This window comes from Labedaea rhizosphaerae, from assembly GCF_004362825.1.
Lineage (GTDB): Bacteria > Actinomycetota > Actinomycetes > Mycobacteriales > Pseudonocardiaceae > Labedaea > Labedaea rhizosphaerae.
Window position 1 is genome coordinate 82,544 of the sequence record NZ_SNXZ01000010.1, and the last position, 57,671, is coordinate 140,214.

A 57,671-nucleotide genomic window follows, 5' to 3' on the forward strand; every position below is an offset into this window, starting at 1 on the left:
ACCTTGGTCACCGCAGGCCGTCCTTGAACCCTTGACGCCACGACCGGTAACGCGGTTGCCAATCCAGCTCACGCTTGGCTTTGGCGTTCGAGAAGCCGCGGCCCTCGGTCATCATGATCACCGCGACCTCACCGGCCACCAGCCGCGCGAGCCATCTCGGAATCCGCCGCGGCGGTTTCGCTCCTGCACACTCCGCGAGGTACGGCAGCCATTCGCTGGCAGGCGCCGGCTCGTCGTCGACGATGTTGAACACGCCGCTCGCCTTCTGCTCCACCGCGAGCACGGTCGCGGCGGCCGCGTCGTCGAGGTGCACCCACGAGCCGTACCCGGTCGCGCGGCCGACCAAGGGGAACTGGCGCTTGCGGATCAGCTCGACCTGGTCGTCGCTGGCGCCCGGACCGTAGAACGCGCCGTAGCGCAACACCGCGCCACCAGCGGCCAGGACGACGTCCTCGACGTGACGAAGGGCGGCCATCGACGTGTGGGCGGCGGTTCCTTCCTGCAGGTCCAGCGGGTCGTCCTCGGTCTTGACCCAGCCGCCCTCGCGCAAACCGTTCCAGTTCGCGTAGCCCTGAGCCACGAAGTGCCGGACCCCATGAGCCTCGGCCGCGGCAAGCAGGTGATCTGTGCCCTCGGTCCGCAACCGGACGGTCGGCACCGCCCACCGGTCGAAGTGCTTGAAATCGGGCTTTCCCGCGTGCCGCAACGAAATCCCGGTCATCTGGTGAACGATCACATCCGGCCGGGCATCCCGGACCGCGGCACCGACCGAAGCCGCATCCAGCCCATCCATGACCACGGCCTCGGCACCCAACCCGGTCAACACACCCGACTTCGCGGCGCTGGTGGTAGTCGCCGTCACCTGGTGACCTCTACCGACCAACTGCGGAACAAGCCGCCGCCCCAGCACACCCGTGCCCCCGGCCACGAACACCCGCATGATCAACGCCCCCTCTCGATCCCGACTGCTTCCGCAATCGAGACAACACAGCCCACCCCACCTGTGACACGCGGCTGAGGACACTCTCAGCGTCGGCAGACGTCGGGGGCAAGATCGCAGGGTTTGTCCCGCGATGGGTGTTTCAGGCGTTGTTGATGAGCAGGTTTCAGGGCTCGGCAAGCGGTCGTCGAAGGTGATGGCGAAGGTGTTGAGTACGGGCTTCCGGCCTGCGCGACCGGGTACGTGTCCCTCGTCTTCCCGATAGCTCAGCGGCCGCCGGCCGCGGCTGTCCGGGGTTCGTCGAGTCCGTCAGAAGCCGGGGAACACGCGGCGCAAGTCGTCGAGCGTGACGCCGCCGTCGACGGTGATGCCCTTGTCGAACGGTGGCTTGAGACGACCACTGAGCAGCCGGACGAACGCTTCCAGTGGCCCGTTGAACGTCGCGGACGGTGACTCGAGGTGGTCCACGACGGTGACCGCGTCGTCGATCACCAGACCAGCACCCCGCGCCGCCCCCGGGATCGCGACGGAGAGCGGGGCCGCGAGCTCGGCCGGCTTTGCGACCCAGTTCAGCATGAAGCCCAGAGGACCGGCCAAGAGGTCGACGAGAACCGCTGCCGAGTCGGTGTCCACCCCGGCTTCGGGGTCGAGAGCCACGCGCACGTCCCACGAGTGGTTGGCCACCTCGTTGAGCCGCATGCCCAGAGCGGTCAGCAGCGAGACCGGCTCTGGAAGGAAGCCGAAGTCGACCGTCAGCGACGAGAGCTGCCCCGGTGTGAGCGCCTCGACCGTGTCGAGCCAGCGGCTGTTGTGCTCCACGAAACCGTCGGCCTGCGCGCGCGGCGCGGACGCGTCCCAGCGGGCCCAAATCGTCTGGTTGTCCGCCGCGGTGACCGTCTCTCCGGCGGCCTGGGCGATCGGTGCCCGGCCGATCTCCGCGCCGCTGCCGAGGTGCGAAAGGACCTGGGCGACCGTCCACTCCTCGGCACCGCTGGTCAAGGCCAGTTGGTCGTCGGTGATGGTGCCGACGAGGCCGGTGAGCACGTCGTGCTCAGCACGCAGGGCCGTGATCGTTCGGTCCACGAGTTGGTTCATGTCATCGACAACCCCCGAACCCATGCGAGTGTTCCGCCGACCACGCCACGTGGTGGGCAGACTCGTTACCCTCGTGTTCACACGCGGAGGAGGACTGGCGTGACGCCACCGATGCACCTGGCTGTGCCCGTCGACGACCTCGCCGCCGCCCGGCGGTTCTACGGCGACGTGCTCGGGCTCGCGCGCGGCCGCGAGAGCGACCACTGGATCGACTGGAACCTGTACGGCCACCAGTTCGTCACGCACCAGGCGACCGGTCCGCGCTCCGAGGCGCTCAGCGAGGTCGACGGCCACCGCGTGCCGGTGCCCCACTTCGGCGTGCTGCTCGATCCCGGCCAGTTCCACGACCTGGCCGACCGCTTGCGCGCGGCGGGCGTCGAGTTTCTGATCGAGCCCTACCTGCGATTTCCTGGTCAGCCCGGCGAGCAGTGGACCATGTTCTTCCGTGATCCGGCGGGCAACGCGTTGGAGTTCAAGGCCTTCCGCGACCCGGCCCAGGTCTTCGCGACCGACCGGACGAGCGCGGACGAGGACCGGGTCGTCCGTGCGAGCCGCGAGATCGCGGCCGACGCCGCGGTGATCTTCGAGCTGGTCGCCGACCCGGCGCGCCAACCGGCATGGGATGGCAACGACAACCTCGCCACGGCCGCGCCGGGACAGCGTGTGCGCGGGGTCGGCGACGTGTTCACCACGGTCCTGACCAGGGGCAGCGTCCGGGAGAACCACGTCGTCGAGTTCGCCGAAGGGCGACGCCTCGCGTGGCGGCCCGCCGAGCCGGGTAGCGAGCCGCCAGGCCACCTCTGGCGCTGGGAGCTCGAGCCGGTCGGCAGCGGGCGCACGATGGTCACCCACACCTACGACTGGAGCCGGTTGACCGACCAACGTCGGTTCGAGCGCGCGAGGTCCACCACGACCGACCGGCTCATGGCATCGCTGGACCGTCTCGCCGCGTACGTCGAGGGCGACCGCCCGACTTGATGACGCTGATTTACCTCTCCCCGGGTTGGAGAATTCGGGGCGCTTGCAATCTTCGCCGGGAGGCCGGCGATGCAACCTTTCCGGGACTGTGTAGGGAAACCAGTCTTCCGTCGGGTTGACCGCCAGGACGAGCCGGGTCACGATCGAGGGGAATCCTGCAACCGCTTGCGGCGACTTGCGTAAGCCCGGAGTCAAGGAGTCTTCGTGGCCACTCGGCGGGCGTTCGTCGGTCTGACCGCTGCTCTGCTCACCGCGACCGTGTTGACCGCGCTGGCGGTGAACTCCGCGAGCGCGGCACCGCCGGGCGGCAAGGATGTCACCGCGACGCTGTTCGAGTGGCGGTTCGACTCGGTGGCCACCGCGTGCGGCACCGTGCTCGGCCCGAAGGGGTACGGCTACGTCGAGGTGTCACCGCCGCAGGAACACATCCAGGGCGGCCAGTGGTGGACCTCCTACCAACCGGTCAGCTACCGGATCGGGGGCAGGCTGGGTGATCGGTCGAGCTTCCAGAACATGGTCAGCGCCTGCCACGCGGCCGGGGTGAAGGTGATCGCGGACGCGGTGATCAACCACATGGCCAATGGCTCGGGCACCGGCACCGCCGGCAGTTCGTTCGCCAAGTACAACTACCCGGGCTTGTACCAGGACCAGGACTTCCACGGCTGCCGCCAGCCGATCACCGATTACGGCAACCGTGACAACGTGCAGAACTGCGAGCTGGTCGGCCTGCCCGACCTCGACACCGGTAGCGATTACGTGCGCGGCGCCATCGCGGGTTACCTCAACGACCTGCTGTCGCTTGGCGTCGACGGCTTCCGGATCGACGCGGCCAAGCATATGGCGGCGTCGGATCTGGCTGCCATCAAGGGAAAGCTCACCAACCCGAGCGTGTTCTGGGTGCAGGAGACCATCTACGGCGCGGGCGAGGCGGTGCAGCCCACCGAGTACCTCGGCACCGGCGACGTGGACGAATTCCGTTACGCGACATCGCTGAAGTCCACTTTCGATGGCGGCAGGCTCGCCGACCTCAGCCAGTTCGGTGAGGCGTGGGGATTCGTGTCCGGCAGCAAGGCAAGGTCCTTTGTGGACAACTGGGACACCGAGCGCAACGGCTCGACGATCGACTACGACGAGGGTTCGACCTACACGCTGGCCAACGTGTTCATGCTGGCCTGGCCGTACGGTTCGCCGAACGTTTTCTCCGGGTACACCTACGGCAGCTCGGACGACGGTCCGCCCAACGGTGGCACCGTGAACGCCTGTTACACCGACGGATGGACCTGTCAGCACGCGTGGCCGCAGATCGCCAACATGGTCGGGTTCCACAACGCGGTCGCGGGCACCGGCGTGACGAACTGGTGGACCGACGGCACCAACGCGATCGCGTTCGGCCGCGGCGACAAGGGTTTCGTGGTGATCAACCGGGAGGGCTCGGCGATCAGCCAGACCTTCCAGACGTCCCTGCCGGCCGGCACCTACTGCGACGTCCAGCACGGCGACCCGGACGCCGGCTGCGCGGGCGGCACCAGCTACACCGTGGACGGCAACGGCCGGTTCACCGCGACGGTCGGCGCGGGCGACGCCGTCGCGTTGCATGTCTAGGTTGACTTGTCGCCGGAACCTGATCGGTGAGCCGTCCGCGGCGGGTGAGCCGCTTTGTGCGGTTACCAGGGAAGGTCGTGGCGGAGTCGGGTGAGCCAGCGGTGGATGGTGTCGCCGTAGCTGCCGGGGTCGTAGGTGTGCTGGGCTTGGTCGACGACGGGCATGACCGCGGCACGGACCTGGTCGGCGTACTGCGGCACCACGTAGATGTGCAGGTAGTAGCCGTTGCGCATCTGGACCCGGGCGATGTGCACGTAGCCACGCGCGGCTTCGCGGATGTTGGTGTGGTACGCGGTGGCCACCGGGCCGGGGCCGTAGCTGCGGACGACGATCACCGTCGGGTGGGCGCTTGCGACGACCGTCGTGGGATCGGCGCCGTGGGCGATCGGCTCGTCGTTGAGGCCGATGAAGTCGACCGTGCGCCAACCGCTGTAGTAGGACATGGCGCCCGCGTCGTGCAGGGCGATGACCTTGGCGTCGGCGGGGATGTCGGCCTTGGCGAGGCCTTGGCCGATGGCGACGTGGGCACGCGCGAGGTCCGGCCCGTAGTTGGCGATGACGGGCAGGTCCGGTGCCTGCAGGCCGGCGACGGCGACCCAGCCGGTGGCGAGCAGCCCGGCGACGGTGCCGGCGGTGATGCTGAGCCAGGCCTTCCCGCCGCTGCGGACGATGACGCCGGCGGCGATCCCGGTGCTCAGGCACAGCACCGGGAAGGTGTGGAAGGCGAAGCGGTGGAGGTAGTCCATGGTCGGGCCGGACACCACGTAGGTCAGGCTCGTGGTGACGACCGTGGCACACAGGACCAAGGCCGCTTTGCGCGTGTTCCGCCACAGCAACAGTGCCGCGGTGAGCACGAGGAGCGGGGCGTAGAGCCACACGGTCGTGTCGAGCCACGCGGTGCCCGCCGTGATGTTGCCGAACTTGACGTAATAGGTATTGGGGAATGGATAGCCGTAGTAGCTCCACCGCCAGGCGAAGTAGCCCGCGCCCACGACGGCGGCGATCGCGGTGAACAACCACGCGCGGCGGTCGCGGCGTGCGGTCCACAGCCAGACGAGAAAGGCGGGAAGGGCGGCGAGCACGCCGTCCGGGCGCAACATGCCGGCAAGCACCAGCAATAGGGGTGCTTCCCAGATTCGGACTCGGCGACCTTCGATCGCGTTCAGCCCGACGATGACCGCGCGCAGGACCAATGCGGCGAAGGCGACGGTTTCCAGGCCGCTGGTGATGTGGAAATAGGTGGGCAGGTAGAGCACGAACGCGCTACCGGCGACCACTGCGGCGACAAGCCCGTGGTTGGTGCGGCAGTAGCGCACCAACATGACGAGGATGGCCGCTCCCGCGGCGAAAGAGGTCACCTTCGCGACAGCGGGCAGGTTCAACCCGAGCCAGGCGAACGGGGTGTGCCAGAGCATCCAGAGGAAGTTCGTGAACCCCTCGACCGGATTCTCCCCGGGGTTCCACACCGGTCCGTGCCCGGCGGCGAAGTTGGCCGAGTACCGGAAAGTGATGTATGCGTCGTCGATGGTGAAGAACCACGCCGACCACACACCGACCAGGAACACCACGCCCAGGCCCGCCGCAACGGGCCACCAACCGCGACGTGGGCCGGCTGATCGCTCGGCCGTGGAATCCGCCGAATCCGTGAACTCCTCGGCCGTCGGCGTCGGAACAGTCGAGGTCACTGCCACAAACCCCCTGAAAACCTGATGTTCCCCGACACGACGGCCCAACGTACCAACCCGCATCCGTCGCCGTGACAGCAGCCGACCTGCTCTTGGTTGCCCGCCGGACCGGTCGAAGGCTCCGGGTCGGCGAGCAACCAACGAGGTCAGCTGCTCGGCGGCGTTAGCGGCACATCGACGAAGGGCGTGGCTGTACGTAGAGCAGGGGACTGGTAGCGGCGGAGTTTCGGGGTGTCGAGGTCGTTGCGGTAGCCGACGACCCAGGTGTTCTCGTCGGGCACGGCCAGAGCGACGGGGCTGGTCGAGGTTTGGTCGGTGTAGTTGGTGATCTCTCGCCAGTCGGTGTACACGGCGGAACCAGGAGCAGCTTGGCCAGCGTAGTAGACGTAGTCGTCGTCAGCGCGGGCCACGACTTGCAGGGTGCCGGCGGGGGACATGATGGCCGACGGACTGCCTGTTGCGATCACGCCGGGGAGTGAGGTCCAGGTACCGGCGAAACCGGTGGTGGTTTCGCGTTGGGTTTGGATGGCGCCGCCGTTGTTGGCGAAGACCTGAAGGGTGTTGTCGGGCATGACGACAGCGCTGATGGTTCCGTCGAAGCCGGTGCTGCCGAGGCTGACCCACGCGGACAGCGTGGTGGTGTAGGTCGCCGCGTGATACGTGCCATCTTGGCCGAGACCGAGAATTCGAATCCCGTTCGCCGTGACGGCAACGGTGATCGGTCCGGGCTTGAGCGGTGTTGGGCCTACGCGGGTCCACGCATCGAGGGATGCGTTCGAGATCGCCTGGCTGCGGGCCCAGAGGTCGCCCGCGGCGTCGAGGGCGAACATGGCGATCGTGTTGTCGGAGCGGTGCACGATGCTGGCGGACGACGGGACGAATCCGCCATAGGTCGTAGTTCCCGCCCAGGGCCCTCGGCTGACGGTTTGGACGTTGGTGCGGACTTCGGCATCGGTCCCGGTAGCGGCTAGCTGGATGCGTCCGTCCTGGTAGTCGCCGGTGCCTGTGATGCCGATGACGCCGGTGAAGCCCGGCACCACGGCGAAGCCGATCGGAGTGCTGCCGGTGACGTCAGTGGCCTCGGCGTAGACCGCGCGACTTTCACTGTCGACATAGGAGTAGTGGATGTCGCCGTTCGTCGAGTACTGCAAAGTCACTGGCGGGTTGTCGACGGCCGGGACTGTCGGCCTGACTGGATTGACAACGCCATTCACCTGGCAGGTGTCCGGGGCCGCCGTGGTGGCACTGTCTATCCAGCCTGCGCCGATCTGCGCACCGTGGGAAGCAGTCCACCCCTGGGCGTTTTCATCCCACCGCCACCAGTACATCGTGCCGTCGGGCTTGATGGTGTAGAGGACGTCCGCGCCGGCGGAGAGGATTCGATCGAATGCCTGCCAGCCGAGCCCAACCGGCTGCGCTGTTGTCAACCACCGTTGTGATGCGGCGTCATATCGGTATCTGTAGAGATTTCCGGCGGCGTTGCGCGCGAAGAGCACGCCGCGCCCAGCGGCAATGATCAGGTTGTACTGATTCCAGCCAGATGCGATGACGCGGTGCGTCCAGGTGTGGGTGGCGGCGTCGAAGGAGCGCCAGTGCAGCGCACCATCGGGCTCGATGGTGTAGATGAAGCCGTCCGTGTCGACTGTGATGCGATTGCGGTAGTCGGCTGTGAGGTAGCGGTCCCACCCGCCCGTGTCGATGACCTCGTGCTGAGTGCCGTTGGGGAACGTGTCCCATCCGGCTCCGTTCCACCGATATCGACGAAGCTCGCCGCCAGTCCATGGGGCGAATATGACTCCGTCTGGCGCTGCAACTGGTTTGCCAGGCTGCCACGCGAAGCCGATCGTCGGTGGGTTGGCTGACCAGTTCGCAGCGCCCGTATCGGGATCGAGGTGTTGGTAACGCAGCATGTTGCCGTTGGACAAGACTCGATAGACAGGCGCACTGGACGCGCATTGGAGCGTCACGGAGGCTGCGGCCTGGTTCGCTGTGACCGCTAGCGTCGTCGCAGTCAACGACAGGCCTACCGCTGCGATTGTTGACCGCGTTATCCACGCGCGACGGTTCTGATGCATGCCGGGTCCCTCCAGTCGACACCAAGTTTGCGCTTGGGTGAACACAAACCGAATTCGACGACACCCCGAATTGCGTAGAATCCATGTCTGAAGGAAACGCGTGGCGCCTAACGCAAGCGCTTGCTCAGTCAGTTCATCTTCACCACCAGAATGCTGATAGCGCTGGATAGTGTGGTTTGGCCTGGTCACAGCCGTCAACCATCTTAGGTAGTGACCTACATCATAGAGGTGTTGTGTAACATTCCCTGACTGGGCCGTTCGGATGGTTGGTGTTGCCCAGATGGCAAATCTTCCGGTATTCCTGTTCTCTGCGGATCCTCGCGGGGATGGTTCGCGACGTTTGTTGCGGCGCTGCGAGCCTCTCTTCCTGGGCATGAGCGCCTGTTCAGGAGGGGGCTGGGGTCGTGAACCTGTCGCTGTTCAATGCGCGTTTTTCTGGGTCGACGCACCGCCGCCGGTGCCGGCATCGGTCGCTGATCGCGTTGGCATTGGCGCTGGCGTTGGTGGCTGGAATGCTCGGTCCCGGCACCCCGAGCGACCTGAGTGAGGTCGCGGCTCCAGGACATGGGCCTGGCCAGCGTTGGGGCAACGCGGCCGGGGTGGACCACGACGAGCACGCCGGTCGCGGCAACACGGCGAAGCCGAAGTCGCTGCAGTCGAAATACCGACCGATCGCGGCTCAGCCTGATCCTGCGGTCCGCGACGATGTGCAGGTGCTGGCCCCGCCGGACCCGGCAGCCCGTGGGTTCGACGCGGCCACCAGCCGTGAAGCGCCTGAGTTGCGGGGCGTGAACCAGCGGACGTTCGACAACACGGATGGCACGCAGACCACGGAGTTCAGCCGCGACCCGATCAACTTCCAGCGCCCGGACGGAACCTGGCAGCCGATCGACACGCACCTCGTCACAACCGCGAAAGACAACTCGCCTGCGGAGGGCTGGCACAACGCCGCGGACTCGATGCACGTCTGGACTGCACCCACCGCTGGTGGTGGCCCGCTGACACGGCTGGACCTCGACGCGCAGCACCAGCTCGCGTTCGGATTGGATGGCGCCGCTCGTGTCGCCGGTCAGGCCAAGAACGACACCGTGGCCTACACCGCTGTCCGGCCGAGCACCGATATCAAGCTGCAGGTGACGAGCACCGGGGTCAAGGAATCGATCGTTCTGCAGTCGGCCGACGCGCCGCACAGCTTCGTGTTCCCGCTCCAGCTCAAGGGTTTGACCGCTTCCATGAAGGACGGCGAGGTCATCTTCTCGGATCCGTCGGGCAAACAGATGGCGCGGATCCCCAGCGGGTACATGGCCGACTCGTCCTACGACCCGCACAAGGGTGAGGCCGCCACGTCGTACAAGGTGTCGTACCGCCTGGTGAAGGAGAACGGCGGCGTCGCAGTCCGGTTGGATCTCGATGATGCGTGGCTCAATGATCCAGCACGGTCCTATCCCGTCGTGGTCGATCCGCCGGTCGATGTCCGCGCGGCGGGCTCGAGCATGTATGTCCAGCGCAACAGTGACGGCACGAACTTCAGTCGTACGGACGACCTGAAGGTCGGGCATTCCGCCGACAGCGGCGGCAGCTACACCGCCGCGAGTTACCTGGCGTTCCCAGGAGTGGAAACCGCGCTGCGCAACCACAAGATCTTCGGTGCGCGGCTGTCGTTGACGAACTACCTCTCGTGGTCGTGCAACGCCCGGCCCGTGTCGGTGTACCCGGTTACCCAAGCGTGGACCGCCGGCAACGACCAGCACTACCCAGGCCCGTCGTACGGGTCGGCGCTCAGCACCGCGAACTTCGCCCACGGATACATCCCGCAGGGGCAGACCACCTCACCGTGTCCGACCGCGACCGAGGCGATCAGTCTCGGCGCCGCTGGGCGGGACCTCGTGCAGCGGTGGGTCACCGGTCAGCAACCCAACTATGGGCTTACTGTCCGCGCATCAGAAACAGACGTCTTCGGCTGGAAGAAGTTCACCGAAGCAGGCACGGCCAACCCGCCGCGACTGGCGATCACCCATACCCCCTATGACGCCGACTATCGGTTCGTCAGCCCGGTGCCGAACCCGCCGGTGACCCGAACGCAGGGGGGGGCACGTGAAGCTGGCCGTCACCAACCGCGGCGCGACCACGTGGACCGCGAGTGGTTACTCGCTGGCCTATCGGTACTTCACTGCCTCCGGTACCTACCTCGGATGGGTCAAAGCCGCATCTCTTCCGCATGACGTCGCTCGCGGTCAGTCGGTCACGCTCGACGCCTACATCCAGCCGACCCCGCCGGGCAGCTACCGCTTCGAGTTCACCATGACCCGCAACGGCGGCCCGTTCTTCACCGACGAGCAGATCGCTCCGGCGGTGCTCGCCTTGCGTGTGATCGACGTACCACCGGTGATCAAGGAGCAGTACCCACCCAACGGATACTCCGCACCCACACTCACCCCGAGCCTTTGGGCCAAGGCCGTCGACATCGACGCACCCCCGAACAGCTCGCTGCAATACCGGTTCCAAATCTGCGAGCCGGGTGAGGTCAACTGTTTCGACTCCGGACGCCAGCCCAACACCACCTGGACCGTCCCACTGGGGAAGCTGGTGTGGGGCAGGACCTACCAGTGGCGGGTGTTCGCGTTCGACGGCACGTCGGAGAACCAGGCGCTGCCCTTCAGCAACCTGCTGACCGCGGTGCCGCAGCCAGAGATCACCGCTCAGCTGGGCAACGCACCTTACAGCGGCCGGTCCGGCGAATTCGATCCGCAAGTCGGCAACTACACGTCCAGCGCTGTAGATGCCACCGTGTCGACGGTCGGTCCGCAGCTCTCGGTCGTGCGCACCTACAACAGCCTCGACCCTCGGCGGGACACGGCGTTCGGCGCCGGCTGGTCCAGCCAATACGACATGCGGGTCGTGCCCGACGCCGACGGCTCAGGCAACGTCGTGGTCACCTACCCCGACGGTCAGCAAGCACGATTCGGCGCCAACCTGACGGTCTCCGGCCTACCCGCGGCGGGGACGCTCGTCGCCCCACAAGGCCGGTACGCCATCCTGGTCCCGCGCACCGGCGGTGGCTGGGATCTCACCGACAAGTCCGCCACTCGATATGTGTTCGACGCCAACGGTCATCTGACCGAAATTCATGACAACGCCGGACGCTGGCTGTCCTACTCCTATGTGGACGGCCACGTCACGACGATCCTCAACCACATCAGCAACCGAGCTCTGCACCTGACATGGATCGGCGGTCACGTCCACGCCGTCAACACCGATTCCGTCAATGGTCAGTCATTGTTGTGGACTTATGTCTACGACGGTGATCGGCTCACCCAGGCGTGCGATCCCACAAACCATTGCACCACCTACGGCTACACCGCCGGTACCCACTACCGCAACACGGTGCTGGACTCCCGCCCGGACTCCTACTGGCGGCTCAGCGACGCCGACAGCCCCGACGCATACAGCCAGGTCGCCATCAACCTCGGCGCCGACAAGGGCCACTACATCGACGTGACGCCCGGCACGCCGGGCGCGATCGCGGGAACAACGGACGCCGCCGCGACCTTCAACGGCACCACATCGGCCATCACGATGCCTGACGGCGCGGTACGACGCAGCCGCGAGTTCACCGCGGAACTGTGGTTCCGCACCGCGACAGGCGGCCCCCTCCTCGGCGTCGAGAACACCCCGTATGGCGCCACCCCCAGCAAGTCCGTTCCGACGCTGTACATCGGCACCGACGGCAAACTGCGCGGTCAACTATGGACCGGTCAGATCGATCCGATCACCACAACCGGCGCCGTCACCGACAACGGGTGGCACCACGTGGTGCTCACCGGATCGTTGACAACCCAGTCGCTCTACCTCGACGGCAACCTCGTCGGCACCCGCACCGGCGTCATCGACCACAGCGCCTTCACCTACTCCCAGATCGGAGCCGCCTACGCGGTCACACCGGCGTCCTGGCCGCAGTGGGGCGCCGCGCAACGCCGGTCGTTCGCCGGTGACATCGACGAGGTGGCGGTCTACCAACGCCCACTCGGGTTGCCCGCGGTGCGCACGCACTTCGCGGCCCGAGCCGCATCGGATCAAATCAACTCGGTGGTACTGCCCAGTGGTAAAACCGCGGCCGAGCTCACCTACGACCTCGACCACGACCGCGTCGACGAGTACATCGACCGCAACGGCGGAACGTGGCGCCTTGGCACGCCCAATGTGTCCGGTGACCCCGACAACATCATCCGCACCGTCCGCGTCACGGATCCCGCCAACCGCGACCACTTCTATGAATACGACCCGGTCCGCGGTCGGATCCTGCGCTACCTCGCGCCCTTGGGCACCGAAACCCGGCCCGAGGACAACCCACCCCCGACCACCGATCCTGTTGACCCGCCGCCAGACTGCCCGCCCGACCAGCCGTTCTGCGAGGTCCCGACCAATGGTGGCCCTGGCTCGTTCCCGCCGGTCGATCTGCAAGGTGCGCGCACGTTCGACTACGACGCCAACGGTTACCAGAGCGCAATCACCGACGAGAACGGCAACACGATCGCCCTAGGGCACGACGCTCGCGGGAACGTGACCACTCGCACGACCTGCCGTACCGGGCCGACCGACTGCCAAACCAGCTACTACGAGTACTACCCCGTCGGCACGGACTTGACCGATCCGCGCCTGGACAAGGTGATCGCGACCCGCGACGCCCGTTCCAGTGGCCCCACCGACAACCGCTACCGCACAGCCTTCACCTACACCTCGCGCGGTGACCTCGAAACACAAACCACGGCGGACAATGCAGTCGTCCGGCACACCTACACCGCCGACACGACACCCGCCTACGACGGTGGCACAGCACCAGCCGGCTTGCTCGCAACCTCGACCGACCCGCGCAACGCTGTCACCACCTACGCGTACTACCGCAACGGTGACCTCGCGCAGGTCACCAGCCCGACCGGGTTGATCACCCGGTACATCTACGACGAACTCGGCCGCCGCGTCTCGGCCACCCAGATCTCCGACAGCTACCCCCAGGGCATCACGTCGACAACGGCATACGACGACCTCTCACGGCCCGCCGTCGTGACCGCGCCGACCACGACCAATGCCGTCACCGGCGATCGCCACACCGAGCGCGACACCACCACCTACGATCCCGACGGCAACGCCACCGCCGTCGACAGCGTCGACATCGTCGGCACGGACCAGCCCCGCACCACGCGCATCGACTACGACGAGCACAACCGCGTCGAGCGCGTCACCGACCCCGAGGGCAACGAAACCAGCTTCGGCTACGACAGCTTCGGCAACACCACACGCATGGTTAACGCCGATGGCGTGCAATACGAGTACGCCTACACCGCGCGCAACAAGCTGGCCGAAGTGCGCTTGCGTGGGTGGAACGGCGATCCCGACGGCGCACAACCCGGCCCGGACGACTACCTCGTCGTTGACTCCTACGCCTACGACCTCGCTGGCCAGCTCGTCCGCCACGTCGACGCCATGGGCCGCGCCACCCGCTACAGCTACTACAACGACGGTCTGCCCTACCGCGCGACCGCGCTCGGCGTGCACAACCCGGACGGAAGCACCCGCGACGTCGTCCTGACCACCAACACCTTCGACGCCGCAGGCAACCCCAGCAAGCAAACCTTTGCCGGTGGGCGGGTCACCACCTACGAAATCGACGCCGTCGGACGGCGGACCGCAACCACTGCCGACCCCGACGGCCTCCGCCACCGCACCGAGCTCGCCTACGACTTGAGCGGCAACGTCACCCGGGTCAACATGACCGGCCGCGAGTCCAACACCGGTGCCTTCGACGACCTCACCGTCGCCGAAACCGTCGACTACGGCTACGACCCCGCCGGACGCCGGACCAGCGAGACCGTCAACACCGGCACCGAAACCCTCGCCACCCGCTACGGCTACGACCAACGCAACCTGCTCACCTCCGTCACCGACCCACGCGGCACGGCCGCAGGCGCCGATCCGGCTGCGTTCACGACGAACTACCAGTTCGACGAACTCGGCGAAGCCACGCACGCGATCGCGCCACCGGTCGCCGTGGAAACCAACGGGGGAGCACCGACAACCGCACGGCCGACGACGAAGATCGGCTACGACACGTTCGGCGATGCCACCCACACCACCGACGCGAACAGCAACACCTGGCTCACCGGCTACGACCGGCTCGGCCGTCCGACCTCAACCACGTCACCCGACTACACCGCTCCCGGGGCCACACAACCGATCCGCACGACGACCGGCTTCGCCTACGACGGTCTGGGCCAGATCACGGCTGTCACCGGACCCCGTGGCGCGGTCACCAGCTACGACTACGACCAGCTCGGCCGGCTGACCAAACAGATCGATCCCGACCCCACCAATCCCGGTCAGCCCGGCGGGGAATGGCAGTTCACCTATACCCGCACCGGTGAACCGCTTTCCGTCACCGACCCGACCGGCGCTCGCGTCGAAAGCACCTACGACGACCTCGGCCGCCTGGCGACCAGCAGCGAACTCGAGCGCTACCCCACCCCCGGCACGTACACCAGCCACTACGGCTACGACGACGCCGGGAACCTGACCAGCTCGACCACGCCGGCCAACGCGACGAGCGCCGCCACCTACGACGCACTCAACCAGCTGATCAGGACCACCTCCGCGGCCGGCGTGACCACTCAGTTCGGCTACGACCGCTCCGGTCGGCAAGTACGCACCGCGGACGCCGCAGGTAGAGCACACCGAATCAACGTCGACCTCGCGGGACGTCCGATCCAGGAACTGGACACAGGTCCGACCGGCCGACTGGTGCGGCAAAGCAAGTACGCCTACGACCAGTCGGGCAACCTTGGCACGTACACCGACCCGCTCAGCCACGTCACGCAGTTCGACCACGATGCGCTCGGCCGACTGACTCGACAGGTCGAACCCGTCTCCGCCGGCCACAGCATCACGACGTCGTTCGGTTACGACGCCGCGGGCAACCTGACCAGGCAAACCGACGGGCGCGGCAACAGCACCATCACCACGGCCAACTCCTGGGGTCTGCCCGAAAGCGTCGTCGAACCCGCCACCACCGCACAACCCAACCTGGCCGACCGCACCTGGACCGCCTCCTACGACGCATCCGCCAACGTCACGACCCTCACCGAACCCGGTGGTGTGCGCCGCGACCGCACCTTCGACCTCCTCGACAACCTCCGGCACGAAACCGGCACCGGCGCCGAGGGCGCCACGACGGACCGCACTTACGCCTACGACGCATTGAGCAGGGTGAGCACCAGCAGCGCACCCGACGGCACCGACACGTTCACCTACAACGACCGCGGCGCCCTGCTCACCACGACAGGACCGTCCGGTGCCACCACCTTCGGCTACAACGCCGACGGCAACGTCACCAGCCGCACCGATGCATCCGGTACCTCCACCTACGGCTACATCAGCGACCGGCTCTCCAGCATCCGCGACCCGCTCACCGGCAACACGAAACTCCTGACCTACGACACCGCCGGCCTGCCCAAGACCGAGAGCTACGGCACCAACGTCCGCACCTTCGGCTACGACGACCTGGCCCGGCTCAAAACCGACACCCTGACCACCTCAAGCGGCAATACGGTCGCGAGCCTCACCTACGGCTACGACAACGCCAACCGGCTCACCTCCAAAGCCGCAACCGGTCTCGCCGGCACAGCCAGCAGCACCTACGACTACGACTACGCCAACAGACTCACCAGTTGGACCCACGACAGCACCACCACCGCCTACGGCTGGGACGACGCCGGCAACCGCACCACCGCAGGCGGCAAGACCGCGACCTACGACGAACGCAACCGGCTGCTCACCGACGGAACCAGCACCTACACCTATACGCCGCGGGGAACCCAGTCCACAAAGGTCACCGGATCGGCCACCCAGCACCTCGAGTTCGACGCCTTCGACCGCCTGACAACAGCGGACACGGCCCACTACAGCTACGACAGCCTCGACCGCGTCGCCACCCGCAACCAGCAACGCTTCACCTACAGCGGCGCAAGCAACGCCCTTGTCAGCGACGGCACCACAACAATCGCCCGCGGACCCGCTCGCGAACCCATCGCCACCAAGACTGGCGCGACCGGCCAACTAGCGCTCACCGATCAACACACCGATGTCGTCGCCAGCGTCGACGCGACCACTGGCCAGCTCACCGGCAGCACCGGCTACGACCCTTTCGGTACACCGACCGGGACGACCGGCACCACCGGGCGCCTCGGTTACCAGGGTGGCTACACCGACCCCGACACCGGCCAAGTCAACATGAGCGCCCGCTGGTACGACCCGGGCACCGCCGCCTTCACCAGCCGCGACGACGACCCCGCGGGCGGTGTCAATCGGTACGGCTACGCCAGCGGATCGCCGCTCAATTACACCGATCCCACCGGCCACACATCAGTCTGCGCTGTCGCATACGGGACCAGTTCGTGCAATGGCACTACCGTTTGCGCCTTGTATCCATACTGCCCCGGCAGCGGAAGCAATGGCAGCAGTGGTGGCGGCAGTAGCGGCAGCTGTTCGGGAGGCTTGGGAGTTCTCACCTTCGGCTGCGGCGGTTGCTCGACGCCTCCCGGGGTCCAGGCTTTCGGGTGCTCTGGTGGGTCGTCCGGTGGCTCCGGCGGCGCTGTCGGAGCCGGCCTAGGCGGCCTCGGCGGCGGTAGCGGTCGCGGTGGTGGTGGTAGCGGAGGCCGTGGCGGTGGCGGCGGTGGTCACGGCCCCGGGCCCGACGTCACCCAGCAGGCGCGCGCCGCGAATCGCGCGGCAGCCCGGGACAACCCGCTGCCGATACCAGCAGCGATGACCGCACCGCTCTACGGCGGTTCCATCGCCCCACCGGTTTCGTCCGCACCGGACGTCCCGTCCCGAACCAGCAGCGACTACCAGAACCCCGTCCAGGACATCAACAAGTCCTATGACAACTTGCAGGACTCTCTCACCGTCGACAACACCGTCCTGCTCGGCAAAGTCTCCGACACCGTCGCCGGCGCTACGGGCGTCACCAACGTCAACTATGAACCGCCAGGCGTCACTCCACCTGGCGCAGGAGGTGGCCTGCCAGGCAACCCCTTCCCGATCACCAGCACTCCGCCCAGCAAGGACTACACCACCCGGCACAATTTCGCAGTCGACGTAGCGATCGTCATTATCCGAGGGCAAGTCGCGGCCGCAGGCGGTGACCCCAGCAAGGTCACCTCAGGCTTCAAAATTCCTGGTGCAAGCAAGAACGGGACTGGCAACGCGGGTTACGCCGACATCACCTACGATGACGGCCAGAATCTATGGGTCTGGGAAGTAAAGAGCGCAGGTCAGGGCGCGAAGGCAGGGCCAGAAGCCCAATGGTACGTGGACCAGTACAATAAACTCGGCCTACCACTTACCGCTCAGAAGGGTTGGTCCATTGGCGGTCCCTACCCCGGTGTCAACAATGACCGCGTTGTTGGTGTCGGGCCTGGTGCGATCATCTACCATGGCGACACTCTGCCAAGAAGATCTCCCATTCCGGTCCCGGACCCTGTGCCGGTACCTCTTCCGATATATGTGCCGTCGAATGATCCGGCGCCAGACACTGGTGGTGGCTTCTGGGACTGGATTACTTCACCGGAGGTACTCACGGTCGGCGGCGCCATACTGTTCACTGGCCTCGCCTGTGCGAGCGGTGTAGGATGCGCACCCGCAATTGCAGGTAGTACCGTCGTCTTGGGTACGCGCTAGAACGGCTGGGCAAGGAAGGATTCGTTCCGTGGTCAAACCGCTCGATGCGTTCTTGCGCGACACCGTGCGGCCCTTTTTGAAGGAGAAGGGGTTCTCGAAAAAGGGGCGCGATTTTCGCTTTGTTGCGCCGAACGGTGACACGGCGCTTATCGGCTTTCAATCGTGGCGGCTGGGTCTAAGAGAAGTCGAATTCAATCTTGACGTGGGGATCTTGCCGGTGCCCTGGGTCGAATGGCTCGAACAGGTCAGTGGCGTGAATGACCAGTCGATCGGTGGCGCGCTGTGGTGGAAGAGGTTGTTCTCGCCATTTACGTACATGGAGTCTCCGTTTCCGTACACGGATACGTGGATTGTCAACCTGGATGACAATGAAAGAATTGACGTACTATTGGGTGCGCTGGGTGCAGCGGCCGATCGATTGCGTATTTTGGTCGATCGTCGGAATTTGATTTCTGTGGTTCGCGACTCGGCGACCGCAGTTCAGGATTTGCGTCACTCGCGTGAGCATTCGATGGCGTTGCTGTTGGTTGACGATGGTCCGTCGCGCGAGCTTGACGAGCTTTTGCAAGTACTGGAGGCCCGGGATCCGGATGACAAGGTGGCTTCTTGGGTCCGCGCCAAGCTTGCCGCGAGCTGACTTGAGGTGTGGGCGTAGGTTCCGAAATCCTCGGCGGACTCGGGCTGGGGTGAGTCGCTGGGCTGGTCGGGGTTTCTCCCAGGGCGGCGGAGGTCTTCGGTGTGGTCGCCGGCGAGGCGGAGTTGGGTGTAGGCGGTGAGCAGCAGCCAGGTCCAGCGGTCGGCGGCGTGGGGTGAGCGTAGTTTCGGCGTGGCCCAGCCGAGGGTTTGTTTGAGCATGCGGAAGGTGTGGTCGATGTCGAAGCGGCGCAGGAACGCCTGCCAGGCCAGGTCCACCTCCGTGCGGTCGAGGCCGGTGGCCGAGTGCCAAAGCCATACCGGTTTCGGGATCGCGCCGGAGGGCAGCCGTTGGACTTCGAGGCGGATGACGGTTCCTTTCAGGATGGGCAGGGTGCCGTCGTGGCCGGCCCAGGCGATGCGGTGGGTCAGCCGGGGTTGTAGCCGGTCCCAGGCCCGGACCTGTGCCGGCCCATAGAGCCAGGTGGTGGTCTCGGTGACGACATCGGGTTCGCCCTAAGAGTTCCTAACAAAGCCGGGTGACGTGTTGCCAGGTGATGATGCAGGTGGCGAGGCCGAGTAGGGCTTCGTGGATGTCGTCTCGGCGTTCCCAGCGGATGCGTAGGCGTTTCATGCCGTGGTACCAGGCCACGGTGCGCTCGACCACCCATCTGTGCTTGCCCAGTCCGGAGCCGTGGGGTTGGCCCCGGCGGGCGATGCGCGGTCGGATGCCTTTGGCGCGCACCTTCTTGCGGTACTTGTCATGGTCATAGGCACGGTCGCCGTACAACTCGTCCGGTCGTTGGCGTGGCCGGCCACGGCGGCCTCGAACCGGCGGGATGGCCTCGATCAATGGCTCAAGCTCGGTCACGTCATGGCGGTTGCCGCCAGTCAACGACACCGACAGCGGGATGCCGGCACCCTCGGTCAGGACGTGGTGCTTCGAGCCCGGGCGGGCGCGGTCAACCGGGCTCGGACCGCTTGTGGGCCACGCCTGGCAGCTCGAACATGCGAGGAGTCGATGATCGCCCGCGACCAGTCCACCTTCCCGGCACCGTGCAACTCGGCCAGCAGCAGCTCGTGCAGCCGCTGCCACACCCCGGCCCGGTTCCACTCCTCCAACCGGCGCCAGCAGGTCATCCCCGACCCGAACCCCAACTCCTGCGGCAGGAACTCCCACTGGATCCCGGTGTGCAGCACGAACAAGATCCCACACACAACACCTGCCGATCCGGGATCCTCTTCCGACCCGGATACCGCGGATTCCGCGGCGCTGACTTGGGCAGCAACGGCTCAATGCGCTGCCACAGCCCGTCCGGAACGATCCACGGCGGCTGCTCACCACGCCTCACGGCCCCACACCGTAGATCAACATTCACGACAGACGGAAGACCCAAGATCAACTTTGCTAGGAACTCTAAGTGGCCGGGTCACCGAAGACGAACTCGCCGCCGTGTCGGCGGGGTCGGCCCCGGGGGCGTGCCGTGGCGGACGGTGGTGGCGGGACCGGGCGGTGCAGGACCCGGTCCGAGCGCATCCGCACCAGCACGATGATCGGTAAGTCGGCCAGCACGCGGGCCAGCCGCGGCCCGTCGTAGCCGGCGTCGGCGACCAGCAGGATGTCCGGGTCTCCCGGTGACACGGCATGAAATGTCGAGTAAGGGGGCCGATGTGGTAAAGCCGGTCGATGCGTTTCTGCGTGATTGTGTAAGGGTGCTGTTGAAGGAAGTAGGATTCTCGAAGAGAGGTCGAGATTTTCGGTTGGTCGCGACAAATGGGGACTTGGCCGCTATTAACTTCTTGTCGTGGCGGCTGGGTGAACGCGAAGCAGAATTCTACGTTGATGCGGGAGTCAGTCCGCTGCCGTGGATCGAATGGCGAGAACATGTGGACGCGGTGCAGGACGAGACCTCCGCAAGCGCACTCTGGTGGACACGGTTGAGGTCTCCGCACAACCATTTGGGGCTATGGCAATTCAACCTCGACGAGAGCGAGAGAATTGAAGAATTAGTCACAAAGCTGACATCGCTGGCAGAGAAGTTGCGATCACTGACTGATCGGCGGCTGCTACTCAACCTGGTGAGGGATCCGGCGACCAGGATCCAGGAGTTGCGCCGCTCGCGCGCCGAATCAGTGGCCCTGTTGTTGGTCGATGAGGGTCCGTCGCCTGAACTTGCGGAGGCATTGCGAGCGATGGAAGCGGAGGAGGATTCCGACAGGCGTATGGTTGCGTGGATACGGGCCAAACTGTCCAGATATTGAGAGTCGGGACGTACGACGCCTAGGGTTGCGCCACCACTGATACCGGCATTCGTGGGGCGGGTGTGTTCGCTGCCCGCGGGTCAGCCTCGCCTGAACCACGCCTGTGGACCCGTAGGGTCGTTGCGCTGCCGCTGTGGCCAAGACGCCGAGCCACGGTGCGGAAGTCGACGCCCGCCAGAATGCCTTCGCGGAGCAGGGACCGCGCATCGACGGCATCGAGCTGCCGGGCGGCTCGGCGCGCTCAGCCGGACAGCGGCGTCACGGGCGGCCCGCTCTCAGCCCATCGGGACGCTCGCTGGCGGGATTGCGGGGCGGACGTAGCCGGCGACCGTCTTGCGTAGTTGGTCCGCGTGGGCGTAGATGTCGGTGATGTCGTTGATCGGCAAGCGGGTCTCGTTCTTGTCCTCGTCGAACACGCCGAGGTAGCGCTGGGAGCGGTTGAACCACAGGCGCGCGATGGGTTTGCGGTTGTTGTCGTCCAGCAGGATCCCGAAGTAGGTCTTGGCGTCGCGGGATGCGATGCGTGATGCGGGGACCTCGCTGCAGACGATGGCCCGCACGATGCGGAAGCCCTCGAGTTCGTCTTCGGTGGTCACGACGTCGGTGGCCTCCGGGGTGACGTCCTGGGCCGGGACCGGCGGCGTCGGCGCGAGGATCTGCGGTTCGGCGGGCGTCGTCGCGTCGAGGGCGGCGTCCGGGCCGAGTGCGGTTTTGAGCCGGGCGTTGACCTGTTCGGTGAGGAACTGGTGGGCCGCCTTCTCGACCAGTGGGGCGAACTGCTCGCGGACCTGGCGGGTGAAGTTCTTGCCGCTGAACACGCGCACGCCGAGGTAGCGAACCCATTCCTCGGATGGCTCACGGAATTCCGCGGCGAGCGTCCGCTTGATCTCACCGATGTACTTCAGTTCGCCGGCGGCATTGAGCACCGAGTCGAGGTCGAACGATTCGCGCGTGAGCTTGGCCAGTTCGGGCAGCAATGTGCGATCGACTGCGGCGAGGTCGAGCACCAGGAATGGTTTGGCGTCCATCCTGTTGGGCTCGTCGAGATCGGTGTAGAACTCCCAGAACTGACCGTTGGTCAGGATCGCCACCCGGGCGTTGGTGACCGAGAAGTACCGGTACAGCTGGGAAGCGTGCTCCCAGCGCAACGGCTCGGTGATTTTCTTGGTCTCGATGAGGATCTGCACGGCGCCGCCGTGGACGAGGGCGTAGTCGATCTTCTCGCCCTTCTTGGTGCCGAGATCGGCGGTGAACTCGGGGATGACCTCCGAAGGGTTGAACACGTCGTATCCCAGCACCCGCCCGATGAACGGCATCACGAACGCGTTCTTCGTGGCCTCCTCGGTCTCGATCACGGCCCGCTGCGTAGCCAGCTTCGCCGACAGTTCCGCCACCCGGTCACCGATCGCCACGAACTCTCCTCTATTCCTCGCCCGCGCAAAAAGGGGTGCGGGCAGCCTTGCTAAGGGAGGTCGGCGCCTGCCCGAGGAGCGTTACAGTTGCAATCGAACAGACCTCGCCGACCCGGACAGCTCGGTGTCGGCGGCTTCACCGATCAGAAAACCTCCGTCACGTCGTCAGTTCTGGTAGCCCCCCGACACCGGTGGAAGGATTGACGACCATGACCGACGCTGGACCGCTGAGCGCCGACGAGGCCACGTTCATCGCGGCGGCTCGTTCGGGTGATGCGGCGCGGTTCGCGCTCGTCACGGAGCGATACCGGCGTGAGCTGCAGGTGCACTGCTACCGGATGCTCGCGAACTACGAGGACGCCCAGGACATGACGCAGGAGACGTTCCTGCGAGCGTGGAACAAGCGGGAGTCGTTCAAAGGCCATGCCGCGCTGCGGACCTGGCTGTACCGGATCGCGACGAACGTCTGCCTCGACTTCCTGGAGAAGCGCACCCCGGTACCGTCCGGGCTGGCGGACGCCGGCTCCGAGGTGCTGTACCTGCAGCCCTACCCCGACCGGATGCTCCCCGAAGACCCACAGGAATCGGTGGTGGCGCGGGAGACGATCGAGCTGGCGTTCATCGTCGCCGTTCAGCGCCTGCCACCTCGCCAGCGGGCCGTGTTCATCCTGCGCGACGTCCTCGGCTGGCCGGCGTCGAAGGCCGCCGACGCCCTCGAGCTGACCGTCGCGTCGGTGACCAGCGCACTGCAGCGGGCGCGTGGGACGGTGCGCGCGCAGCTGCCCGACCGCCGCCTCGACTGGCGCAGCCCCGCCACCCACGAGCTGACGGATGACGAGCGCGGCGTGGTGAAGTCCTACATGGACGCCCATGAGCGCAACGACCTCGACGCGTTGACGTCCCTGCTGCGCGACGACCTGCGCTTCGCGATGCTGCCCGAGATGGGCACCACGGTCATGACGGCCGAGGACGCGGTGGACAGCTGGGTCTCCGGCGGGCTCTTCCAGCGCGGCCACGACGACTGGCGCGGTATCGCCACCACGGTCAACCGCATGCCGGCCGCCGCGCTGTACCTCCGCACCCCCGACGACCCGCGGTACCGGCTGTTCGCCATCGCGGCCCTGCACATCGTCGACGGGAAGATCGCCGAGCTCACCGGATTCGACGCCGGCGGCAAACCGTGGCTGGGCCTGCCGCCGACCCTGTGATCACAAGCGGGTCTCGTACCGGGTCAGCAGCACGCCGCCGGGAAACGTCCGCGTCTCCACCAGGTTCAGGTTCACCCAGCTGTCCAGCGCGGTGAAGAACGGCGTGCCGCCGCCCACCAAGACCGGCACGGTGACCAGCACGTACTCGTCGATCAGCCCGGCCCGCATGGCCGCCCCGGCCAGCGTCGCGCCGCCGATGTCCATCGGGCCGGCGTCCTCGGCCTTGAGCCGGGCGATCTCGGCGACTGCCTCGCCGCTGACCAGGCGGGTGTTCCAGTCGACCTCCTCGATCGTCGAGGAGAACACCACCTTCGGCATGTCCCGCCAGCGCTGGGCGAACTCGATCACCGCCGGTGTGGCGCCGGGCTGCTGGTCGGCGGTCGGCCAGTCGGAACTCATCGTCGTCCACAGCTTGCGCCCGTACAGCGCCAGGCCCGTCGCCGCCACCCGGTCGGACCACCACTGGAACAACTCGTCGCTCGGCGACGAGTCCGGTCCCTCACCTCCGCTCCAGCCGATGTCGTCGCCGGGCGCGGCGATGTAGCCGTCCAAGGTCACATTCATGCCGAAGGTCAGTTTTCGCATGGCGTCAGCCTCCCGTGAGTCGATCTCACAGGTACAGACGGGCGCGGCGCGAAAACCTAATCGGTGTGCGGCTGGGCGGCGACCGGTGCGTCGTCGGCGGGCACCACTCGGGTCCTGGCCACGATGAGGCCGGCGACGACAAGGGACACGGCGCCGAGGGTCGCGCCCCAGCGCAGCGCGTCGGACCCGGACACCGACCACAGCGCGGCACCCGTCGCGGAGCCGAAGGCGATACCGAGCTGACGCACCACATTGGACGTTGCCGACGTCAACCCCATCTTGCTGCGCGGGGTGTTGCCCATCAACAAGACCTGCAACTGCCCGTTGAACACCCCGAACCCAGCGCCCACGACCGCCAGCCGCCAGAACAGGTCGCCCGGTGCGTCACCGGCGAACAGCAGCAGGACCGCGCCCAGGGCGAGGACACCGGCCCCGACCACGGCGATCGGCCGGGTGCCGACCCGGTCGGCCACCATGCCCGCGCCGTAGCTGGTCGCCAGCGCGGCGATCGGGAACGCGAGCAGCACCAGGCCGGCGGTGCCCGCGCTCGTGTGCAGCCCGTGCTGCAGGAAGAACGGCAGCACGAACACCAGCACGTTGAAACCCGTGTACACCAACACGAGCGCGACGTGCGGGCCGAGCACGCCGCGGGTGCCGAGCAGCTCACGCACCGGCACCGCGTCCCGCCCGCGGTACCAGGCCACGAGCAACGGCAGCGCGAGCACCGCGACGACCAGCCATACCGGACTCTCGGTGACCGCGAGCGACAGACCCAGGATCACGGCGACCGCCCCACCGCCGAACGTGGCGGCTTCCACCAGCCACCGCCGCCGCGGCCACGTGAGCCCGTCACCGAGCGGGAGTTGGCCCGAGGCCAGCAGAACCGCGGCCGCGACGGCGGGGATGGACAGGTAGAAGATCCACGGCCAGCCCAGCGACTCGACGATCTGCCCGCCCAGCGCGGGTCCGAGCACGCCACCGGTGGTGCCGAACAGCATGATCACGCCGAATGCCCGCCCGCGCGCCTCCGGCCGCACCGACACGGTGCCGAGCACCGCCGAGAGCGCGAGCAGCACGACCCCGAAGCAGCCCTGCAGCACACGCGCCGCGATCAGCCACCCGATCCCCGGCGCCAGCCCGGCCAACGCGGTGGACACGGCGAATCCCGCGCACGCCAGCGTCAGCGCCCGGCGCGGGTCGACCGCGTCCACCCACCGCCCGGCGCACAGACCCAGCGCGATGATCGGCGTGAGGTAGCCCAGCACGACCCACTGCACGAGCGCGGTCGAGGTGGCGAAGTCGTCCTCGATGGCCGGCAGCGCCACGTTGACGATCGTGGCGTCCAGCTGGGCGACGAAAACCGTGAGCCCAACGGCCACGACCAGTGCCCATCGATTCCGCTCCACGCGTCGGTCCTTTCGCATCGGGGGCGTGCTTGGTGATCTTGACAACGCTAATCAGGTGGCGCGGATTGTGTCAACGACACCGCACGGCATCTGACGCGGATGAAATTCTTCTGACACAGGTTTTGCGCAATCCTGAATTGCCCGACATTGACCCGGGCGGGCGTGAACGAACAAGGTGGAGTGCGATTCCCGGCTGCCGAATCCGGCCGCGAGCCGAAGCCAAGGAGAAGACATGGACACTGCCGTTGTCGTCGTGGGTGCGGGTCCGGCCGGCCTGATGCTCGCCGGTGAGCTGCGGCTCGCCGGCATCGACGTCGTGGTCGTGGAGAAGCTCGCCGAGCCGACGGGTGAGTCCCGCGGCCTCGGGTTCACCGTGCGCACCATGGAGGTGCTCGACCAGCGCGGCCTGCTGCCGCGCTTCGGTGACCTGCCGACGACCGGTCAGCACCACTTCGGTGGCCTGGCCCTGGACCTGAGCGTGCTCGACGGCGCCCACCTGGCCAACAAGACAGTGCTGCAGTCGCAGACCGAGGCCGCGCTCGAGGCGTGGGCCACCGAGCTCGGCGCCGAGCTGCGTCGCGGCCACGAACTGGTGTCGGTGACGCAGGACGACGACGGGGTCGACATCGAGGTGTCCGGCCCGCGAGGTGGCTACCGGATGCGGTGCGCCTACCTGGTGGGCTGCGACGGCGGCCGCAGCAAGGTGCGCAAGAGCGCGGGCTTCGAGTTTCCCGGCACCGCGGCGACGATGGAGATGCTCCTGGCCGACGTCCGGGGCGTGCAGCTGCAACGCCCCGACGAGCGCCGGTACGGCGAGACGGTGCCGGGCGGGCTGGTCATGGGTGGCGACCTCGGCGGCGGCATCACGCGGATCATCATCTGCGAACGCGGCCGGGCGCCGAAGACCCATCGCAGCGGCCCGCCCGCCTACGAGGAGCTCGTGGCGGCCTGGAAGCGACTTACTGGTGAGGACATCTCGGCGGGCGTCCCGGTCTGGACCAGTGCGTACGGCGACGCGTCCCGGCAGGTGTCGAACTACCGGAAGGGTCGCGTGCTCGTCGCGGGCGACGCGGCGCGCATCCACCTCCCGGCCGGCGGGCAGGGGATGAACGCGAGCATCCAGGACTCGGTGAACCTGGGCTGGAAGCTCGCCGCCGTGGTCCGCGGGAGCGCGCCGGATGCGTTGCTGGACACCTACCACAGCGAGCGGCACCCGGTGGGGGAGCGGCTGCTGACCAACACGCAGGCGCAGGGCCTGCTGTTCCTCGGCGGTTCCGAGGTCCAGCCGTTGCGCGACGTCTTCGCCGAGCTGATCGAGTACGAGAACGTCAGCAGGCACCTGGCCCGCATGGTCAGCGGGCTGGACATCCGCTACGACGTCGGCGCGGGCGACCACCCGCTGCTGGGCCGCCGGATGCCCCACGTCGACCTCGCCGACCAGGACCGCAAGACCAGCACCACGGAGTTGCTGCGCCCGGCGCGCGGGGTGCTGCTCGACTGCGCCGACGACGCCGCGTTGCGCACGGCCGCCGCCGCATGGGCGGACCGGGTGGACGTCGTCACCGCGGCGCCGGTCGACGGTGGCGCGGACAACCCGTTGCGGGGCGCCGACGCGTTCCTGCTCCGCCCCGACGGCTACGTGGCGTGGACGAGCGGCGGCGAGACCGGCGTCGCCGCGGCGCTGGAGCGCTGGTTCGGTCCCGCCTGAGCGTCGCCTCCCACCGCACCGCCCCGAACACGAGGAGCACCATGGATTCCACGGTTTCCACCGTCTTCACCGACGTCGAGCTCGCGTACCTGACCAGCCAGCACCTCGCGCGGCTGGCCACGGCGCAACCCGACGGCACCATCCAGATCAACCCGGTCACCTTCCGGTACAACCACGCCACCGGCACGATCGACATCGGCGGGCGGCACATGGCGACGAGCCGGAAGTTCCGCAACGTCCGCGACAACGGCCGGGTCGCGTTCGTCGTCGACGACCTCCGGTCGGTGGACCCGGTCTGGCAGCCGCGGTGCCTGGAGGTCCGTGGTCAGGGCGAGGCCCTCACGCAGGCCGCCGACTCGGCCTGGGCCGGGGTGGCCAACGGCTGGGACGGCGCGATCATCCGGATCCGCGCGCGGCGGGTCATCAGCTTCGGCATCGACGAGAACGACCCGCCGTTCACCAGTCACCGCCGTGACGTGGGATGAGCGGGCCCCCGCTGCTAACGCAGAGCAAGAGCGCCAAATGATATTGGTCCATCCGGGTGGCAATGCGTGAGATGATATTTCCACGACTTGGTACGGAGGCTACGTGACCAGGCAGCCTCGCTGATTTCACAGCGTCACCTCGGCATGTGCAAAAGCCCACGCCAGGCATGATCTTGTGCCCTCCAGTCTGGGCGCACTAGAGTCGCGGACAGGTGAAAACCGGGGATGTGTCCGTGATTCTTTGAGGATGGTGCGCATAGGCTGACCGCCGGATATCGACGTAATTCCATTCTGATTAACCGGCCGCGAAACACTCGGCGGCAGTAACAACGTTTTTCTTGATCAATAGCTCTTTTCGGTGAGCTGGCGCAGCCGGGCCCGGTCCCGTCGGGTCCGCGCGTCGGCTTGCCGGTTTCGGCGCGTCAAGGGGGTCATGGCAATCGTGCGCGACGCTGGTTCGACTGGACGAAGCGACGCCAGGGACACCGGGGAAATCGAGATGGTGCCCGTCAGCGAGCCGCTGCCCGGGTACTCACCGCGCGTTCGGGGCGAGGACGCGGCGCATGTGCGGAACCTCGCGAACACCGGCGATCCGTTGCCGCCGATCGTGGTGCACCGCACGACGATGCGCGTGGTCGACGGCATGCACCGGCTCGAGGCGGCCCGGGCGCGGGGTGATCGCGAGATCGCCGTCGAGTACTTCGACGGCAGCGCGCAGGACGCCTTCCTGCGTGCGGTGCGTGCGAACGTGACGCACGGCCTGCCGCTGTCCCGCGCCGATCGCGAGGCCGCGGTGAAGCGGATCATCGAGTCGCACGCGGGCCTGTCCGACCGTGCGATCGCGCGGGTGGCCGGGCTCAGCCCGTCGACCGTCGCGGCCATCCGCAGGCGTTCGACTGACAAGGCCGCGCAGTCGAACAGCAGACTCGGCCGCGACGGCAGGACACGGCCGGTGAACGCGGTCGAAGGCCGGCTGCGGGCGGGCCGGTTGATCGCCGAACGCCCGGACGCCTCGCTGCGCGCCATCGCGCGGGAGGCGAAGGTCTCGCTGGGCACCGTGCAGGACGTGCGCAAGCGGATGGACCGCGGCGAGGACCTGGTCCCCGCCAAGTTCCTGTCCCGGCAGGCGGCTACGCCGCGGGCGGGGAAACCGGCCGACGGCGGGGAAACCGGCCTGCCGGCGTTGTACGTGCTGCGCCGAGACCCGTCCTTGCGGATGTCCGAGCCCGGCCGCGCTTTGCTGCAGTGGCTGGGGGTCTGCGCGCGTGACCACGAACGCGAGCAGATCGTCGACGCGATTCCGGAGCACTGCCTGGAGATCGTCCTCGAACTGGCGAACAGCTGCGCGGAGACCTGGACGCAACTGCGTCACGACATCGAGCGGCGGGTGCGGGGCAGCTCCGCATCCCGCGGGGGTGGGTGAGCCGCTCGGCCCACCCACCCGCGCCGCCGGGTCCGCTCAGCCGACCGGGTAGCGGTACCGCGGGGTCAGCTCGATGCGGTCCATCCGCCAGCCGCCGTCGGTGCGCACGACGCCGACCCGGGCGCCGACTGCGGTCACGCTGACCGCCGGCACCTCGGGCACGCCGCCGACCAGCACGCCGATCACGTTGGCGTGCGCGGTCGCGCGGTCGCCGTCCAGCTCGATGCTCAGGCTGCACCCGTTGTGCTGGGTGGACTTGTAGGAGACGTTGAGGGCACGGGTGGAGTCGATGACCGCCTGCGCGCCGGTGATCGGTTCACCGCCGGCCATCACCAGCGCGATGTCCTCGGTGTACAGGTCGCGGGCGGCGTCGAAGTCCTTGTCGTCCATCGTGCGCCAGTTCCGGGCGAGGAGTTCGGAGATCTCCGCTCGGTCCGACAGCTCGCGCAGCAGCGCGTCCTGTGCGGTCTGGAAGGTGCTCGTCATCGGTTGGCTCCCATCGGGGCTCGTGGTGCGCCCGGCCGAGGTGCACCGGCCGGGCTCGCGGACAGCCCGCCGGGCTGGGCGGCGCTCCTGGTGACCATGGCGCAATTGGCGGTCGCCGGGCAATCCGTCTGCCATTGATTTGCATATCTTTGACAAGTATCTGACGTTTACCGGATGGGGCGACAAAGACGACTGGTCGCCCCATCGGGTCTTGGCTACACTGCGAATCAGGGGCGATTCAGCCAAGGCAAATTGGCGTGATGAGGTGAAAGAACCCTTATGTTTGGCCCGGTGAGACCAATGCGTTGCGGTAGCCGGCCGATCGCGGATTGGTCGTCGGAGGATAGCAGGGAGATGGTCGGGGAGCCACGAAGCTCGGTGAGTTTTGTTGTGATTTTCCTCGTTTCAGTTGACCAGACGATGGGGACGGATCGGCAATGGAAATGAGGACGAGTTCGAGCGCGACGGCAACCATCGCGCGACCGTTACGGGTGCTGATCGTGGAGAGCCAGTCCGATGACGCGACGGCGCTGGCCAGGAGCCTGGCCCGCTACGGCCACGAGACGTTCACGGTCGGCTCCGGCGCCACGGCCATCGAGACGTACGTCGACGCCGAGTTGATCCTGCTGGACCTCGAACTGCCGGACATCGACGGGCTCGAGGTGTGCGCGCGGATCCGGGCCGCCAGCGACACCCCGATCATCGCCTTCACCGGGGGACAACTGGACCGGGTCCTCGGCCTGCAGGCCGGTGCCGACGACTGCCTGGACAAGCCGTACGGGTTCCGCGAGCTGCTCGCCCGCATCGACGCGGTCATGCGCCGGTCGAGGATCGGTGTGGTGGGTAGGAGCGCCTTGCCGGGCACCGGCGCGAGTACGGCGCCGCGAAATGGTGCAGGTGGTGCCGGCCCGGCCCGGCCGCTGCCGAACGGCTCCCACGATCACGGGCCGAACGCGTCCGCGGCGAAGCCGGGGGTGGACGAGCACGTGCTGCGGCACGGGTTGCCGGGGCCGCGCGAGAGCGTCGAGTCATGGCACGGGCCCATGCCGCCCGCGCGCAAGCACCCGGAGCCGACCGGCGACCCGGCGGGGGATGCCGGCGTTGCGCGCAACGGGGCGAACGGCCCCAAGGAAGGCACGCTGACCATCGGCTCGCTGACCATCGACACGGCGTTCCGGCAGGTGCGCGTGCGCGGCAAGACCGTGGAGCTGACCCGCAAGGAGTTCGACCTGCTGCACTACCTGGCCACGAACTCCGACACCGTGATCACCCGCAGGCGGCTGATGGCCGAGGTGTGGGGTGACCAGTCGCCGCACGCGGCGAGCGCGCAGGCCAGCCGCACCATCGACACCCACGTCAGCTCGCTGCGCGGAAAACTCGGCGAAGGCGGCTGGATCCGCACGGTGCGCGGGGTCGGCTTCCGCTTCGACAACGGCCGGTGATTGCGGCGATGTGAAATTTCGCCAACTCGGTTCGGCCGGTCAATTGACGCTTTCTTGTGAATCCTTCTGTTGAGTCCCCGGTGTGCATCGGTCATTCTCGAAAGCGCACGGAAAACGATTAGCGACAGACGGTGGAGGGGAGAGCGCGTGGACGCTCCGGTCATTGTCGTGGGCGCCGGGCCGGCCGGCCTGATGCTCGCGGCCGAATTGCGACTCGGCGGGGCCGAGGTGCTCGTACTGGAAACCCTGGCCGAGCGTTCCGGCGAATCCCGTGGGCTCGGTTTGTTCATCCGCACGATGGAGGTGTTCGACCAGCGCGGGCTGCTGCCGCGCTTCGGCAACCCGCAGAGCAGCCCGCTCGGCCACTTCGGCGGCGTGCCGCTGGACTTCTCCGTGCTCGGCGGCGCGCACCTGGCCAACCGCACCGTGCCGCAGTCGCAGACCGAGCAGGTGCTCGAGGAGTGGGCGACCGAGCTGGGTGCGGAGATCCGGCGCGGACACGAAATGGTGGGGCTGCGCCAGGACAGCGACGGCGTCGAGGTCGAGGTGTCCGGTCCGGACGGTCGCTACCGGCTGCGCAGCCGCTACCTCGTGGGCTGCGACGGCGGCCGCAGCAAGGTGCGCAAGGCCGCCGGGTTCGACTTTCCGGGCACCGAGGGCACCATGGAGATGTTCCAGGTCGACCTGCGCGGCGCGGACGTGCGCGAGCGGGAGATCGGCGAGAAGGTGCCCGGCGGCATGGTCATGGGCGGCCCGCTCGGCGACGGCGTCTTCCGCATCACGATCTGCGAGCGGGACAACCCGCCCAAGGTGCGGACGGAGCCGCCGTCCTTCGCCGAGGTGACCGCCGCGTGGAAGCGGCTCACCGGTGAGGACATCTCGCACGCCACCCCGGTGTGGATCGGCGCCTTCACCGACGCCACCCGCCTGGTCACCGAATACCGCCGCGGCCGGGTGCTGCTCGCCGGGGACTCGGCGCACATCCACCTGCCCGCGGGCGGTCAGGGCATGAACACCAGCATCCAGGACGCGGTCAACCTGGGCTGGAAGCTCGCGGCGATCGTGCGCGGGTCCGCGCCGGAGTCGCTGCTGGACACCTACCACAGCGAGCGGCACCCGGTGGGGCAGCGGCTGGTGATGAACACCCGTGCCCAGGCCCTGTTGTTCCTGCGTGGCGAGGAGATGCTGCCGCTGCGCCAGGTCCTCACCGAGCTGGTCGGGTTCCGCGACGTCCACCAGCACCTGGCCCGGATGGTCAGCGGGCTGGGGATCAGCTACGACGTCGGCGGCGGGTCGCACCCGCTGCTCGGCGCGCGGATGCCGCACCAGGAACTGGTGTCCGCCGACGGCAAGACCAGCACCACGGAGTTGCTGCGCCCGGCCCGGGGCGTGCTGCTCGACTGCGCCGACGACGCCGGGCTGCGCCGGGTCGCCCAACCGTGGGCGGACCGCGTGGACGTCGTCACCGCCACCCCGCACGGCGCGTCGGAGTGCTCGATCGACGACACCGCCGCGCTGCTCATCCGTCCGGACGGCCACGTGGCCTGGACCCCGGAAAGTAACGACGACCTGCCCGCCGCGCTCGAGCGCTGGTTCGGCGCAGCCTGAAAGGAGTTCCACCGATGTACAGCACGTTGATCGTGGGCCGGATGGACCCGTCCACCACCGACGAGGTCGCCGGCCACTTCAAGGCCTTCGACCAGACCGAGATGCCGCACCTGATGGGCACCCGGCGCCGGGAGCTGTTCGTCTACAACGACCTCTACTTCCACCTCCAGCAGTTCGACGACGACCACGACTCCGAAGAGGCCATCCGCAAGGCCATGCCCCACCCGCTGTTCATCGACATCAGCGCCAAGCTCAACGCGTTGATCGACCCCTACGACCCCAAGACGTGGACCAAGCCGATGGACGCCATCGCCAAGAACTTCTACCTCTGGCACCCCTGACCGGCAGGCGACGGCCCGGCCCGCCCGCGGGCCGGGCCGTCGCCGTGTATCGCCGTGTCCATCCCCTTCCGCCCCAAGCAGAAAGGCCGCCATGGGCACTCGACCGATCGCGCTCCTGCTCCCCGGGCAGGGCGCGCAGCACCCGGGTATGGGCGTGGAGCTGTACGGCGCCGAGCCCGCCTTCACCGCCGCGATGGACGAGCTGTTCACCCTCATGGGCCCGGAGGGCGCCCGGCTGCGCGCGGACTGGCTTGCCGACGAGCCGCAGGTGCCGCTGGACGACGCCTCGCGGGCCCAGCCGCTGCTGTTCGCCCTCGGCTACGCGCTCGGTCGCGCCTTGGCTGAGCGCGGCATCCGGCCCGCGGTCCTGCTCGGCCACAGCGTCGGTGAACTGGCCGCCGCCGCACTGGCCGGGGTGTTCGACGCGCCGGCGGCAGCGCAGATCATGCTGGCCCGCACCGCGGCGATGGCGACGGCCCCGCCGGGTGGCCTGCTGGCCCTCGCCGCGACGCCCGCCGAGCTCGAGCCGTGGTTCGACGCGGGCGCCCACTCCGACGGCATGGGGATCGGCGCCCTCAACGCGCCGCGCCAGACCGTGCTCGCCGGCCCGGAGCCACGGTTGACGATCATGGCGAAGGCGTTGCGGGACAGCGGGATCAGCGGCCGCCGGGTCGGCTCCCGTCAACCGTTCCACTGCCCGGCCGTCGCGGACGCGGCCGTGCTCTTCGAGTCCGGGTTCGCGGGGCTCTCCCTACGCCCGCCGCGGCTCCCGATCTGGTCGACGCGCACGGCGAAGCCGGTGGCACCGCACGAGGCCGTGACGGCGACGTTCTGGGCTCGGCAGCTGGCCGCGCCGGTGCTGTTCTGGCCCGCGCTGGACGGGCTGCTCGGCACGGGCGAGTTCACCCTCGTCGAGGCGGGGCCGGGCAAAGGGCTGTCCATGCTGGCCCGCCGCCACCCGGCGGTCCGCGGCGGGCGCAGCGAGGTCGTCCCGTTGCTGCCGGCGGGTGCCGCCGGGACCGCCGACACCTTCCACGCCGCCATCGCCCAGCTCACCAACTGAGCCAAGCCCTGAATGGCCCATTCAGGACGCCCAGCGTCCCGAATGGGCCATTCAGGGCAGTGCGGCGCGGGTGGCGGGGACGACCTCGGCGGCGAACCGGTCGACCTGCCGGTCGTAGTCGGACTCCGGCCAGAACACGAACCCGTTCATCCCGTGGTCGTGGGCGAGCCGGACGAGCTGGTCCACCCACTGCGCGGGCGAACCCCGGAACGGCTGCTCCGACTCCGGTCCGACGACACCGGCGATGTTGTAGACCTTGCGGATCGATCCCGGGTCGCGCCCCGCACGCCGGGCCGCCGCGTCCACTCGGGCCGACGCCGGGCCCAGCCGGTCCAGGTCGAGGTGCAGCAGCGACGGCTGCCACCCGTCCGCCTTGGTCCCGACCAGCTCCAGCATGCGGGGACCGTTGGCCCCCAGCCAGATCTGCAGTCCGGGACCGGGCCGCGGACCGGGTTCGAGGCCGTCCACCTGGTAGAACCGGCCGGTCACCCGGACCGACGGCGCGTCGCTCCACAGGGCACGGATCACGTCGATCGACTCGGACAGGGCGTGGACCTGGTCGATGCCGGTTCGCCGCGGGCCGCCCATGGCGACGATCTGGTCCCAGAACGCCCCGGCGCCGAGGCCGAGCCGCAGGCGGCCGCCGGTCAGGACGTCCAGGCTCGCGGCCGACTTCGCCAGCACGGCCGGTGGGCGCAGCGGCAGGTTGGCCACGGTCGGCACGAAGGCGACCCGGCTCGTGCGGGCGGCCAGGTAGGTGAGCAACGTCCACGTGTCGTAGTGGGCCGGGCGGTACGGGTGGTCCTGGATGGTGATCAGGTCCAGCCCGGCTCGGTCGACACGTTCGGCCGCCCGCAGCGGGGCGGCCGGGTCGGCGTGCGACGGGTCGACGTTGGCGCCGAACAGCACGGGCAGGGTCATCGGCGGTCTCCTCACGGGGTCATGCGCTGTACGGGCGTTTCACCCGGGCTTCGCGCAGCGCGACCGCCCACCAGACGAGCTGGTCGAGCATCGCCTTCGCGGCCGCGTCGCAGGTCTCGTCCTTCGGCCGGCCGTGTTCGTCGAACGTGCCCGCGCCGTGGAAGCTCAACGTGTCCCGAATGGACACCGCGTGCAGCTCGCCGAAGACCTGGCGCAGTTGCTCGACCGCCCGCAGGCCACCCGACCGTCCGCCGTAGCAGACGTAGCCGACCGGTTTGGCCCGCCACTCCTCGAGGTGCCAGTCGATCGCGTTCTTCAGCAACGCGGGGAAGCTGTGGTTGTACTCGGGGGTCACGACGACGAACGCGTCCGCGGCGGCCAGGCGCGGGCTGAGCGAAGCCATGGCGGGGGACGGCGGCCAGGTGGGTCTGGTCATGGGCAGCGGCTGCTCGGCCAGGTCGACGACGTCGAGGGTCACGTCCGGGCATTGCTTGGCTTCGCCCGCGAACCAGTTCGTCACCACGGGGGCGAAGGCGCTGCCCTGGGCGCTGCCGACGAGCACGGCCAGGCGGACGGGCTCTTCCAGCATCATCTTCCTTTCCCCGCGGGGTGGTGCCTGCGCCAGGAGAGCACGGCGTGCCCGGATCGGCGCCAGGGTTCGCCACGACCGAGAGTCCACTGTGGAGGTCGCCAGCCCGCGCGTTCGACCGAAGGGCCAGTGGACCGGGTCGCCGCGGCGGCGGCCAGCAGCACCACGGTGACCGCGGCCAGTTCCGCGTCGTCGGGATTCCCCTTGACCACCCTGATCATTGCGGTGGGTTGCCGTGCTTGCGGGCGGGCAGGTCGGCGTGCTTGGTGCGCAGCATGGCCAGGGCCGCGGCCAGCACCGCGCGGGTCTCCCTCGGGTCGATGACGTCGTCGATGAGCCCGCGTTCGGCGGCGTGGTAGGGGTGCATCAACTCGGTCTTGTACTCCTTGATCCGCTTCTGCCGCACCGCCTCCGGGTCGGCCGCAGCGGCGATCTCCTTGCGGAAGATGACGTTCGCCGCGCCGTCCGCGCCCATCACCGCGATCTCGTTGGTGGGCCAGGCCAAGGTGAGGTCCGAGCCGATGGAACGGGAGTCCATCACGATGTACGCCCCGCCGTAGGCCTTGCGCAGCACCAGGGAGATCCGCGGCACGGTGGCGTTGCAGTAGGCGTACAGCAGTTTCGCGCCGTGCCGGATGATCCCGTCGTGCTCCTGGTCCACGCCGGGCAGGAACCCGGGCACGTCGACGAGGGTGATCAGCGGGATGTTGAACGCGTCGCAGAACTGCACGAACCGCGCGCCCTTCTCGCTGGCCCGGATGTCCAGCACCCCGGCCAGCGTCGCGGGCTGGTTGGCCAGCACGCCGACCACCTGACCACCGAGCCGCGCCAGCGCGCACACCAGGTTGGGCGCCCAGCCGGCGTGCACCTCCAGGTGGTCCCGGTCGTCGACCAGTTCCTCGATCACCGCGCGGATGTCGTAGGACTGGTTGGGGTTGGCGGGCACGAGACCGAGCAGCGCGTCCGTCGGCCGGTCGGCGGGGTCCACCGCGGGCGCCGACGGCGGTAGCTCGCGGTTGTTGGCCGGCAGCAGGGAAAGCAGGTACCGCACGTCTTCGAGGCAGCTCTGCTCGTCGTCGTGGACGAAGTGTGCCACGCCCGAGGAGCCGGCGTGCACGTCGGCGCCGCCGAGCGCGTCGTGGCTGACCTGCTCGCCGGTCACCGCCGTGACCACGTCGGGGCCGGTGATGAACATCTGGGCGACGCCACGCACCGCGAAGACGAAGTCGGTGAGTGCCGGCGAGTACGCCGCCCCACCGGCGCACGGACCCAGCATCACGCTGATCTGCGGGATCACGCCGGAGAGCCGCGCGTTGCGCCGGAAGATGCCGCCGTAGCCGGCGAGCGCGGTGACACCCTCCTGGATCCGGGCGCCCGCACCGTCGTTGAGCGACACCAGCGGCGCGCCCGCAGCCTCCGCCATGTCCATGATCTTGTGGATCTTCGCGGCGTGCGCCTCGCCGAGCGAGCCGCCGAAGATCCGGAAGTCGTGGGCGTAGACGAAGACCGTCCGGCCGTGCACCGTGCCCCAGCCGGTGACGACGCCGTCTGTGTAGGGCCGGTTGGCCGCAAGGCCGAACCCGGTGGCCCGGTGCCTGCGCAGCGGGTCGACCTCGGTGAACGAGCGGGGGTCGAGCAGCAGGTCGATGCGTTCACGCGCGGTCAGCTTGCCCTTGGCGTGCTGGCGGTCGGTCGCCGCGGGGTCCCCGCCCGCCCGTGCGGCTTCCTTCAGCGCCGCCAGTTCGCTCAGGCGGTCGGCGACCGCGGGGTCGGGGTGTGACATCAGCATGGTTCACCGCCGGGAGGTTGGCGAGGGGTGGGCGGGGTCAGCCGAGCAGCGAGCCGCCGCTGGCGTCGATCACCGCGCCGGTGATCCAGCGGGCGTCGTCGGTGGCCAGGAACGCCACCACGTCGGCGATGTCGGTGCTCTGGCCGATCCGCTTGAGCGCCGACATGCCCGCGATGTGCGCGGCGATGTCCGGGTCGGCCAGCATCGGTGAGGAGCCGTTGTCGGTCACGCCGGGCACCACGCTGTTGACCGTGATGCCGCGGGGACCGAGGTGCCGGGCGAGGTGGAAGGTGAGCTGCTCGACCGCGCCCTTGCTCATCCCGTACACGACTTCCTGCGGATTGCTGAATCGCGTGATGCCCGAGGAGATGTTGACGACCCGGCCGCCGTCGGCCAGCAGGCCCAGGGCACGCTGCACGACGAAGAACGGCGCCTTGGCGTTGACGGCCATCACCTCGTCGAACGCCTCAGGTGTCACCTCTTCGGGCAGCTGCACGGACTTCGTGCCCGCGTTGTTGACCAGAATGGACAGTTCCGCGGTGCCGGTGCGCTCCTTGAGACCGCGCTCCACGCCGTCGAACAACCGCTCCACGGCATCGGGTTCGCCGAAGGTGGCCTGCACGGCGAACGCACGGCCGCCCTCGGCCTCGATGCCGGCCACGACGGCCTTCGCGGCCTCGACGTCCGTCGCGCAGTGCACCGCGACGAGCGCGCCGTCGCGGGCCAGCCGCTCGGCGATCGCCCGGCCGATGCCGCGGCTCGATCCGGTGACCAGGGCCGTCCTGTCAGCCAGCTTGCCCACGTCGTCCTCCTGTCGTGCTGGTGGTGTGTTGGGGGAGGGCCGGGCCGAACCAGCGCGCCAGCGCGGTCTCGAGCTCGGCCCGGGTGCCGTCCACCCAGGCGAGGTGGCCGTCCGGGCGGACCAGGGCCGCGCCGAACCCGGGCGCGTCGTCGGCGATGGCGGACACCGCCCGCACCCGGTCCGCCCACGGCTGGGCCACGTCCCGGATCCCGGGGTCGCCGGTGAGGTCCAGCAGCACGCCGGTCCCCTTGCGCAGCAACGAGAATGTGGTGTGCCCGCCGCCCAACCGGTGGAAGGGCAGCGGTGCGCCCAGCAGCGGGTGGGTGCTCGGCCCGACGTCGTAGCGGGTGTCCAGGCCGCTGACCATCGCGGCCACGTGCGTGCGCGCGGGTTCGGTGGCCAGCAGTTCCGCGAGGACCGCGCGCGTCGCGTCGACCCGCCGGTCGCCGAACAGCAGCAAGGCCTGCGCGGCGACGTTGGTGAGCACCCGCGCGCCGACCGGGTGCCGTTCGTCGTGGTAACTGTCCACAAGGGACTCGCTGCCATGCCCGCGGACGCGCGCGGCGAGCTTCCAGCCCAGGTTCGCCGCGTCCTGCAGGCCGAGGTTGAGCGCCTGCCCGCCGGAGGGCAGTTGGCGGTGCGCGGCGTCGCCGGCGAGCAGCACCCGGCCCTGCCGGTAGGCGGCGGCCTGGCGCCGGGTGTCGCCGAACGCGTTGAGCCACACCGGGGTGGCTGCGCCGATGTCCTCGCCGGTGACCCGCGCCCAGGCCGCGACGATCTCGGCGAACGCGGGCTCCTCGTCGCGCCGGCGGGGAGAGGAACCGAACTCGTGCACCATCACCCGGGTCAGGCCATCCGGGTAGCGGTAGGCGGTGGCCAGGCCGTTCTCATGCCGCTCGAAGCGCCGGTCGGGTATCTCGATGCCCCTCAGGTCCGCGCGGATCAGCTCGATGGTGGCGTCCGCGCCGGGGAAGGCGAACCCGGCCAGGCCGCGCACCGCGCTCTGCTCGCCGTCACACCCGACCAGGTACTCCGCCTGCAGCCGGTGCGTCCCGGTCGCGGTGGTCACCTCGGCCTCGACACCCGCGGCGGTCGCGGTGAGCCCGGTGAGCTCGTGTCCGCGCCGCACGTCGGCACCCAGGCCGGTGGCCCACCGCCACAACAGCTTCTCGGTCTCGGCCTGCGGGAGCTTCCACTGCCCCGGGTAGAGGCCGGGCAACATCAGGTCGAGCGGGATGCCACCGAAGTGACCGTGGGGCAGGTTGGGCAGGGTGCCGAGCCCGTCCAGCAGCCCGCGCTGGTCGAAGAACTCCATGGTGCGCGCGTGCAGGGCCGATGCCCTGGACTCGGTGGTGGGCTCGGTCAGCTTCTCCAGCACGGTGACCCGCACGCCGGCCAGGCGCAGCTCCCCGGCCAGGAGCAGGCCGACCGGGCCCGCGCCGACCACGACCACCTCGGTCCCTTCGGTGTCCCGCACGGCCATCAGCTCCGCTGCTCGGCGTAGTCCTTGGCGTGGTTGAGGGTCGCGCGGCTGTTGCCGCCCAGGGCGTTGCGCACGAACTCCTTGGCCTGCGCGACGTCCGCGTCCGGACCGAGCACCTTGGTGATGTTGTCCGTGTTGATGACCACTGTGTGCTCGGCGATCGCGGTGACGCCGTTCTCGTGCTCGCGCAGCTCCCAGTACCCGGTGTGCAACGCCATCAGCGCGGGCAGGGTGGTCTGCTTGTAGACGATGCGCTGGTGCGGGAAGCAGACCCGGACCGACTTCGTGGTGTGCGTCGAGCCGTCCTTGGTCCGCGTGTCCATCTCCAGGATCTGCAGGCCGGGGGTGTCCTCGCGCATGTCGACCCGCGCCACGTGCGGCAGCCGCTCGGTCCACTGGTCGGCCTCGTAGATGAACTGGTAGACGTCCTTGGCCGAGCCGGCCACCTCGACCGAGTCGGTGAACGACATCAACAGGTCCTGCGGGGTCGTGGCGGCCCGCTCGATGTTCTCCTTCAGCGCGCCGAGTTCCTTGCGGCTGTTGGTGTCCACGGCCTTGTCGATCCAGGCCAGGCTCGCCGGGTCGTCGTCGATCGCACGGTAGTCGTGCAGCAGCCGGACCCGACTTTCCTTGTCCGACAACGGTTCGATCACCCACGCGCCGCCCATCGAGGCCACCGGCGGCGGCGACACCTCCTGGCGGAAGTCGATGCGCCGGTCGCGCGGCTTGAGCCAGCGCCGCGACGTCCAGTTCTTCGCCTCGCCGTTCGCGGTCGCCCAGATCCGGATCCGCTCCTGGTCCGCGGAGCGCTCGACGTGGTCGACGAAGATGGTCGGCGGGAAGAGGCGAGGCCAGTTCTCCACCTCGGCCAGGTACCGGTAGATCTGGTCGGCGGGCGCCTGCACGGTGATCTCGTGCTCGACCTCGCGAACATCCTGCTGCGGCATGGTTTCTCCTCGTTGTCCCGGAGCTTGCGGTGCGCGGGCGGGTGGCCGGGCCGTGCACGCCCGGCCACCCGCGCCGGATCAGAAGTTGCCCAGTATCAGAAGTTGCCCAGGCCACCGCAGACGTTGAGCGCCTGGGACGTGATGGACGCGGCCGTGTCGGACACCAGGTAGCCGACCAGGCCGGCGACCTCCTCCGGGGTGGAGTAGCGGCCGAGCGGGATCTTCGCCTGGAACTTCTCGAGGATCGCCTCCTCCGTGGTGTTGTACGCCGCCGCGTAGCGCTGCCGGGTCGCCTGCGCCATCGGGGTTTCCACGTAGCCGGGGCAGACCGCGTTCACGGTGATCCCGGTCGGGCCCAGCTCGTTGCCCAGCGCCTTGGTCAGGCCGACCACCCCGTGCTTGGAGGCGGAGTACGGCACGCCGAGCACGACCCCCTGCTTGCCCGCCGTGGAGGCGATGTTGATGATCCGCCCGCGGTTCTTCTCCCGCATGCCGCCGGTGGTGAGCACCTCCCGGGTCATCAGGAACACGCTGGTCAGGTTGGTGCTGATGACGTCGTGCCACAGCTCGTCCTCGATGGTGGCGGTGACGCCGCCGCCGGTGCGCCCGGCGTTGTTCACCAGGATGTCCACCGGGCCGTAGCGGTCGACGGCGGCCTGGACGAACCCGCGGATGTCCTCGGGGGAGCGGACGTCACAGCTGGTCCCGTCGACGTCGAAACCCTCCTCCTGCAGGCTCTTGACGGTCTTCGCCACGTTGTCGGCGTTGCGGGCGCAGATGAACACCCGGTGTCCTTGCCCGGCAAGGGTCCTGGTGACCGACAGGCCGATACCGCTGGTGGCTCCGGTGACGAGGGCGACGCGCTGCTCTTGGGTCGGCATTCTCACTCCTAACGGGTTCGGTGCGGTCAGGCGGCGTCGACGCCGAGCAGCCGCGTGTTGACGATCTCGAGCAGGGCCCTGGGCGTGGGGGCGTCGTTCAACGCCTCGTCGCCGAGCGTGATGCCGTACTCGCGTTCGATCCGGCCGCCGGCCTCCAGCAGCGCCAGCGAGTCGTAGCCGAGGTCCTCGAACTCGGTGTCGAGGATCTGGCCGTCGAGGTCGACGCTCTCCTCCTCACCCGCGCACGCGCGCAGCACCGCTTTCAGTTCCTCGATCGTGAATTTGCGTTCCTCCATGCCTTTCCTCCTCCTCGTCGGTCACGCCGACCGCACGACCATCGCCGCGTTGAACCCGCCGTACCCGCGCGCCAGCACGAGCGCCGAGCGCAGGCGGGCGGCGCGCGGTGCCCCGGTCACCAGGTCCAGCGCGTAGGCGGGATCCGGGGACGTGTTGACCGTCGGCGGGATCACCCCGTCGCGGATGGCCAGCAGCGCGGCGGCCACGTCCAGCGGCGCGGCCCCGGAGTACAGCCGCCCGGTCATCGTTTTCGGTGCGGTGACGGGGATCCCGTGCGGACCGAAGACGGCCGCGAGGGCGTCCGCCTCGATCCGGTCCAGTTCGGGCACCGCGGCGGCGTCGGCGAACACGACGTCGATGTCGGCGGGCGCGGCGCCCGCGTCGTCGAGCGCCAGCTCGATGGTCCGGCGCAGCCCCGGTTCGCCGCCGGTGCCCGGCTTCGGGTCGAACGTCGAGGCGTAGCCCGCGATCTCGCCGTACACCCGGGCGCCACGGTCGCGCGCCGCCTGGGCCTCCTCGAGCACGAACAGCGCCCCACCCTCACCGGGCACGTAACCACCGGCACGCGCGTCGAAGGGCAGGTACGCCCGGTCCGGGTCGTCCGCCGTGCTGATCCGGCCGCTGGCGAGGTGGCAGATCCAGCCGTAGGAACAGATCGAGGCGTCGATGGCGCCGGTGACCGTGACCGGCGTGCCCTTCCTGATCTGCCGCCGCGCCTGCGCGATCGCGTCCAGGCCGCCCGCGTGGTCGGACACCAGGGCCGCGCTGGGCCCCTGCATCCCGTTGCGGATGGAGATCTGGCCGGTGTTCACCGCGTAGAACCACGCGAACGACTGGTACGCGCTGACGTACTTGCTTCCCTTGCTCCACAACGCTTGCAGCTCGTTCTGGCCGAACTCGAAACCGCCGGACGAGCTGGCCGTGACCACCCCCATGTCGTAGCCGGACAGCTCGTCGGGCCGCACGCCCGCGTCGGCCAGCGCCCAATCGGCGGCGACGAGCGCGAGCTTGGTCATGTGGTCGGTCTGGGGGAGCAGCCGGCTCGGCAGGTGCTCGCTCGCGACGAACCCCGGCACCTCACCGGCGAGCCGGGCCGGGTAACCGGACGGGTCGAACCGGGTGACCCGCCCGATGCCGCTGCGCCCGTCGCGGGTCGCCGCCCAGTAGTCCTGCGTGCCGAGGCCGTTGGGTGCGGTGACGCCGAGCCCGGTGACCACCGTGGACACTGTGGACACAGCCGTGCCATTCATCGGTCCGCGGCCCTCCTCACCAGGTCACGGGCAGCTCGGCCGGCCCGCGGAAGCGGCGCTCGGTGTGCCAGCGGATGGACTCGGGCGCGGCGTTGAGCCGCAGCCCCGGGAACTTCGTGACCAGCCCGGTCAGCACGATGTCCAGCTCGACCCGGGCCAGGGCGGCGCCGAGGCAGAAGTGCAGCCCGTGACCGAAGGCCAGGTGCGGGTTGTAGCGGCGCGTCAGGTCCATCTGGTCGGGCCGCTCGAAGACCGTGGGGTCCTTGCTGGCCAAGGCATCGGAGACGATGACGAGACTGCCGGCGGGCACGTGAACGTCGCCGATCATCACGTCCCTTGTGGCCGCCCGGAATCCGGGCGTGATCACCGACGGGTGCAGCCGCATCAGCTCCTCGGACGCCGCGGCCACGCCCGCCGGGTTCGCGGCGAGCTTGGCGTACTCGTCCGGGACCAGCAGCAACGCGTGGATGCTCTTGGTCATCTGGTTGGCGGTGGTCTCGTACCCGGCGGGCAGCAGGAGCACGCTCAGGTTGACGAGCTCCTCCTCGCTCAGCCGCTCCTCGGCCCGCGCCGACACCAGCTCGCTGATCAGGTCTTCCTTGGGGGACTTGCGTTTCTCGGTGATGATGTCGGTGAGGTAGGCGCGCAGCTCGTTCACCGCGCGCAGCTTGTTCTCCGGCGGGTCGGCGGTGGAGGCGAGGATCAGCGACCGCTCCTGGAACCACGCCCGGTCGTCGAAGGACACGCCGAGCAGCTGGCACACCACCGTGATGGGCAGCGGCAGGCACAGCGTGTCGACCAGGTCGGCCGGCGGCCCCTGCTCGGCGAGGTCGGCGAGCAGCTCGTCGGCGATCTGCTGGATGCCCGGGCGCATGGCCTCGGTCCGCCTGCGCGAGAACGCCTTCGCGACGAGACCGCGGATCCGCGAGTGCTGCGGCGGGTCCATGTCGAGCAGCATGTCGCCGGTGCTGCTGGCGCCGGGCCCGGTGTAGTTGGTGCCCCGGGTCCGGAACACCTCCTGCCTGCTGAAGACCGGGTCGGACAGCACCCAGAGCGCCTCCTGGTATCGCGTCACCAGGTAGGCCTCCTGGCCCGTCGGGATGGTCACCAGGGTCGCCGGGCCGACCTCCTGGATGTCCCCGGCGGCCGGCGGTCGTGAGGTCGTGGTCATCGGTTCTTCCCTTCCGCGGCGAGCACCATCGCGCTCTGGAATCCGCCGAACCCGCTGGCGACCGTGAGCACCGTGTCCGTCTGCTGCTCGCGCGCGGTGACCGGCACGTAGTCCAGGTCGCACTCCGGGTCCGGGTTGTGCAGGTTGGCCGTCGGCGGGACGACGTCGTTCTCGATGGCCAGCACCGACGCCGCCACCTCGATCGCGCCGATCGCGCCCAGCGAGTGGCCGACCATCGACTTGATCGAGCTGATCGGCACGCGGTAGGCGTCCGCGCCGAGGCTGCGCTTGAACGCGGCCGTCTCGTGCCGGTCGTTCTGCTTGGTGCCCGACCCGTGCGCGTTGAGGTAGTCGAGGTCGGCGGGGTTCGTGCGGGCCTCGGCCATCGCGACCCGGATCGCCTCGGCCATCTCGCGCCCGTCCGAGCGCAGCCCCGTCATGTGGTAGGCGTTGCAGCGCCCGGCGAAGCCCTTGATCGTGGCGTACACGTGCGCGCCCCGCCGCCGCGCGCCCGCCAGGTCCTCGAGCACGAACATGGCCGCGCCCTCGCCGAGCACGAACCCGTTGCGGGTCGCGTCGAAGGGCCGGGAGGCGTGCTCGGCGTCGTCGTTGCGTGGCGTCGTGGCCTTGATCGCGTCGAAGCACGCGAGCGTGATCGGCGTGATCGGGGCGTCGGTGCCCCCGGCCAGCACCACGTCGGCCGAGCCCTCGCGGATCAGCTCCGCGCCGTAGCCCACCGCGTCGACCCCGGACGTGCAGCCGGTGGACACCATGGTGACGTGCCCCTGCGCGCCGACCGCCCACGCCGTCTCGGCCGCGATCGAGCTCGGCACGAAGAAGTTGTAGAGGTGCTTCGCGGCGTAGTCCGGGTCGAGCAGGTCGAGTCGGCCGTCGTCGCTGGCCACCCGGTACTCGTCCTCGAGGCCGATCGACGCGCCGATCGCGCTGCCGATGGTGACGGCCACCCGCGTCGGGTCTACTTCGGACAGCTCCAGCCCGCTGCCCTCGACCGCCTCGCGGGCGGTCACCACGGCGAACTGGGCGGCACGGTCCATCCGCCGGATTTCCTGCGGTCCGAGCCCGTGGGCCTCGGGGTCGAAGTCGGCCTCGGCCGCCACCCGCGAGCGGAACGGCGCGGGGTCGAAGGCGGTGACCAGCCGAGTCGCCGTCCGGCCCTCGCTCAGCAGCGCCCAGAAGTCCTTGACGCCGATCCCGCCGGGCGCGACGACGCCGATGCCGGTGATGGCCACTTCCCGCCCGCTCACGCCGACCACCGCGGGGCGCGGAAAGCATTGAGCAACGTGCTGTACATCAGCGAAAACTCCTCGGTTCTCTTTCGGGAGTGAGCCGGACGAATTCCCCGGATCGGGGCGGCCTCTACCAACGAGCTTTGCGACGGCCAGGAAAATAGTCAACGCCGCTTTGTCAGAGCCTGTTCAGGATTGTGTCAAAGCCGAGGACGACATCACGGCTTGCGGGCGACCCACGCGTAGAGGAACACCTTTTCCGAATCGGCGGGCAGGGCACCGTCGGGGCGCCAGTAGGGCATCTGGACCACGCCCGGGTCCACCAGGTCGAGCCCGTCGGCGAACCGCGCGACCTGCTCGGCGGTGCGCATGGCCACCGGCTCGCCGGCGTCGGCGGAGATCCGCTCGAGCTCGCCGGCGGTCTCCGGCGAGAAGTCCGCGGTGAACTGCGAGAACAGCACGTAGCTGCCGGACGCCAGCCGCTCGACGTACCGCGCGACCATGCCGTAGGGGTTGTGCTCGTCGCCGAACAGGTGCATCAGGCCGATGAGCATCAGCGCCATCGGCCGGTCGAAGTCGAGGAGTTCCTGCAGCTCAGGGAGGTCGAGGGTGCGGTCCGGCTCCCGGACGTCGGCCTGAGCCAGCGCGATCCGCCCGCCGCTCGCCGGCAACAGGGTGCGGGCGTGGCTGAGCAGGATCGGGTCGGAGTCGACGTACGCCACGCGGGCGTCCGGGTCGACGGCCCGCGCGACCTCGTGGGTGCTCGGCGAGGTGGGCAGGCCGGCGCCCAGGTCGAGGAACTGGCTGATCCCGACCTCGGCGGCGAAGCGCACGGCACGCTGCAGGAAGGCGCGGTTGGCCCGCACGACGCCGCGGATGAACGGCATCGCGGCGAGCAGTTCGTCGCCGACCTCGCGGTCGGGCGGGTAGTTGTCCTTGCCGCCCAGCATGTAGTCGTAGACCCGGGCGGAGTGCGGGATCTCGGTGTTCCACCCCAGCGGTGGCCCGGCGGTGTCGAGCGAGGAATTCTGGGTCATGCCACCGTTTCTACCGAGCGCATTGTTCGTTGTCCACGAATTCGCCGCCTTTACGTTCACTTGTAGTTCCTCTTGAAGTGCTCTGACGGTTTGCGGTATTGAAATCTGCCACTTCGGCCGGAAAGCTCCTAACCAACGTTCGCGACATTGTTGCGATTTCCTGGAAGGGGTGCGATGTCCGAGCACGATGACCCGGCGGCGTCGTTGATGCGGCTCCTGTGGGGCTACACGACCACCGGGCTGACCGTTGCCGCGCTGCGCCTCGGGCTCCCCGACCGGCTGGCGGACCGGACGCGGACCACCGCGGAACTGGCGGCCGAGACCGGCAGCCACGAGCCGTCGCTGAACCGGTTGCTGCGGGCCCTGGCTGCCATCGGCCTGGTCGACGAGGTCGAGCCGGGCCGCTACCGGTTGAGCGCCGTGGGTGCCCTGCTGCGCACCGCAGGCGCCGGCTCGATGTACGCCGTGGCCCGGGTGAGCACCGACGCGACGGTCGTCGACGGCTGGCGGGACCTGGACCACAGCGTGCGCACCGGGCAGCCGGTCTTCGACCGCGAGTACGGCACCGACTTCTGGACGCACCTGGCGCGTGACCCCGAGCTTTCCGCGCTCTTCAACGCGTCGATGGGGGAGGGCACGCAGGACACCGCGAACGCCATCGCGAAGCACTACGACTTCTCCCGGTTCGCCACCGTGGTCGACGTCGGCGGCGGGAACGGCACGCTGCTGGCGTCGATCCTCGCCGCCGAACCCGCCGTGCGCGGCATCGTCTTCGACAACCCGCAGGGCGTCGCCGAGGCACCCGCGGAGTTGCGCGCGGCCGGGGTGGCGGACCGCTGCGAGGTCCGCGCGGGCGACTTCTTCACCGACGTCCCCGCGGGCGGGGATCTCTACCTGCTCAAGAACATCCTGCACGACTGGGACGACGAGCGCGCCGCGCTGATCCTGGCCAACTGCCGCCGCGCCGTGCCCGACGGCGGCCGGGTCCTGCTCGTCGAGTCCGTCCTGCCCGCGCGGGTCGACCCGGCCGGACCGCCGGACGCCTACCTCATGGACATCAACATGCTCGTCAACTTCGGCGGCCGGGAGCGGACCGAGGCCGAGTTCCACGCGCTGCTGAGCGCCGCCGGGTTCACGCCGAGCCCGGCCGTCCAGGTGGGCGACGGCGAGGACTTCCTGATCGAGGGCCGAGCTCCCCAGGAGGCGCGATGACGACGCCGTCGCTCGACTCCGTGCACGCCGACCTGCTCGACTGCGTGCAGGCGAACCTCGCGGTGCTCGCCGACCACCACCACGGGCCGGGAACGCACCTCAACCTCGGCGCGACGTTGCGGTTCCGCTGGCACAGCGAGCCGAACGAGCTGCCCACGGTCGAACCGAGCCTGGCCGAACAGGTCGCGGCCGCCGAGGACCTGCTGGGCCTGGTGGTGCGCGACCGCGCGACGGTGACCGGCGCCGAACTGGTCGACGCGGTGCGGCCCGGCGACCTCGTCTACGTGGTCGCCGACGCCTACGAACTGCCCTGGGTGCCGTACTTCGGCCAGCGGCACCTGGACCACAGCTTCCTGCTGGGCGCGGACTTCACCGTCATCGACGCGTACGCCAACGAGACGCCGTGGGGCACCGCGGCGCCGGGGCGCTGGAAGCTCACCCGCGACCAGCTGGCCGTGCGGGAAGCCGAGGTCATCCACTTCGGCGGGGCGAGCGCCGGTCCGGCGCGGCCCGTGGTGTCGGTCGAGGACGCGTCGGTCGAGGGTTACCTCGCGGCCTACGACGCCGACCCCGACCGGCTGCGCGCACTGGAACGGCTGACCCTGGAGACCTGGCTGCTGGCCCGGTCCCGCAAGCTCCACGCCCGATTCCGTGAGCACGACGGCTTCCCGCCGGACGCCGAGCAGCGGGCGCACCTAGGCCGGTGGGACGCGCTGGTCGAGCAGACCTACCTGGCGTTCCGCCGCGTCGCCCGCGGGCGTGGTGAGCCGGCCGGCCTTGTGCGCCGCCTCGGCGAGATGCTCGACGCCGACCGCGCGGTGTTCGGCGAGCTCGTGAGCCCCGGCGGCAAGCCGTCGACCGTCCACAATGGCCCGTGCACGACCGAGGCGTTGCGCCGGGCGGTGGCGTCCGTGGTGGGGTCCGTGCTCGGCGTGCCGGACGCCCGGCTGCTCGACGGTGCCGAGTTCACCTCGTTGCCCCGGTTCAGCTCGTTCCGGCTGGTGGAGATCATCGAACGGCTGGAGGGCGAGCTCGGCGTCGAGCTGGACCCCGCCGATCTCGTGCCCGAGAACCTGCACCGCGTGGACGACCTGTGCCGGATCGCCCAAGGTAGGGAGCGGTGATGTTCGAGGAACCGTTGCTGCTGCACGACTTGCTCGACGCCGCCGCGCAGCGGTGGCCCGACCGGCCGGCGGTCACCGCCGACGGCGCCACGCTCACCTACCGCGAGCTGGCGGGCGCGAGCCGGCGGATCGCCCTGTGGCTGAACAAGGCGGACGTGCACTGCGGCATGCGCATCGTGGCCGTCACGCCGTCGAGCCTGCTGCAGCCGGTGCTGCTGTACGCCGCGTCGCGGATCGGTGCGGTGATCTCGTTGCTGCACGACCAGACCAACGAGCGCGCGCTGGAACACGTCCTGGACGACGGCACGCCGGTGCTGCTGGTCGCCGACGACCTCGCGGCCCCCGCGCAGGCACGCGGGATCCCCGTGGTCAGCGCCGCGGAGCTCACCGAGCACGTCCACGCCGAGGGCGTCCCCGACTTCCCGACCGACTGGCGGCCGCTGCCGGTCGACCCGCTGTTCCTGATCTACACCTCGGGCACCACGGCCCGGCCGAAGGCCGTGGTCAGCACGCACCAGCAGGTGGTGTTCGCGGTGCGGGCCATCCAGTCGGTGCTGTGCTACCGCGAGTCCGACGTCGTCTACTGCCCGCTGCCGATGTCCTTCGACTACGGCATGTACCAGCTCTTCCTCGGTGCTGCCGCCGGTGCGCACGTGTGGCTGGGCAAGCCCGCCGAGGTCGGTCCCGGCCTGTTGTCCAATTTGGACAGCGCGGACGCCACGGTGTTGCCGGCCGTACCCGCGGTGGCCGAGGCGCTGGCCCGGCTGGTGCGGCGGCGACCGGAGCAGGCGCCCGCGTTGCGCCTGCTGACCAACACCGGCGCCGCCATGCCCGCGCCTGTGCTCGCGACCCTGCGGGCGGCGATCCCGGGCCTGCGCGTGCAATTGATGTTCGGCCTCACCGAGTGCAAACGCGCCACCATCGCCCCGCCGGACGCCGACCTGGAGCGTCCGGGGACGTCGGGCCGGGCGCTGCCCGGCACTCTTGTGTTCACAGTGGACGAGTCGGGCCGGCGCCTCGGGCCCGGCGAGATCGGCGAGATCACCGTGCGCGGGCCGAACGTGATGGCCGGCTACTGGCGCCGCCCGGAACTGACCGCACAGCGGTTCTTCCTGCGCGACGGGCTGTTCCCGGAACTGCGCACCGGCGATCACGGCTGGCTGGACGAGGACGGCTACCTCTTCTGGGTCGGCCGGCGCGACGACCTGTACAAGGAACGCGGTTTCCGCGTGAGCGCGACCGAGGTGGAGGCCGCGGCGCTGCGGCTGCCCGAGGTGAGCTCGGCGACCGTGCTGCCGCCCGACGGGGACCGCCCGGCCGTGCTGGTGGCCGTCAGCGCGCGGACCGCTGAGGAGATCCTGACCGGGATGCGCCAGGAGATCGAGGAGTTCAAGATCCCCGGCCGCTGCGTCGTGGTCGACCGGATCCCGTTGACCGGCAACGGGAAGGTCGACCGCAAGGCGGTGGCTGCGCTGCTCGTGGAGGCCGACGGTGCGTGAACCGGAGGAGACGCCGGCCTACGTGTACGACCTCGCCGAGGTCCGCGCCAACCACGCCAACCTGCGCGAGGCCCTGCCCGAACCGTCCGGGCTGTACTACTCGCTCAAGGCCAACCCGCACCCCGCGCTGCTGCGCGAACTGCGTGCGCTCGGCACCCGGGCGGAGGTGTGCTCGCCCGGCGAACTGGACGCCGCGCTGGCCGCGGGCTGGGACGCCGGCGAGGTGCTCTACACCGGGCCGGGCAAGCGGATGACCGACCTCGCCCGCGCGTTGCGCCTCGGCGTGCGGGAGTTCTCCGTCGACTCGACCACCGGGCTGGACCACCTCGACGCGGCGGTCGCGGCGGCGGACTTGTCCGTGCGCTGCCTGCTGCGGATCAACGACGACCAACCGGCCGCCGGTCAGGGCCTGACGATGACCGGTGTCGCGTCCCAGTTCGGCGCCGACACCTCGTGGGTGCTGGCGCGCCCGGCCGAGTTCGCGGGCCGCGAGCACGTCGTCGTGCACGGCCTGCACCTCTACATGGGCACGAACCTGGACACGGTGGCCGCACTCACGGCGCAGTTCCGCCGTTCGGTGCGCACCGCGGTGCGCCTGACCGAGGCGCTGCGCGCACACGGCGCGGAAATCCGGGTGCTCGACCTCGGCGGCGGGTTCGCCGCGCCGTTCGCCAAGGCGGGCAAGGCGTTCGAGCTGACCGGGCTGCGGGCCGAACTGGAGCGGGTGTTCGACGACGAGGTGGCGGGCTGGCGCACGGGCACGCCCGAGATCGTCTTCGAGTCGGGCCGCTACCTCGTCGGCACGGCCGGAACGCTGCTGACCACCGTGCTGGACGTCAAGACTTCGCACGGCAAGGACGTGGTGGTGCTGGACTCGGGCATCAACCACCTCGGTGGGATGTCCGGGCTGCGCAGGCTGCCGCCGCTGGTGCCGCACCTGGTGTCCGAACAGGACAGTGCGGCGACCGCGGAGCTCGGCGATGTCATGGTGACCGGTCCACTGTGCACACCGCTGGACCTGTGGGCACGCGCGGCCCGGCTGCCCCGGGTGCGTCCCGGCGACGTGCTGGCGGTGCCCAACGTCGGTGCCTACGGCCTCTACGCGAGCCTGGTCGCGTTCCTCGGGCACCCGCTCCCGGTCGAGGTGGTGGTCGACGGCGACCACCCGGACCGGCCGCCGCAGCGGTCACGGCTGCACTTCGCTCGGCACGCCACCGGAAAGGAATGACACGACACCATGGACCCCCGTTTCACCGAACTGCTGGCGCCCTTCCTGAAGTTCGGCAAGGACAAGCAGATCACGCCCGAGTCGAACCTGCGCGCGCTCGGCCTGGACTCCATGCGGTCCATCGAGCTGCTGTTCGCCATCGAGGACACCTACGGGATCTCGCTGCCCGACGACGAGATGACCGACGCGACGTTCGCGACGGCCGGCAGCCTGTGGCACGCGATCACGGCGCAGCTGCCCGACGAGACGGGAGCGCGGACTTGAGCGCCGAACCGGTGGACCTGACCGAGCTGGGCGACCGGGTCGCGCGGGTGGCCGAGGAACACGCCACCCGCACCGACCGGGACGCGGTGTTCCCAGCCGAGGCCCTGGCCGAACTGCGCGCCACCCGGCTGCTGGGTCTGCTGGTGCCCGTCGAACACGGCGGGCTGGGCGGCACCACCGAGGACGTCGTCGACCTCGGCATCCGGCTCGGCCGCGCCGACATGTCCGTTGCGATGATCTTCACGATGCACTGCCAGCAGGTCGCGGCCGTGGTGCGGCATGCGGCGGAACCCCTGCGTTCCCAACTGCTCGGGCGTCTCGGGCAGGGGCAGGAGTACCTGGCGTCGGTGACCACCGAGGCGGGCAAGGGCGGGCACCTGCTCAGCGCCGAGGCGGCGTTGCACGGCGACGGTTCCCGGCTGCACGTCGACCGGTTCGCACCGATCGTCACCGGCGGCGCGCACGCCGACGGGTTCCTGATCACCATGCGCAGCCCGGACGCCGAGTCGCCCAACGAGGTGTCGCTGGTGTACGCGCACCGCGACCAGCTCGACGTCAGCGGGTCCGGGGACTGGCAGCCGATGGGCATGCGGGCCAGCCACAGCATCCCGCTGAAGCTGGTCGGCAGCGTGCCCGCGCACCAGGTGATCGGGCAGCACGGGAAGTTCCCGGAGATCTCCACGACGATCTTCGCGCCGATGGCGCACCTGGGCTGGTCGGCCACGTGGCTGGGCACGGCCGCCGGCGCCCTGTCGCGGGTGCTGCGACTGCTGCGTGGTCCGGAGGGCCGCAAGCGGTTCGACGTCGGCTCGGAGCTGTTGCTGACGAGGCTGTCGCGGGCGCGCCAACGGCTGGACGGCGTGCATGCGTTGCTGCGCCGGGCAACCGACACGGTCCGCGACGCGCTGGACCTCTCGGTGCCCAACCACCAGCTGCTGCTGAACGCGCTGAAGATCACCGCGGCTGAGCAGTGCCACGCCGCCGTGCAGGACCTGATCGACGCGGTCGGGCTGCGCCACGGCTACCTCAAGGACTCGCCGACCCGGCTCGAGCAGGCGTTGCGGGACCTGCGCTCGGCGAGCCTGAACTACAGCAACGACCGGCTGCACCTGGCCGACGGCCGGTTGGCGTTGCTCGATCCGGAGGTGCGCCTTGTCTGAGGTGACCGCGTTGGCGACCGGGTTCGGTGTGCTGGACGCGCTGCCCGCCGACGCCCCCGGCCCGCGGGTGTGGCGCGCGCTCGGCCGCGCCGGGCTGATCGAGCAGGTGTACCGGGACGGGTCGGCGGCCGCCGGGGTGGACCCGGAGCGGCTCGGTCGGCTGCTCGCCGAGGTCGACGAGCGCTTCGCAGTCGGCGCCACGCTCGCGGTGTGCGTGCAGCTGGCCACGGTCCTGCCGGTGCTGGCGACCGGCGGTGGTCCGGCGGCGCCGGCGTTGCGCCGTGCGCTCGCGGGCGAGGCCGTGGTCGGGCTGGCCGCCACGGACGCGGGCACCGGCTCCGACCTGACCGCGCTCGACACCCAGGTCCGCCTGGGCGGGGACGAGCTCGAGGTCACCGGCACCAAGCGCTGGATCACCAACGCGACGGCGGCCGAGCACTTCCTCGTGCTCGCCCGTCACCGCGCCGGCCGCCACTTCACGAACTTCACCTGGGTGCTGGTGCCGGTCTCGGCGCCGGGGGTCGCGGTGACGCCCGCGGACACCGAGCTGTTCACCGGATCCGGCGTCGGCCACGTGCGCTTCGACCGGGTGCGGTTGCCCGTGGACCACGTGGTCGGGCGGCCAGGCCGCGGCCTGCCGAGCTTCGGCAGGCACATCGGCACCGAGCGGCTGGCCGGCGCGTTGTGGGCGGTCGCGCTGTGCCGCCGGACGCTGGCCGCAACGCTGCGCCGGCTGTCGGCGCGACCCCACGGCGACGGCGTGCTGTGGGACCTCGACGGCATCCGGCACCGCTTCGCCGCCTGCCTGGTCGAGCTGCGGCAGCTGGACGCCCTGACCCGGGAGCTCGGTGACCGGATCACCAGCGGGCACGACAGCGGCGCGGCGGCGTTGCTCAAGGCCGCGGTGGGCCGCGCGGTGCCGCAGGTGCTCGGCGAGTGCGCCCAGTTGCAGGGCGCCGAGGGGTTCACCGCCGGCGGAGCGCGAACGCTCGGCGCCCAGGCGGGGATCTTCGCCGTCGGCGGTGGTGTGACCGAAGTGGTGCTCGGCGCGGTCGCCGGCGACGCGCAGGCGTGGCTGGACGAGCTGGACCCGGCGTCGCGGTCATGGCCGTAGTCCAGGTGGCCGCTGGGGTGTGGGTGGCGAGCGCCCCCGTGGCCGCGGTACGCGGGTCCGGGCACCCGGCGGACGTGGCCGCGAGCACCGGGATGCGGCCGCACCGCGCGCGGGAGTTCCTGGCGGGCCGGGATTTGCTGCGGGCCACGCTCGCGCACCTCTTCCCGCGGGCCGCGGACGCGGAGGTGGCGTCGCGCACCGGCGGCAAACCGTACCTGCGCGGGCATCCCGGGGTGGGCATCAGCGTGTCGCACGACGCCGGTGTGGCCGCGGTGGGTGTGGCCCTTGGCAAGGAGATCGGCGTCGACGTCCAGCGGCCGGACCGCAGCGTGCGCCCCGGACTGCTGCGCCGTTGCCTCGGCCGGCACGCCGACGCCGTAGCCGCACTGTCCACACGGGACGCGGCGATGGAACTTGCGTGGGTGTGGACCGTCCAGGAGGCCTGCGTGAAGGCGACCGGCGCGGGGCTCGCCGGCCGGCCGTGGGCGATCGAGGTGGTGCCGGGCCACTCGTCGGGCCAGTGGCCCCGCGGCCGCTGGGTCAGCCTGCGTGACCGCTCGCGGATCCCGTTCAGCTGCGCGTTCAGCACGGACCAACCGGGGAGATCGATGTGACCGCCCTCAGTTGCTACACCACGAACCTCGTCGAGTACCTCCTGCGCGAGAACCCCGGTGCGCGGTGGCGCCTGGCCGAGGCGATCCGGCTCGGCGTGCGTCCCGACCCGCCGGGCGAGGGGCTGGTCTTCTCCCAGCACACCAGGATCGATCGGGACGCTTCGGGTCGCGAGCTCGCCTATCGGGGCGCCGCGTCCTGGGCGGCGGCACGGACGGCGCTGGCCGACGAGCTGGCCCGGCACGGGCGCGTGCTCGCGGTGACCGACACGGCGCACCTGCCCTGGTCGCCGTACCCGGCCGACGCCCACGGTCCACATTGGATCCTTTTGCTGGGCCGGGACCGTGACCGGTGGCACGTGGTGGACCGCTTCGCCGCGCTGACCATGCACGGGCGGCAACGGCCCCACGAGGGGTGGCTGACCGACGACGAACTCCGGCTGGCGATGTCACCCGTTCCCGCGCCGCTGTCCGCCCGGGACGCGTACGCCCTCGGCGAGCGGGTCGAGCTGCCCCCGCTCACGCACTACCGTTGGCTGGCCAAGGTTCCGGCCACCACCCAGCCGGTGGTGCACTGGTCGACCACGCCCGTCCCGACGCTGCGGCTGGTCGCCGAGCGGCTCGTGGCCGACGAGCAGGCGCTGGCCGAGCACGTCGACGACCTGTGGGCGGCGGGCGTGCACCAGCAGTTCCGGCTCGGCCTGTTCGTCGAGCGCGGCCTGGTCGCGCCCGAGCAGGCGCGGCCGGTGGTGGCGGCGTGGACCAGGTTGCAGCGGCCGCTGCGCTTCGCGGTCGAGTCGGCCCGGCGCGGCAAGCCGCGACCGGACCTGGTGGCCACGGCGTTCGACCGGCTCGTCGCGGCGACCGAAGCGACCTTGCCCGCGCTCTCGGAGGTGTGACCCCAGTGGATGGTCAGCACACGATGTACGACTGGTTCGCGGCGTCGGTGGCGAGCGGTCCGGACCGGGTCGCGCTCGACATCGACGGCGTGGAGTTGACCTACGGCGAGCTCGCCGACCTGGCCGACCGGATCGCCGGCCTGCTCATCCGGCACACTCATGGGGTGCCGTCGCGGGTCGGGCTGCTTGCGGTGCGGACCGTGGCCGCGTACGCGGGATACCTGGCCGTGCAACGGCTCGGCGCGACGGTGGTGCCGCTCAACCCCGCGTTCCCGCCGGCGCGCAACGCCGCGATCGCACGGCTGGCGGGGCTGGACGCGGTGCTCGCGGACCGGAACACCCCCGCACAGCCGGGCCTGCAGGTGCCGGTCCTTCGTCTGGGGGACAAGGCATTGCCGCGCGCTGACCTTCCAAAGCCGGGCGCGGAGGCGCGGGACATCGCCTACATCCTGTTCACGTCCGGGTCGACCGGCGCGCCCAAAGGCGTGTGCATCGCGCACCGCAACGTGGACGCCTACTTGGCGCACGTGATCCCGCGGTACGCGACCGAGGGCGGGGCACGGTTCTCGCAGTTCTTCGACCTGACCTTCGACCCGTCCGTGTACGACATGTTCACCGCGTGGGGGTCGGGGTCCACCCTGGTCGTCCCGACCCGCGGCGACGTCCTGTCGCCGGTCCGGTTCGTCAACGCCCGCGGTGTGACGCACTGGAACTCGGTGCCGTCGGTGATCTCCTTCGCGCGGCGCATGCGCGCGCTGGCCCCGGCGAGCATGCCGACGTTGCGCTGGAGCCTGTTCTGCGGCGAACCGCTGACCATCCAGCAGGCGCAGGCGTGGCAAGAGGCCGCGCCGGGCAGTGTGGTGGAGAACCTGTACGGGCCCACGGAAATGACGGTGACGTGCACGGAGCACCGCCTGCCGGGGGAGCAGCGCGACTGGGTGCGCCCGTCGAACGGCACGGTCCCGATCGGCACCGTCTACTCCGGACTGGAACACCTCGTCCTGGATGAACTCGGGCGCCCCGCGGCGACGGGCGAGCTGTGCCTGCGCGGCCCGCAACGGTTCCCGGGTTACCTGGATCCAGTGGACAACAAGGGTCGCTTCGTGAGCTTCGACGGCGAGCGGGCCACCGACTACGACGGCTCAGCGCCCCTCACCGACGACCACTGGTACCGCACGGGCGATCGGGTGGGCCACCACGGCGGTGACCTCGTCCACCTCGGCCGGCTCGACCAGCAGGTGAAGATCCGCGGCTACCGGGTCGAGCTGGGCGAGATCGAAGCGGTGCTGCGCAGGCAACCCGGCGTCACCGATGCCGTGGTGCTGGCCCGCGCCACGGGCGGTGGCGAGGTGGAGCTGGTGGCGGCCTACACCGGCACCGAGCAGGACGAGGACGAATTGCTGGGCGCGTTGCGCACCGGCCTGCCCGGGTACATGGTGCCGCGCACCGTGACGGCGTTCGCGCAGTTCCCGTTGAACCAGAACGGGAAGATCGACCGCAAGGCCATCGGCTCGGCACTGGTGGCAGCGACCGAGCCCACCGCGGCCTCGACCACCTGAAGCCGTCCGGGTTGGTCGGGGGTCATTGCCATTCGTAGCGGCCGTCGATCGAGAATTGTGGTTTTCCGTGCCGATGCTGGGCTTCGCGCGCAATGGGAATCATCGCCGCCTCCGCGGCGCGATCGACGACGAGGTGGCGCACCCAGCCGTGGTCGATCAGCGCGATGCCGGTGGACGTGCCGGCCTTCAGTATCTTCCTGGGGTCAGGCGGCTCTCCATAGGAGAAGGTGTCGATCTCGCCCGCCCGCAGCAAGGCCGTGGCCTCGTCGGTGGTGACCCACCGAGGACCTGGAGCCAGCGGGTCGTAGGAGTCGGCGTGGTTGTGGTAGTCGATGACGTGGCCATGCCGGTGCCGGAGGTCGTTCGCCGCGGCGACATAGGCCGGGTATCCCTGCGAGTCCGCGTGGGTCGGGCGGTAGTA

The 57,671-nt window shown here is 69.4% G+C and carries 47 protein-coding genes and 3 pseudogenes (2 of these 50 running past the window's edge); 25 read left to right on the forward strand and 25 right to left on the reverse strand.

The features are described 5' to 3' along the window. The 3 genes from EV186_RS36335 to EV186_RS36345 all read right to left on the reverse strand — a co-directional run. Positions 1 to 11, reverse strand: the 5' end (the start) of a protein-coding gene (locus tag EV186_RS36335; RefSeq protein ID WP_133854076.1) for an RNA polymerase sigma-70 factor. It extends 925 nt beyond the left edge of the window; only the first 11 of its 936 coding nucleotides appear in the window; its start codon is at positions 9 to 11; its stop codon lies off the left edge, out of view. After that, positions 8 to 940, reverse strand: a complete 933-nt coding sequence (locus EV186_RS36340; RefSeq protein WP_133854077.1) for an NAD-dependent epimerase/dehydratase family protein — start codon at positions 938 to 940, stop codon at positions 8 to 10. The genes EV186_RS36335 and EV186_RS36340 overlap by 4 nt, the downstream gene beginning before the upstream one ends. A gap of 309 nt (positions 941 to 1,249) precedes the next feature. Continuing rightward, positions 1,250 to 2,023 carry a maleylpyruvate isomerase family mycothiol-dependent enzyme gene (locus EV186_RS36345; RefSeq protein ID WP_243754509.1) on the reverse strand — a complete coding sequence of 258 codons (774 nt, stop codon included), beginning with the start codon at positions 2,021 to 2,023 and terminating at the stop codon, positions 1,250 to 1,252. Between the two features lie 123 nt (positions 2,024 to 2,146). Between EV186_RS36345 and EV186_RS40375 the strand changes: the two are divergent. The 3 genes and pseudogenes from EV186_RS40375 to EV186_RS36355 form a co-directional block, all read left to right on the forward strand. Continuing rightward, positions 2,147 to 2,542 (forward strand): annotated as a pseudogene (locus EV186_RS40375) (VOC family protein); the annotation flags it as partial. A gap of 45 nt (positions 2,543 to 2,587) precedes the next feature. Continuing rightward, positions 2,588 to 3,013 (forward strand): annotated as a pseudogene (locus tag EV186_RS39715) (SRPBCC family protein); the annotation flags it as partial. Between the two features lie 204 nt (positions 3,014 to 3,217). Then, the gene (locus EV186_RS36355; protein ID WP_208115974.1) at positions 3,218 to 4,615 is read left to right on the forward strand and encodes an alpha-amylase; all 1,398 of its coding nucleotides are present in this window, start codon (positions 3,218 to 3,220) and stop codon (positions 4,613 to 4,615) included. 62 nt (positions 4,616 to 4,677) lie between these two features. Here EV186_RS36355 and EV186_RS36360 read toward each other — a convergent pair whose 3' ends face one another. Both EV186_RS36360 and EV186_RS36365 read right to left on the reverse strand, forming a co-directional pair. Then, complete coding sequence (locus EV186_RS36360; protein WP_133854079.1) at positions 4,678 to 6,300, reverse strand: hypothetical protein; 1,623 nt, start codon at positions 6,298 to 6,300, stop codon at positions 4,678 to 4,680. Positions 6,301 to 6,446: 146 nt separating this feature from the next. Continuing rightward, positions 6,447 to 8,225, reverse strand: a complete 1,779-nt coding sequence (locus EV186_RS36365) for a tachylectin-related carbohydrate-binding protein (protein ID WP_166659499.1) — start codon at positions 8,223 to 8,225, stop codon at positions 6,447 to 6,449. Between the two features lie 554 nt (positions 8,226 to 8,779). Here EV186_RS36365 and EV186_RS40380 point away from each other — a divergent pair. From EV186_RS40380 to EV186_RS36380, 3 genes are all read left to right on the forward strand, one after another. Next, positions 8,780 to 10,597, forward strand: coding sequence for a DNRLRE domain-containing protein (locus tag EV186_RS40380; protein ID WP_133854081.1), 1,818 nt, complete (start codon positions 8,780 to 8,782; stop codon positions 10,595 to 10,597). A 79-nt stretch (positions 10,598 to 10,676) separates the two neighbouring features. Further along, complete coding sequence (locus tag EV186_RS36375) at positions 10,677 to 18,104, forward strand: LamG-like jellyroll fold domain-containing protein (protein ID WP_279538360.1); 7,428 nt, start codon at positions 10,677 to 10,679, stop codon at positions 18,102 to 18,104. A 28-nt stretch (positions 18,105 to 18,132) separates the two neighbouring features. Next, positions 18,133 to 18,741 (forward strand): DUF4304 domain-containing protein, encoded by a 609-nt coding sequence (locus EV186_RS36380; protein ID WP_166659500.1) that lies wholly within the window; start codon positions 18,133 to 18,135, stop codon positions 18,739 to 18,741. Positions 18,742 to 19,263: 522 nt separating this feature from the next. Here EV186_RS36380 and EV186_RS36390 read toward each other — a convergent pair. Both EV186_RS36390 and EV186_RS36395 read right to left on the reverse strand, forming a co-directional pair. Next, positions 19,264 to 20,062 (reverse strand): annotated as a pseudogene (locus EV186_RS36390) (IS5 family transposase). A 92-nt stretch (positions 20,063 to 20,154) separates the two neighbouring features. Continuing rightward, positions 20,155 to 20,379: a transposase gene (locus tag EV186_RS36395; RefSeq protein ID WP_243754510.1), complete on the reverse strand. Its 225-nt coding sequence runs from the start codon at positions 20,377 to 20,379 to the stop codon at positions 20,155 to 20,157. Here EV186_RS36395 and EV186_RS36400 point away from each other — a divergent pair. Next, complete coding sequence (locus tag EV186_RS36400) at positions 20,373 to 20,999, forward strand: hypothetical protein (protein ID WP_133854084.1); 627 nt, start codon at positions 20,373 to 20,375, stop codon at positions 20,997 to 20,999. The two genes, EV186_RS36395 and EV186_RS36400, sit on opposite strands and share 7 nt — an antisense overlap. A 275-nt stretch (positions 21,000 to 21,274) precedes the next feature. Here EV186_RS36400 and EV186_RS36405 read toward each other — a convergent pair whose 3' ends face one another. Then, positions 21,275 to 22,411, reverse strand: a complete 1,137-nt coding sequence (locus EV186_RS36405) for a type I restriction endonuclease (RefSeq protein ID WP_133854085.1) — start codon at positions 22,409 to 22,411, stop codon at positions 21,275 to 21,277. A gap of 209 nt (positions 22,412 to 22,620) precedes the next feature. On the opposite strand from EV186_RS36405, the gene EV186_RS36410 reads away from it, so the two are divergent. Further along, positions 22,621 to 23,619, forward strand: a complete 999-nt coding sequence (locus EV186_RS36410; RefSeq protein WP_133854086.1) for an RNA polymerase subunit sigma-70 — start codon at positions 22,621 to 22,623, stop codon at positions 23,617 to 23,619. On the opposite strand, the gene EV186_RS36415 is transcribed toward EV186_RS36410, so the two are convergent. Further along, positions 23,620 to 24,204 carry a dihydrofolate reductase family protein gene (locus EV186_RS36415; protein ID WP_133854087.1) on the reverse strand — a complete coding sequence of 195 codons (585 nt, stop codon included), beginning with the start codon at positions 24,202 to 24,204 and terminating at the stop codon, positions 23,620 to 23,622. Between the two features lie 56 nt (positions 24,205 to 24,260). Beyond that, positions 24,261 to 25,610 carry an MFS transporter gene (locus EV186_RS36420; protein ID WP_166659501.1) on the reverse strand — a complete coding sequence of 450 codons (1,350 nt, stop codon included), beginning with the start codon at positions 25,608 to 25,610 and terminating at the stop codon, positions 24,261 to 24,263. Positions 25,611 to 25,842: 232 nt separating this feature from the next. On the opposite strand from EV186_RS36420, the gene EV186_RS36425 reads away from it, so the two are divergent. The 3 genes from EV186_RS36425 (at position 25,843) to EV186_RS36435 (ending at position 29,226) form a co-directional block, all read left to right on the forward strand. Beyond that, positions 25,843 to 27,318, forward strand: a complete 1,476-nt coding sequence (locus tag EV186_RS36425; RefSeq protein WP_133854089.1) for an FAD-dependent monooxygenase — start codon at positions 25,843 to 25,845, stop codon at positions 27,316 to 27,318. A gap of 41 nt (positions 27,319 to 27,359) precedes the next feature. Then, a complete protein-coding gene (locus tag EV186_RS36430; RefSeq protein WP_133854090.1) occupies positions 27,360 to 27,803 on the forward strand; it encodes a PPOX class F420-dependent oxidoreductase in 444 nt (147 codons plus the stop codon). A 499-nt stretch (positions 27,804 to 28,302) separates the two neighbouring features. Then, positions 28,303 to 29,226, forward strand: a complete 924-nt coding sequence (locus tag EV186_RS36435) for a ParB N-terminal domain-containing protein (RefSeq protein WP_133854091.1) — start codon at positions 28,303 to 28,305, stop codon at positions 29,224 to 29,226. Between the two features lie 36 nt (positions 29,227 to 29,262). Here EV186_RS36435 and EV186_RS36440 read toward each other — a convergent pair whose 3' ends face one another. Next, positions 29,263 to 29,712, reverse strand: a complete 450-nt coding sequence (locus tag EV186_RS36440) for a nuclear transport factor 2 family protein (protein ID WP_166659502.1) — start codon at positions 29,710 to 29,712, stop codon at positions 29,263 to 29,265. Between the two features lie 443 nt (positions 29,713 to 30,155). Here EV186_RS36440 and EV186_RS39720 point away from each other — a divergent pair, with 443 nt between their 5' ends. From EV186_RS39720 to EV186_RS36460, 4 genes are all read left to right on the forward strand, one after another. Further along, positions 30,156 to 31,154, forward strand: a complete 999-nt coding sequence (locus EV186_RS39720) for a response regulator transcription factor (protein ID WP_243754511.1) — start codon at positions 30,156 to 30,158, stop codon at positions 31,152 to 31,154. A gap of 147 nt (positions 31,155 to 31,301) precedes the next feature. Further along, on the forward strand, positions 31,302 to 32,762 hold the full coding sequence (locus tag EV186_RS36450) for an FAD-dependent monooxygenase (RefSeq protein WP_133854093.1): 1,461 nt from the start codon (positions 31,302 to 31,304) through the stop codon (positions 32,760 to 32,762). A 14-nt stretch (positions 32,763 to 32,776) separates the two neighbouring features. Further along, on the forward strand, positions 32,777 to 33,103 hold the full coding sequence (locus EV186_RS36455) for a TcmI family type II polyketide cyclase (protein WP_133854094.1): 327 nt from the start codon (positions 32,777 to 32,779) through the stop codon (positions 33,101 to 33,103). A 91-nt stretch (positions 33,104 to 33,194) separates the two neighbouring features. Next, positions 33,195 to 34,166 (forward strand): acyltransferase domain-containing protein, encoded by a 972-nt coding sequence (locus EV186_RS36460; RefSeq protein ID WP_133854095.1) that lies wholly within the window; start codon positions 33,195 to 33,197, stop codon positions 34,164 to 34,166. A gap of 51 nt (positions 34,167 to 34,217) precedes the next feature. On the opposite strand, the gene EV186_RS36465 is transcribed toward EV186_RS36460, so the two are convergent. The 13 genes from EV186_RS36465 to EV186_RS36520 all read right to left on the reverse strand — a co-directional run bounded on the left by EV186_RS36465 (position 34,218) and on the right by EV186_RS36520 (position 46,580). Next, on the reverse strand, positions 34,218 to 35,087 hold the full coding sequence (locus EV186_RS36465; protein ID WP_133854096.1) for an LLM class flavin-dependent oxidoreductase: 870 nt from the start codon (positions 35,085 to 35,087) through the stop codon (positions 34,218 to 34,220). Between the two features lie 19 nt (positions 35,088 to 35,106). Continuing rightward, a complete protein-coding gene (locus EV186_RS36470) occupies positions 35,107 to 35,676 on the reverse strand; it encodes an NADPH-dependent FMN reductase (protein WP_133854157.1) in 570 nt (189 codons plus the stop codon). Continuing rightward, positions 35,676 to 35,897, reverse strand: coding sequence for an acyl-CoA carboxylase epsilon subunit (locus tag EV186_RS36475; protein ID WP_133854097.1), 222 nt, complete (start codon positions 35,895 to 35,897; stop codon positions 35,676 to 35,678). The genes EV186_RS36470 and EV186_RS36475 overlap by 1 nt, the downstream gene beginning before the upstream one ends. Beyond that, positions 35,894 to 37,459, reverse strand: coding sequence for an acyl-CoA carboxylase subunit beta (locus tag EV186_RS36480; protein ID WP_133854098.1), 1,566 nt, complete (start codon positions 37,457 to 37,459; stop codon positions 35,894 to 35,896). The genes EV186_RS36475 and EV186_RS36480 overlap by 4 nt, the downstream gene beginning before the upstream one ends. A 43-nt stretch (positions 37,460 to 37,502) precedes the next feature. Next, positions 37,503 to 38,267, reverse strand: a complete 765-nt coding sequence (locus EV186_RS39275; RefSeq protein ID WP_166659503.1) for an SDR family oxidoreductase — start codon at positions 38,265 to 38,267, stop codon at positions 37,503 to 37,505. After that, the gene (locus EV186_RS36485; protein ID WP_166659504.1) at positions 38,251 to 39,750 is read right to left on the reverse strand and encodes an FAD-dependent monooxygenase; all 1,500 of its coding nucleotides are present in this window, start codon (positions 39,748 to 39,750) and stop codon (positions 38,251 to 38,253) included. Before EV186_RS36485 ends, EV186_RS39275 begins: the two co-directional genes overlap by 17 nt. Then, positions 39,750 to 40,697, reverse strand: coding sequence for an aromatase/cyclase (locus EV186_RS36490; protein ID WP_133854099.1), 948 nt, complete (start codon positions 40,695 to 40,697; stop codon positions 39,750 to 39,752). Before EV186_RS36490 ends, EV186_RS36485 begins: the two co-directional genes overlap by 1 nt. A gap of 95 nt (positions 40,698 to 40,792) precedes the next feature. After that, complete coding sequence (gene fabG, locus EV186_RS36495) at positions 40,793 to 41,578, reverse strand: 3-oxoacyl-ACP reductase FabG (RefSeq protein ID WP_133854100.1); 786 nt, start codon at positions 41,576 to 41,578, stop codon at positions 40,793 to 40,795. 26 nt (positions 41,579 to 41,604) lie between these two features. Continuing rightward, positions 41,605 to 41,874, reverse strand: a complete 270-nt coding sequence (locus EV186_RS36500; RefSeq protein WP_133854101.1) for an acyl carrier protein — start codon at positions 41,872 to 41,874, stop codon at positions 41,605 to 41,607. 21 nt (positions 41,875 to 41,895) lie between these two features. Then, positions 41,896 to 43,125, reverse strand: a complete 1,230-nt coding sequence (locus tag EV186_RS36505) for a ketosynthase chain-length factor (RefSeq protein WP_133854102.1) — start codon at positions 43,123 to 43,125, stop codon at positions 41,896 to 41,898. Between the two features lie 16 nt (positions 43,126 to 43,141). After that, the gene (locus tag EV186_RS36510) at positions 43,142 to 44,296 is read right to left on the reverse strand and encodes a cytochrome P450 family protein (protein ID WP_133854103.1); all 1,155 of its coding nucleotides are present in this window, start codon (positions 44,294 to 44,296) and stop codon (positions 43,142 to 43,144) included. Continuing rightward, complete coding sequence (locus tag EV186_RS36515) at positions 44,293 to 45,561, reverse strand: beta-ketoacyl-[acyl-carrier-protein] synthase family protein (RefSeq protein ID WP_279538359.1); 1,269 nt, start codon at positions 45,559 to 45,561, stop codon at positions 44,293 to 44,295. Before EV186_RS36515 ends, EV186_RS36510 begins: the two co-directional genes overlap by 4 nt. Before the next feature lie 200 nt (positions 45,562 to 45,761). After that, complete coding sequence (locus EV186_RS36520; RefSeq protein WP_133854105.1) at positions 45,762 to 46,580, reverse strand: SAM-dependent methyltransferase; 819 nt, start codon at positions 46,578 to 46,580, stop codon at positions 45,762 to 45,764. A gap of 174 nt (positions 46,581 to 46,754) precedes the next feature. Between EV186_RS36520 and EV186_RS36525 the strand changes: the two genes are divergently transcribed. From EV186_RS36525 to EV186_RS36570, 10 genes are read left to right on the forward strand one after another with little or no spacing between them, the layout of a single operon-like run. Beyond that, the gene (locus EV186_RS36525) at positions 46,755 to 47,792 is read left to right on the forward strand and encodes a methyltransferase (RefSeq protein WP_133854106.1); all 1,038 of its coding nucleotides are present in this window, start codon (positions 46,755 to 46,757) and stop codon (positions 47,790 to 47,792) included. Further along, positions 47,789 to 48,916, forward strand: a complete 1,128-nt coding sequence (locus EV186_RS36530; RefSeq protein WP_133854107.1) for an acyl carrier protein — start codon at positions 47,789 to 47,791, stop codon at positions 48,914 to 48,916. Before EV186_RS36525 ends, EV186_RS36530 begins: the two co-directional genes overlap by 4 nt. After that, entirely contained in the window at positions 48,916 to 50,415 is a 1,500-nt protein-coding gene (locus EV186_RS36535) for a class I adenylate-forming enzyme family protein (RefSeq protein WP_133854108.1), read from the forward strand. Before EV186_RS36530 ends, EV186_RS36535 begins: the two co-directional genes overlap by 1 nt. After that, positions 50,408 to 51,643, forward strand: a complete 1,236-nt coding sequence (locus EV186_RS36540) for a type III PLP-dependent enzyme domain-containing protein (RefSeq protein WP_133854109.1) — start codon at positions 50,408 to 50,410, stop codon at positions 51,641 to 51,643. The genes EV186_RS36535 and EV186_RS36540 overlap by 8 nt, the downstream gene beginning before the upstream one ends. Positions 51,644 to 51,652: 9 nt before the next feature. After that, complete coding sequence (locus EV186_RS39725; protein ID WP_133854110.1) at positions 51,653 to 51,907, forward strand: acyl carrier protein; 255 nt, start codon at positions 51,653 to 51,655, stop codon at positions 51,905 to 51,907. Next, complete coding sequence (locus tag EV186_RS36550; RefSeq protein ID WP_243754512.1) at positions 51,904 to 53,067, forward strand: acyl-CoA dehydrogenase family protein; 1,164 nt, start codon at positions 51,904 to 51,906, stop codon at positions 53,065 to 53,067. The genes EV186_RS39725 and EV186_RS36550 overlap by 4 nt, the downstream gene beginning before the upstream one ends. A 1-nt stretch (position 53,068) precedes the next feature. After that, positions 53,069 to 54,181 carry an acyl-CoA dehydrogenase family protein gene (locus tag EV186_RS36555; protein WP_243754515.1) on the forward strand — a complete coding sequence of 371 codons (1,113 nt, stop codon included), beginning with the start codon at positions 53,069 to 53,071 and terminating at the stop codon, positions 54,179 to 54,181. After that, complete coding sequence (locus EV186_RS36560) at positions 54,172 to 54,795, forward strand: 4'-phosphopantetheinyl transferase family protein (RefSeq protein WP_133854111.1); 624 nt, start codon at positions 54,172 to 54,174, stop codon at positions 54,793 to 54,795. The genes EV186_RS36555 and EV186_RS36560 overlap by 10 nt, the downstream gene beginning before the upstream one ends. Beyond that, the gene (locus EV186_RS36565; RefSeq protein ID WP_133854112.1) at positions 54,792 to 55,691 is read left to right on the forward strand and encodes a hypothetical protein; all 900 of its coding nucleotides are present in this window, start codon (positions 54,792 to 54,794) and stop codon (positions 55,689 to 55,691) included. The genes EV186_RS36560 and EV186_RS36565 overlap by 4 nt, the downstream gene beginning before the upstream one ends. Before the next feature lie 5 nt (positions 55,692 to 55,696). Continuing rightward, positions 55,697 to 57,250 (forward strand): amino acid adenylation domain-containing protein, encoded by a 1,554-nt coding sequence (locus tag EV186_RS36570; protein WP_341816082.1) that lies wholly within the window; start codon positions 55,697 to 55,699, stop codon positions 57,248 to 57,250. Positions 57,251 to 57,272: 22 nt separating this feature from the next. On the opposite strand, the gene EV186_RS36575 is transcribed toward EV186_RS36570, so the two are convergent. Beyond that, positions 57,273 to 57,671: the end of a hypothetical protein gene (locus tag EV186_RS36575; protein WP_133854113.1), read on the reverse strand. It continues 501 nt past the right edge of the window; 399 of the gene's 900 nt are visible here — the last part of the coding sequence; its start codon lies beyond the right edge, outside the window; it ends in the stop codon at positions 57,273 to 57,275.

Coding starts and splice junctions, on each gene's coding strand:
- EV186_RS36505 (WP_133854102.1), bottom strand. CDS start 43,125: ATGAATGGCACGGCTGTGTCCACAGTGTCCACGGTGGTCACCGGGCTC.
- EV186_RS36560 (WP_133854111.1), top strand. CDS start 54,172: ATGGCCGTAGTCCAGGTGGCCGCTGGGGTGTGGGTGGCGAGCGCCCCC.
- EV186_RS36410 (WP_133854086.1), top strand. CDS start 22,621: ATGACCGACGCTGGACCGCTGAGCGCCGACGAGGCCACGTTCATCGCG.
- EV186_RS36485 (WP_166659504.1), bottom strand. CDS start 39,750: ATGGCCGTGCGGGACACCGAAGGGACCGAGGTGGTCGTGGTCGGCGCG.
- EV186_RS36375 (WP_279538360.1), top strand. CDS start 10,677: ATGACCCGCAACGGCGGCCCGTTCTTCACCGACGAGCAGATCGCTCCG.
- EV186_RS36440 (WP_166659502.1), bottom strand. CDS start 29,712: ATGACGAGCACCTTCCAGACCGCACAGGACGCGCTGCTGCGCGAGCTG.
- EV186_RS36500 (WP_133854101.1), bottom strand. CDS start 41,874: ATGGAGGAACGCAAATTCACGATCGAGGAACTGAAAGCGGTGCTGCGC.
- EV186_RS36465 (WP_133854096.1), bottom strand. CDS start 35,087: ATGACCCTGCCCGTGCTGTTCGGCGCCAACGTCGACCCGTCGCACGCC.
- EV186_RS36455 (WP_133854094.1), top strand. CDS start 32,777: ATGTACAGCACGTTGATCGTGGGCCGGATGGACCCGTCCACCACCGAC.
- EV186_RS36535 (WP_133854108.1), top strand. CDS start 48,916: ATGTTCGAGGAACCGTTGCTGCTGCACGACTTGCTCGACGCCGCCGCG.
- EV186_RS36520 (WP_133854105.1), bottom strand. CDS start 46,580: ATGACCCAGAATTCCTCGCTCGACACCGCCGGGCCACCGCTGGGGTGG.
- EV186_RS36435 (WP_133854091.1), top strand. CDS start 28,303: ATGGTGCCCGTCAGCGAGCCGCTGCCCGGGTACTCACCGCGCGTTCGG.
- EV186_RS36425 (WP_133854089.1), top strand. CDS start 25,843: ATGGACACTGCCGTTGTCGTCGTGGGTGCGGGTCCGGCCGGCCTGATG.
- EV186_RS36490 (WP_133854099.1), bottom strand. CDS start 40,697: ATGCCGCAGCAGGATGTTCGCGAGGTCGAGCACGAGATCACCGTGCAG.
- EV186_RS36525 (WP_133854106.1), top strand. CDS start 46,755: ATGTCCGAGCACGATGACCCGGCGGCGTCGTTGATGCGGCTCCTGTGG.
- EV186_RS36510 (WP_133854103.1), bottom strand. CDS start 44,296: ATGACCACGACCTCACGACCGCCGGCCGCCGGGGACATCCAGGAGGTC.
- EV186_RS39725 (WP_133854110.1), top strand. CDS start 51,653: ATGGACCCCCGTTTCACCGAACTGCTGGCGCCCTTCCTGAAGTTCGGC.
- fabG (WP_133854100.1), bottom strand. CDS start 41,578: ATGCCGACCCAAGAGCAGCGCGTCGCCCTCGTCACCGGAGCCACCAGC.
- EV186_RS36340 (WP_133854077.1), bottom strand. CDS start 940: ATGCGGGTGTTCGTGGCCGGGGGCACGGGTGTGCTGGGGCGGCGGCTT.
- EV186_RS36480 (WP_133854098.1), bottom strand. CDS start 37,459: ATGTCACACCCCGACCCCGCGGTCGCCGACCGCCTGAGCGAACTGGCG.
- EV186_RS36475 (WP_133854097.1), bottom strand. CDS start 35,897: ATGATCAGGGTGGTCAAGGGGAATCCCGACGACGCGGAACTGGCCGCG.
- EV186_RS36470 (WP_133854157.1), bottom strand. CDS start 35,676: ATGCTGGAAGAGCCCGTCCGCCTGGCCGTGCTCGTCGGCAGCGCCCAG.
- EV186_RS36430 (WP_133854090.1), top strand. CDS start 27,360: ATGGATTCCACGGTTTCCACCGTCTTCACCGACGTCGAGCTCGCGTAC.
- EV186_RS36460 (WP_133854095.1), top strand. CDS start 33,195: ATGGGCACTCGACCGATCGCGCTCCTGCTCCCCGGGCAGGGCGCGCAG.
- EV186_RS36415 (WP_133854087.1), bottom strand. CDS start 24,204: ATGCGAAAACTGACCTTCGGCATGAATGTGACCTTGGACGGCTACATC.
- EV186_RS36530 (WP_133854107.1), top strand. CDS start 47,789: ATGACGACGCCGTCGCTCGACTCCGTGCACGCCGACCTGCTCGACTGC.
- EV186_RS39720 (WP_243754511.1), top strand. CDS start 30,156: ATGAGGACGAGTTCGAGCGCGACGGCAACCATCGCGCGACCGTTACGG.